This is a genomic window from Paraburkholderia sp. GAS448, from assembly GCF_050435685.1.
Classification (GTDB): domain Bacteria; phylum Pseudomonadota; class Gammaproteobacteria; order Burkholderiales; family Burkholderiaceae; genus Paraburkholderia.
The window spans coordinates 1-48,211 of the sequence record NZ_JBNDKT010000047.1 but is presented as its reverse complement, the minus strand read 5'-3'; the positions used below and the strand labels follow the sequence as shown (position 1 = coordinate 48,211).

Sequence of the window (48,211 nt, the reverse complement as noted above, 5' to 3'; positions counted from 1 at the left end):
TCATCATCGTGAGTCTGTTCCGTGAGCTGCCTTCTATAACGTCCTCAGCTACGCCAGCGATGACCACCGAGCTGAATAAATCAGCGTTTCCCTAGAACGACCATTACCTTAGCAAGAGCAGCCCAGCCTGCCTTCCCACCTCTCTGGGTATGTTTTTCGGCAGAGCGCCACACCCCGACGAATTGCCACAGCGTCAGAATCACAACAAAGGTGTAAAAAGACAGAATGAAGAGTCCGGTCGCTATCGGGTCGAGTTGTCGAATCTCGTCAGTTGATCCGACCCAAGCGGTGAGTGCTATGACAACGGCCGAAAGAAGGGAACCGATAATCCAGTAAGAAAATCCAAGCGAATAATCTCCGCGCCAATGCTTCAATATAAAGTTGGATCGTCGAGCATGAGAGGCTGAAGAAAGGGGAAGCGTTTGGGTTGCCTCCCCGGCCGGTAAAGCTTGATCGGACTGCGGTGAAGTTTGGCCGGTGACCTCGACATCCCGCAGCGGTGAGCCGCATTTGAAGCAAAAACAGGCATCGCTCTGGTTAGAGGAGCCACATTTTGTGCAAAACATGGTCGTTATACTCGACGGTCAGTTGACCCGAACGGTGGGAAAATTTGCGGGTAAAGCCATCGCAAATGCCGGCGCCCGCGATCAAGGTGGGCATGCCTTTCTGGCGCAAGGCTAACACAGCGCCTGCAGATATGGGGATGCGCCAATTTTCGTTGGCGCAGTGCTGGCGCATCCGCAGAAACTTGCTGCCGCAACAATCAGAACCGTTTTTTTCATTGAAGTGACAGGCTTAAAATTGTCAACGACACGTAGGGCACTTGAAATATTTATCTTGAGGGCAACCCGACACGAGTGTAGAGCACGGGCGGTATCGCTACCAGCGATGTTAGCCACATATATTTAACGGCCGCTATTGGCTAATCTGAAGAGCTGTTCAGGGTCGGTTTATGCCGTTCGCATACCCGCCGCGATCAGCGATCGATCGAAGTTAGCGTTCGACCGGGTGGGGCCACAACCTGCCGTTCAGCGAGCTTGGAAACCGGCCGTTGGAACGGCTGCCCTACTCCTGAACCTGACGGACGAGCTCAATCCGAACCGTTGTGCTGGGCGGATATCGTTAGCCACCGCTCGCCGCGTTGGGTATGAGGCGCAATGCGGCAATGAAGCGCCACCCGCTAAATCCGGGCTTGCATCTTGGATTAGTATTCCTCTCGGCCTATATCTAACGAGCACAAGGGTGCTTACGCGAATGGCGGTTTTGTGCGACCGCCCACACATCCTCTATTTTTCCATAGTCAGTCGCCTATGATTGAACGTGCACTTGAACTATGCGGCGTTCGCTCACCTAGGGGTCGCTCATGCAAACTCTGCAATGGCTTTTCGATGCACTGCGCCCGCTGTATCGAAAGGCCGAGGTAGTGGTTTTTTTCGTCAAAATATGCTTAAGAATCGGAACACATCCTAGAAAGACCGCCGATCAAATATTGTGCGGAACAGGCCATATTGTTCTCGGACCAAAGCTTTGCGCATCGATGGGGTTAGCAGTTCTCATCGCTTCGTTCACGGTGATAGAGCACGTCAAACCAAGCACTGACTGGTTCTACGTGACGTTGGGTTTGCCCGCGAACGAGGTGGCTGCTTTTTGTCTCGATTTCAAAGTAAGCAAACATGACGCCGAGTATCTTTATGTTTTGCAGGATACGGACGCTGACGAATTTGCACGCGTTTCTCACCAAATCGAATCTTTGGCTGGATCAACTTCAGACACTGACATAGCATTGTATCTCGACAAACTAGACGCCTCACTCGCCAGAGACTATATAAGCCACGCGAAGTCCGACGCCGGGCGTGCCCGAGCAATAAACGCCTTAACTCAGATTATTTTGATGTTTTTTATTCTACTTGGTGGCGCCATATATCACTTATCCGTGAGACCGAAATCTATATCACTCAAAACCTCAATTACATTGACACAGTATTTTTTTGGATATTACGGGCTCTTCATTGCGTCAAATCAAGCAATCGATTGGATGATATACAAGACGGATTTATCTTTCCTCTTTTCTAAACCGCTTGGATATATCGAGACAATTTTCTTGACAACGCAATATTGTATATTTTTAAACCGGGCTCATAGACGTAGCACTCCACGCGTCCTCTTCGCCCTACTTATAGCCGTCGCAAGCATGAGCACATGTATACTTATCTTCGCGGAAATCATAGTTAATACAACAAGCGCCCCGGCTTTCGCAAGACTTATCCAATTGACCGGATGACCTATCAGCGCAATGCTTCGATCACGTACTCGATAAAGCGGGCCTCGTACCTGTCCCACGCGGGTACACGAATGACGACAATGGCCGAGCTACTGTCCCCGAGAAGCCCGCGTGGATGACCGGAGTGCTCAGTTACCCGCCGTTGGACCCCAGACAGCGCGACCGGCGGCAGTGGGTCGACTTGGGACCGTCACGCCCCTCGATCCAGCAGCATTGGCATGCGGACGTGTGGACTGGCAACCGGCACTGAGACGATTTCTGCTGTCTGGACACTGACACTCCGGGTGCGGAAAGCGCACAAAAATCGCGTGAGAGTGTTGTCAGTGGGATCGGCCGGTCACCGCGTGTCGGGGTGGAGCCGGCGCGTAATGAGACATGTCAGATAGGTTGCAAACTCGGGATCCTGGTAGTAAAGGCGCATGGCATCCGTCGCCGAAGCCGAAAGCAGTTCGCTGTCGCTCTCGCAGCGCGCTGTACACATGCGGCGATGGTCAGTCGAGAACATACCGATCTCCCCGAGGATCGCACCGGGCCCCACTTCGATGCCGATCTCCGGCAGACTGAACCTGCCGCGCACAACGTAATAGAGCGCGTCGCTCCGATCACCCTTCCGGAACAGCACTTCGCCTGACCTGAACTGACTGCGCACCATATGGGTGAGCAGTCTCCCCACCGACAGTTGACCAGACAGTGCCTTATGAAGCTGTTCGTCGCTGACCTTATTCAGCCGCATCGCAGCTATGCTCGCCTGGCTCCGGCTACCGACCTTGAGCGCCTTGTACACGGAGTACAGATGAACCTTGACCGTCCCCTCGGCAATGTTGAGCTGGCGTGCGATCGACTTGTTGGAGTCTCCGCGCGCCGCGAGCGCCAGAACCTCGATCTGTCGCGGAGTAAGCGCACAGGCACTGTCTTGCGGCACTGCATTCGACCGCATCGACGTGTCTGCGGATGGTTCGTGCCCGTTCACCACGAAACTGAACAGCGTCGGCGGCAGGTACATGCCACCCGCCAGCACCAGACGCAGCGCGCCTCGTAGCACGTCCGCGGAATCCGATTTGTCGACACAACCCGCCGCACCGGCGGTAATGAGACTCTCGACGATCCGGGAATCGAGCGTCGTCAGCAGCACGACGATCGGCAGGGCGGCCGTGCTGCGACGTGCCGCGCCGACGGTTTCGAGTGCTTCACTCACGTGATCGCCATCCAGCACGAGCAGGTCAGCGGCTAACCTGACTTCGGACCCCGAGGCAGCGTAGTCTGCGAATCTGACCTCGGCGCAGGGGACCAGATCGCCGAGAAGGCGTGCGACGCCCTCGCGAAACAGCCCGGCAGGCCCAGCGAAAAGAATATGCATATTTGCCGCCCCACGTGTGTCCCGGCTGGAACGCACGCCGCACCTACTTGCAGAACGGACGGGGCGAGCCGCCAAAACCAGAACGAAATGGCGGGCACGCATTTTAAGAAGCGCGACACGTCGATATCCTGGTCGTAGCCGAAATTGAAATACAGAGTGAGACTGGGATCAGGCGACCTCGCGTTGGCAAGCCTTGGTAGTCTCTTGCGAACGGACGCGCTGCTTCAGCTGGACCGCCGCACGTTAAGCGAGGCTAGGGAACGCAGCAGGACGCGACAGCCTTCGAGCTTCCGGGTTCGGCCACGAGTCGACATTCACCGGTTCCGTTACTCAGCGACACGGACGTCCGCTCCACATCAGCAAACGGCCAGCCGAAATCCGGCAACCTGGTTAGCAAGGGTCAGTGGCGAAATTTGTGAGTGCAGCCAACCACCTGAAGTGTGCGGTACCACACGTTTCTGGAATAAAGCGGAAAGTCCTGGATCCATATTGAGCAGACAATTGGTCCCCGACGGGCCGGCTTCGTGTATCGCATCCGCAAGCCTGGCCTTGCAGCACCAACAGGGCTTGAAAGGCCCCGTCCGTCCGAGAGTGTGCCGAAGTGGGGCTAGAGCGATGGAGGTTGAACCACAGCCTGAACCGGAAAGCGCCGCTGGATCGGTGCTTTCGTCGAGTACGACAGTCAACTGGCGTGCCTGGCGTAGTAAGGTTCAGTGGTCGATACTCATCGTTGCCACTGCGATCTGCCTCGTGTTTTCCAATCAGGGCGGACTAAAGCCAGTTGTCATCGGCGCCATTCTTCTTGCGTCCGCAGTTTCCAGCATCGCCGGATTCGCCTTCTCCGCGGTCTGCGGCGCCATGCTGTTCCATCTAGCCAGCGACCCCGTGCAGATCGTCCAGATCATGATCGTCTGCAGTATCGCCAACCAGACAGCGATGGTCTGCTCACTAAGACGAACGATCCGCTGGCGAAAACTTGCTCCTTTCCTGATTGGCGGCGCATTTGGCCTGCCGGTTGGCATAACGGTATTGTTGAAGCTGGATCGTCATGTTTACACCCATGTGCTTGGCGTGTTTCTTGTCCTTTACGGCTGTTACATGCTTGTCCGTAAGCCTTTAGTTATCCGTCGTCAGAATATGGCCTTCGATGTCCTCGCCGGATTTCTCGGGGGCATCACCGGAGGTGCCGCCGGGTTTCCCGGTGCATTTGTCACCATCTGGTGCGGCTTCAAGGGATGGAGCAAGGAGCGCCAGCGCGCCATGTTCCAGCCGTTCATTTTGATCATGCAGGTAGCCGCCCTCGCAACGATCAGTCTGTTGCGACATTCCGCCGGCAAGGTCGGGTTCGAGCCGGCGGACTTGCTCTGCATACCCGCTGCGCTTCTCGGAACCGCTGTTGGCATGACGCTCTACAGGCGGCTGTCAGACAATCATTTCGCTCGTGCCGTGAACTTGCTAATGATCGCCTCGGGGATCAGCTACTTCGCGTAGTCGAGCCGAAAACGGGCTTTTCGCTTCGGCAACGGTTACCCTGTGCGATTTGCCGGGTTCTGTTCATGTTGGCGTCGCACCAACAACCACTGCACCTTCAAAACGTATCACCCCGTGATCTAGCCAGGTTCTGCCGGTCGGGCTGACACGGTATGAATTGCCGTGCCGGGCCTGAACCTGGGAAGCAGGATTTTCAGCCGGTAGCAGCGCGTGAAATTGCACAGAGCGGCGGCTCCTCTTTCGATATTCACGGCTGAAAACGGCCAGTACATCCCGGCGCCGCCCTGAAGGGTTAATACCCTTTCGTATAGAGCGCCAGATGGTTACTCACCGACGTTACACCCGGCACGCCCATCGCCACTTCCGCGGCCTGCTGGATCTGAGGACCGTCCGGCACGCTGCCGGATAGTGTCACGACACCGCCGCGCGCCTTGACGAATACGTTCGACACGTTGAAGTTGGGCGCTTTCGATAACGCCTTGCGTACATCGCGAGCCAGCTTCTTGTCCGCTGGCGTCGCCTTGCCTGAACTTGCAGCCGGACTCGACGCCATCGGCATGGCGTTGCTGGCTTGCGCATAGACGTTCGATGTCAGCGTCACGCATCCCACGACGACGAGCACATTCACGACGTTGCATGCTTTCATGATTGCCTCTCTTGTTCGGCCTGGCAGATCGTGAGTCAAAGATACGCTACCTGAGCGCCTGGATGGTAACGTGTTGCTGCCGACGCCAAAATGAGCCAGTTGCCGATACACGGATGAACCGGGTCAGGGTACTCGCGATGCCGTCGGTTCAAGCATCATTTGGGCACGAAGCAGTTCACCTAGGCCTCGGCATCCGGATCAAAACGAAGGCGGCAACGACAATCCTTGCGACTCGGTTGACGACTTACGTGGCTCTGAGATTGAGCAGCTCTTAGACTGGCCAAAGAGCGAGTTCGCGGCTTGTCTCTTCGGCGCCAATGAACCGCCCGGGCGCCTGTTCAGGACCGCTATGGGTCGGGTACGGCCGACCGCGTCGGGCAGAGATCGGCCAGGAAGCGACGTTCGATGCTTCGGCCCAGATCGTCGACGATCGTGGGGAACTCGTTTGCAAGTTTGCTCACCGGTTGCCCCCTCTGCTTGTTCGCTATCCGTGCAGCACAATGCGCGCTCTGGCTGCGAGAGTGGCTCGCGTCCGGTGGGCTTACCAGTGCGTGACGCACGACGCGTCGGCTCCCTTCTGCCAAGCCTTGGCCAGGTCACTGCCTGGCGGGTGCGGATTGGCCTCGCCGAGCAGGTAACCCTCATACCCCTGATTAAACGCGGCCTTTAGACGGCGTTGCGCGTCGGTGACAGGGGCGCGCGTCGTGAGTCGGCGCAGCCAGGCGGTTAGTTTGTTTTTCATGGCGTTGTCTTTTGTTGTTCACTGCATGGGTGGGCACACTCCACCGCCCGCAATGATGCAGGCGCTGTGATGTGCTAACTGTTAGGCCGTCAACAGTTCCAGCGCGTTTGTCTTCAGCTTGTCGCCTGCGCCAGACCAGGCCGATCCAAGGCGGTTATCGTTACATCGAGATCACGCGCCACGACGCTCTTCTCGAACGCGCCAAGGAATTCATTAGCGAGGGTCTGGAATCGGGCGCTCTCGTCCCGCTTATCTCGCGGACTTTCAAATTCGATCAGATCCAGGAAGCAACCCGCTTCCTCGGATCAAACGAGCAAATCGGCAAGATCGTCGATATGGTTGACTAAGCGACGCTGCGAAACACACAACAAGACAGGCGCCCGCTGGCGCCTTTTGTCCTCTGGACGTGTCACGGATGTCCGCTGAAGCGCCGAATTAATGTTCAGAACAGTCTTTCCCAGCGCCTTGGCTGTGGCGTACCGTCGTTGATTTCACGCTCGCGAGCGACCGCTATTGGGGAACCTGTCCGTCCGGAGTGGGTCCGTCAAGCGCCTCTCGCCCGCTCTGAACCAAGCCTCATCGGCACGTTGCCGGGAGCCAACTGCGCCGCGCGGCAGTCCTTCGCTTTCCGCGCTTTCCCGGCAGTCCAGTCAATTCTGTGCTTTCGAGTCTAGCTATCTGTGGGCTAGTCCAACGAATTCCGTTTGCCGACAGCGGAACGCCGAAAGACGCCCTGCAACCTTGACGCGTCAATGGCGTCTATTCCTCGCCAGGTATCCGGTGCTGTTGCTGCCGGTTTCGGCTGAACTGCCTTTCCCTGACGGGCTTGACCTGCAGGGCGAGGCGGCTTTCCAGCGTGTGTGGGAAGCGCAACTCACGTTGAGAGCACTGCCCGCCATGGGGTTGCCGGGGTTGACTGTTTCTACGAACCTGGTTGGTTCAGTCCCGGTCGGCGTACAGATCGTCGCCGCTCACTTTCGGGAAGATTTGTGTTTGCAGGCGGGCAACGCGATAGAGGCACGAGGTACGCCTCCCTCTCCGATCGATCCCATGACATAGCCAGGTGCGAAGAGAGTCCGCGCGATCGGGCCGCAGGGCTTTGGCAAGGCACGTCGCGCGGACCTGCCAACGCCCGCCCGACGCATCGTCAATCCCTGGATCGAGAGAAATCGTACAAACGATCGCTTATCGACCTGATCACGCGATTGCGCAGATGTTCCTGTCGATAGAGTCCGGCAGCGAAAACAACGGCAACGACCAAAACCGGGAGTCCAATAGCGACACCGACAATCGTCTCGACCATGGTTGGCTCCATTCCTGTAAGGCTGTGACGAACATCAGGGTTGCCTTGCGCCGGAGACAGAACGTCGATACCGCAATGCCAGACCGTGACCCTTTCTACACTGCGTTGCGGCAACAGCAAGAACTGCCTGCTCAGATCTGGCCGTCAGCGTCCGAGGGGCGGAGAGTCGGATCTGACACCTGCCCGCCAGTTGATGTGATCCCGATGGCAACGCAGTTTGATACGAGCGGGCGCGCCGACGTTCAGCGCGTCCGCATTGCAATGCCTCGAGGCCCGGGTGGACCGCCAGCAGCCCCTCCAGCCTGACGGTTTAGCGACCGAAGTAAATCGACTTCGCGCCCGCAGCGACTTCAGGACGACCCGACTGTGACGCGCCGTCGGTGACCCCACCGACGTCACTGGTTGCAGCTTGCGCCGTGCCGTTTTGCGCAGCTACGCGAGCCTCCGCAGCCTGAAGCTGCGCCGGGTAGGTTGCGTCGTCAGCTGCAGACGGGTTGTAACCGGCCTTTTCCAGTTGCACGAGTTCGGCACGTACCTGTGCACGCGTCACGGGTTGGTTCGACTGCGCGAACGAAGCGACCGGAGCGGCAAGAACGAGGGCAACAGCAACAGCTTTGATGAGCGACTTCATGATGACTACCTCCAGATTGTTTTCTGCGGAGCTACAAACACGTTTGTCTGCAGCCGTTGAATACACTCTAGAGAGCGTGTCGACCAGGGTAAATACCTAATTTTCGAATTCACTGTTAGCAAAAACCTGCCAATGGTGATGGCAGGTCAGTATAGACCCGACGACGGGGCTCTTGTCAGGCTGCCCTGGTGGCGGGTGGGCGGGTGGGCGGGTAGGCGGGTAGGCGGTACATGGACAGCTTGCCAGAGCCGGGTCGCGCACGATTTGCGATCGTCTGTTACCGGGCCGGCACGAGACGATCGCTGAAGTCGCTTGCCCCCGCTCGTCGGTGTCGGCCTGCCTGAAATACTACTGGCGTTGTCCGCCACAAGAGGTGGAGATTCGAGCGTGTCATCGTCGCCGACACGACCTCGGCTCGCTGCAAGATCGTTCAATACTTCTGGCCTGAATCTACCTAGCATTTCCTCCATCGCTTGTTTTTCTGGAGAGATGCTTTGTTATTGCAAAACGAACCAGGCGGCGCTAACGCCATTGAAGCCACGCCCGAGCCGGAGCGTTGTGTCATCGTCGTGGACGAAGCGCTCCCGCCCGGTAAAGCCTCGAACGCCGCTGCAGTGGTGGCGTTCACGCTGGGCCAGCGCCACAGCCATCTCGTCGGAGAGCCCTTGCGAGAGCAGGACGGCACGTCGCACCCTGGCCTCATTCCCATTGGCATCCCGGTTCTCAAAGCCACGGCTGACCAGTTGAACGCGTTGCGCCAGAAATCGCTGTCGTACTGCGACGTGGTCGACTTTCCTGTGCAAGGACAGGCCACCGTCGATTACGACGCCTTTCTACACGCGGTGCGCGCGCTGCCGGCTGAGTCCCTCCAGTACCTGGCAGTCGGGCTGGTCGGGCCCAGGAAGAAGGTCGGCAAACTGGTCGGTGGCTTCGCCCTGTTCGCATGATGGGTGCAAACCTCACCGCTCAGCGAGTCGACACGCTCAAGCGTTGGGGCGACTTCGTCGCCCGCCTCGACGAGCAGCCGCGCATGCCGATGCCGAGGCTAGAGGAATATGATGAGATCTTCCAGCCACTTCCAGGGGCAGCCTCAGCATGAACACCACTGGACCGACGAAGTCGATCAAGCTCTGGCATGCGCCTGACGTCATGGACGCCGTCATGCTCAAGGGCCAGTTCGTCGGCCACCGCTATCCGCCGCACGCGCACGACACGCATTGCCTTGCGGTGATTACGGGTGGGGCGCTGGCGGTCGAAGTTCAGGACCAGCGACGCGTGTGCCGCCGTGGCGACGTGATCGTCATCGATGCCGACGTGGTGCACGCCGGTTCGGCCGCCGGCGATGGGCAATGGAAGATGCGCGTGGCGCATGTGCAGCCCGCAGCGCTGGCCGCCTACTGCGAGAAGCTCGGCATTCCCCGGCGCGAGCGGTTCGACATGCCGAGTCCGTTCGTCGTCGACGCTGAACTGTCGCAGCAGCTCTATGGCGTGAACTGGTGTTCCGAGGTGGACGAGGACTGCTTCAAGCGCAGTGAAACGCTGGCCCGCGCCGTCATCGGCTTGCATGCCCGACACGCGGGCCGGTCTGCCGACCTGCCCGTGGTGCGCAGCGAGCCTGCGCTGGTGCGCGCGGTCAAGTCCCGCCTGCGCGACGAACTGCACGCACACCTGACCTTGTCGACGCTTGCGTGCGAGTTTGGCGTGACGCCTTTCGTGCTGCTGCGTGCCTTTGTACGCGACGCGGGATTGAGCCCGCATGCCTTCCAGCAACAGGAGCGCGTGCGCAGTGCGATGCCGTTGTTGCGAGCCGGTAGGCCCATTGCCCAGGTGAGCGCGCGAATGGGTTTTGCCGACCAGTCGCACTTCACGCGCGTGTTCAAGCAGCAGACTGGCGTGACGCCGAAGGTCTATCAGGCCGCCTTCTCATGACGCTGAGTTTCTGCCACCGTTTACCGTCGTGGGCGAACCGCTATGGTGATGAATGCCACCGCACCCCGCAAGGGCTCAGGTATCGGATGAGACCCGTGGGCGCCGCCCATGGACGAGACGCCACAAGCCGCTCACGAGCAGCGAGCCAACGCCGAGTCCCACGCCGAGCAGCACGATCGAACTCATATGATTGCGCACGAAGGGCACATTGCCGAACAGATATCCGGCCATGACGAGCGAGACGATCCAGATCGCTGCGCCCAGCACCACGAACGACACGAATCGCGCGAACGTCATGCGTGCGACACCGCCGACGAACGGCGCGAACGTGCGCACCACAGCGATGAACGGCGACAGTAGGAACGTCAGGCCGCCGCGCGCTTCGTAAAACGCATGCGCGCGGCGCAGCGCGTTTTTATCGAGCCATCGGTAGTTCGCCGTGTAGACCTTCTCGCCGATCGCCCTGCCGATCCAGTAGTTGATGATGCTGCCGCCCACCGTCGCCGCGAACAGCACCGGTATCACGAGCCATACGTTGAGCGCGCCGGTTGCGGCGAACGCGCCGCAGATGAAAATCAGCGGGTCGCCAGGCAGAAAGAAGAGCGGCAGGAAGGCGATTTCGACGAACACGATCGCGAACAGCATCGCGTACACGGCCGTGCCGTATTGCTCGATCAGGCCGCCGAGGTGGCTGTCGAAGTGCAGGGCAACCTGCAGCAGGTGCATCAGGTCCATCGGAAGTCGTGCGGGATTCAGGTTTCAGGAGTGTAGTCCCGCCCGGTCGCCGCGAACATGGCTTTTTGATCTGACGCATGGCGCACGGAAAAGCGCGGGGTGCGCGACCGGCAGATACCGGTCGCGCACCCCGCGCCTGTTACCGGAGACCCTGCGTGTTATCCGTTCACGGCTTCCAGCGACGGATAGTCCGTGTAGCCCGCCTCGCCTTCGGCGTAGAACGTGTCGGCAATCGGCTCGTTCAGCGAGGCGTCGAGTTCGAAGCGGCGCGGCAGATCCGGATTCGCGATGAAGAGCTTGCCCCATGCGACGGCGTCGGCTTCACCCGCGTCGAGCACGTGCTGCGCGCTTTCCTTCGTGAACTTTTCGTTGGCGATGTACGGGCCGCCGAACGCTTCCTTCAGTTGCGGCCCGAGACGGTTGTCGCCGAGCGATTCGCGCGCTGCGATGAACGCGATCCTGCGCTTGCCGAGTTCGCGCGCCACATAGCCGAAGGTCGCTGCCGGATCGGAGTCGCCCATCGTGTGCGAATCGCCACGCGGCGCGAGGTGCACGCCGACGCGGTTTGCGCCCCACACGTCGATACACGCATCGGTGACTTCGAGCAGCAGACGTGCGCGGTTTTCGATCGAACCGCCGTACTCGTCGGTGCGATGGTTCGTGCTGTCCTGCAGGAACTGGTCGAGCAGATAGCCGTTTGCGCCGTGCACTTCGACGCCGTCGAAACCGGCCGCCTTCGCGTTTTCCGCACCTTTGCGGTACGCGTCGACGATGCCCGGGATTTCCGCCAGATCGAGTGCGCGCGGAGTCACGAATTCACGCTTCGGGCGCACGAGGCTGACGTGACCTTGCGGGGCGATCGCGCTCGGCGCAACGGGCAGGTCACCGTTCAGGAAAACCGGGTCCGAGACGCGGCCGACGTGCCACAGTTGAAGGAAGATCTTGCCGCCGGCCTTGTGCACGGCTTCCGTGACGAGCTTCCAGCCCGCGACCTGTTCCTCCGACCAGATGCCCGGCGTGTCGGCATAACCGAGGCCTTGCGGCGTGACGGACGTCGCTTCGCTCAGGATCAGGCCCGCCGATGCGCGTTCGGCGTAGTACTTCGCCATCAGCGCGTTCGGCACGCGGATCTTGCCTGCGCGTTGACGCGTCAGCGGCGCCATGAAAATGCGGTTGGGCAACGTGAGATCGCCAATCTGGATCGGGTCAAAAAGAGTCGGCATATGTGTTCACCTTTGCTGGCGGGCCGTGAGGCCTCGGCTATGAAATAGCGTGATAAAGGAATGCGTGGCGATGCAGCTTGACCCGGCCGGTCAGGCACGGTCGGACCCGGTCAGAGGTCCTTGTTCATGTGTTCGACGAAGGCCTGAATGACGGCTTCATTGCGCTTGAAGAACACCCATTGACCGACGCGCTTCGACGTCACCAGGCCAGCACGCTGCAGCGCGGCCAGATGCGCGGAGACCGTCGACTGCGATAGTCCGCAGCGGCCTTCGAACTTGCCTGCGCACACACCGTGGTCGAACGGCAACTCCTGGTCCGCAAAGTGCACGTGCGGGTCCTTCAGCCAGCCGAGAATCTCGCGGCGCACAGGATTGGCAAGCGCCTTGTGGATCGCGTCGATATCAATCTTCATCGCGGTAGACCGGGTTTTCATGAGATGCATCGCTACGGGACGAATCTTATATCGTAATTATACGATATATTAAAAGCCCCTGCTGACTTAAGGGGCGATAGCGCTCAGAACACGGGAAGCAGCACTTGCGCGGACCGATCTGCGGGGGACAAAAAAGTCTGCACCTTTGTACTCACGATACGGTACGGTGACGGCTGATGTAGAGGCGAAGCCGCTGGCTCCTGTTCGGCACTGCAGAAGCCCGGCTACGCAACGTGAAGTCAGCAATGCTCAAGAGGTTATCGATGACAGAGATCCGCGCCGCTCAATTTCCCGAGCATGTTGAACTTGTTCGCACCATCTTTCGTGAGTATGCAGATAGCCTGGGGATCGATCTGGATTTTCAGGACTTTGACGCGGAGCTGGCAAGCCTTCCGGGCAAATATGCGGCACCCAAAGGCAACGTTTTTCTTGCGTGGAGCAACGGCGAGGTGGTCGGCAGCGTAGCAATGCGACCTTTGGGTTATCGACAACTAGACATCGTTCTCGCTATGCGCCGTTCCCGGCTTGCGTCTTAGGCACTCATACCCAGGTCGGCGAAACTGAGCGTTTTCGCATCGCAACCCCGCGTAAGCGCCATGTCATGGCTCGCGAAAAAAACCGTGCGGTCCTTTGCCAACGTCCTGAACAGATCGATCAGGACAGCGCGTGCGGCGGCGTCGAGCCCGCCGCCCGGTTCATCCGCGATAACAACGGCGGTCTCGCCCAGCGCCGCCGCCGTCAGGAATATCTTCTTTCGCGTGCCGAGCGACATTTGCTCGAAGCGTTTCTCGAGATGCGGTTCGAGGCCGAAGCGGTGGGCGAGGTCGAGCGTGCGCGAGTCGAGCGCCGTGTTTCTGCTCGATGCCACCCGTTCGAGAAACTCGCGACCGGTCTGGAGCGGATAGGTCATACAGTCGTCGGGCACGTACGCGAGCACGGATTTCGCCTCGAGCGGCGCGGTACGCAGCGAATGCCCACCAAGCCACACCTCGCCTTCGTCGGCGTCGATCGTACCGGCAAGGATGCCGAGCAACGTGGATCGGCCGCTGCCGTTTTCATCGATCAGCGCGACGCATCCCGCACCGGCGCTGTAATGCAGTCCCTGAAAGATGACGCGCTCGTCGTAGCACTTGCAAAGGTTCTCGAATCGAAGCATTTATCGTGGAGTTTCTCAGAGGAAGATCTGCGACTACGCGACGGCGAGCCGGATTGCGGTCTGCATCGTGCCAGCCAGCGCGGATTCCGTGGGAACAAGGTTGTGCCAAGTGTAGCAGCGCAGGCTGCACCACCCGTCACGCAGTGCTTCCGGACGACCGTCGCGCGAGATGAATGCCGGCCAGCATGCAGCGCACGGAACCGCCGGCCATTTCGATCGTAGGCACCCGCAATGGCAGTAGCCTTGCGGAGCGCTCGATCAGCGCACGTTGCTGCTGCGTGAGACTGGCGGCAGCACGTTCGGACAAGGCGAGCACGCGGCCATCCGCTCCGGAAAGCTCCAGCGCATTGCCTGCGAAGTCGGCGATCTGCGCCTGATCGAGTGCGATCACGATGCGCCCGCTTTCCTGCAGGCGCCTGCGGACCTCGTCACGACGCCCGTCGTCCTGGATGAGATCGAGGCCGACCATCGCGAACTCAGTCGCGACGCTCATCATCACGTTGGTGTGATAGACCGCACGGCCTGCAGCATCGGATGTGTCGAAGCACATCGGCTCGAAGTTGAAGTGCGTGCAGAACCGTTCGAGCGCCACGGGATCGGCGCGGCGCGAACGCGCGGTGTAGGCGACCCGATCCGCATGGTCGAGCACCATGGCGCCGGTACCTTCAAGGAAGACGCCGTCATACTCCAGCCCCGAGTAGTCGATCACGTCCTGCACGCGGTATTGCGCCTTGAGCATCTCGACAACGTCCATCCGACGCTCGCGCCGCCGATTGGGGCAGTGCATCGGATAAAGCGCCACATGCCCGCCCGCATGGGTTGAAAACCAGTTGTTCGGGAACACCGAATCCGGCGTGTGGTTCTCGCCGCGATCGTCGAAAACATGCACGCGCACGCCCGCCGCTTCCAGTGCCGCGGCCGCGCCGGTGACTTCGTCGCGCGCCGCGGCGGCCAGGGCGGCGCGTGAGTCGAGGTTTTCCGCTGCGTCTGCGCGCTGGAATGCGTTGTCTGCCGCGGTTTCCGGATTGGGATGGAAACGATGCGGCCGGATCATGACGACGGCGCCCGGCGCCTGAATCGAAACAAGGCTCATGACGATAGGGTAGATAGAGTATGTGACAGGCTATCGATGGCTTGCCGGAGTCATCGGCTGTACATCACGGAGCCGTAAGTGCCGGCCAGCGTGGCTGTTGCGTCGCCGCGTTGCAGCGCCAGTTCGCCGAACAGGTTCTTGGGATCCACAGCCGGAGGAATCAGCGCGACGTCAATGCCGGCGTTGCGACTCTGCGCCAGTGCGTAGAGGTGCCGCAGCGCGGAATAGTCCTCGAGCGCAAAGCCGACCGAATCGAACACGGTAACCTGATCAGCGCGCTCCCTGCCCACGACTTCGCCGCGCAGTACGCGCCAGAGTTCGATGACCGGGAAGTCGTCCGGCAACTGCTGGATGTCGCCTTCGATGCGCGTCTGCGGCTCGTACTCGACGATCACGCGCGCGAGGCGAAGCACGTCGGCGTGGAGTTCCGTCTTGCCTGGACAATCGCCGCCCACCGCGTTGACGTGCATGCCAGGCTCGATCATGTCGGCCGTGATGATCGTGGCATAGGCCTTGTCCGCCGTGACCGTGGTCACGATGTCGGCGCCGCGCACCGCATCGGCCGTCGACTCGGCGCGCACGATACGCAACGCCGGGTAGCCTGAGAGATTGCCGATCAGCTTGCCGGTTGCTTGCGGATCGACATCGAAGACGCGGATTTCGTCGATGCCAAGCAGTGTGTGAAACGCGAGCGCCTGAAATTCGCTTTGTGCGCCGTTGCCGATCAACGCCATTTTGCGGGCGTCCGGTCGGGCGAGGACCTGGGCGACCAGGGCGGACGTTGCGGCAGTTCGCAGTGCGGTGGTCAGCGTCAGTTCCGAGAGGAAGAGGGGATATCCGGTATCGACTTCCGCAAGGGCGCCGAAGGCCATCACGGTGTGTATGCCGCGCTCGGCGTTGATCGGATGACCGTTCACATACTTGAAGGCGAACAGCTTCGAATCTGCGACTGGCATCAACTCGATCACACCCACGCGCGAGTGGCACGCGAGGCGTGGAGATTTATCGAAGTCCGGCCATCGCAGGTAGTCGGCCCGGATCGTGTCGGCGAGTTCGCCCAGAAAGCGCGGGACGCCTATGTCTGCGACCAGTCGGCAGGCGGCGGGTACATCCAGAAAGCGGGTCATTGCCATATCTCCATTGTTGTAGCGGCTCCTGCAGTGGAGCGATGGAATGATTATTCCCCTTGATGCAGCCAACAAAAAGCCAGCAAAGGTTGCAAAATTGTCATTTTCGATAGCAGAATGCTAGTTCTGGATGGCATTTTGCATGTTCCGATGCGGCAAGGACTGAGAGATAACGACAGCCGCCAGACCATGTCCTTCAACGCTCAACCTGCACGAATCGACCATGATTACGCTCGACGACGTCGACCGCCAACTGATCGCCCTGCTGCGCGACAACGCTCGCCTGCCTGTGGTGACATTGGCAAAACAGTTGCGCATTGCGCGCGCGACGGTTCAGAACCGCATCGCGCGTCTCGAAACAAACGGCGTGATCGCAGGTTATACGGTCCGTCTCAAACCCGCCGCGGAGACGCATCGAATCCGGGCCGTGATGACGATCGCCGTGGACGGCAACCGGGCGGCTGAAGTGATCCGCTCGTTAAGAGGACATCCCAACGTCACGACGATTCACAGCACGAACGGACGGTGGGATCTCATCGCGGAACTGCGGGCCGATACGCTGGAGAGTTTTGACCGGGTGCTGGGGGCGATCCGTATGATCGACGGTATTGCGAACACGGAAACGAATATCCTCCTGTCCACGCACAAGACGTGATGGCCGCAGTCATGAGGGCCGTCCGGGGTTCGTCTAATGCAACCTGATGTATCAGCCGGCATTCCCACCGTACTGTTTGGCGCCTTCGATCGCCACAACTTTGGGGACCTCCTTTTCCCGCACGTTATGGCGCGCATGCTGTCAGGTAGCGATCTGCTGCTTGCAGGCCTCGCGGGACGAGATCTGCGCGCCCATGGCGGCCACAAGGTCCGCGCATTGGCTCAGGTTGCCGCATCGTTGCGCGACCGTCCTGTGAACGTCATCCACGCAGGGGGCGAACTCCTTACCTGTGACGCATGGGAAGCAGCGGTCATGCTGTCGCGACCGGAAAAGATGCAGGAAGCGATTGCGAGCCTCGTCGACTGGCGGCAAGGCGGCCTTGCATGGGCACGCGCGAGGCTTGGGGTCGCTGCATGGGCGCCTTATACCCTGGCAAGGGAATCGTTTCCGCAGGCGGTCCAGGTGTTCTATAACGCGGTTGGCGGCGTCGACCTCGATCAACGTGAACCGGCGATGCGTGCCGAGGTCCTGGCAAAACTCAAAGCGGCCGATGACATCAGCACGCGAGACAGACAGACAAAGGCGCTACTGGACGCATCGGGTCTCGCGACACGGCTTATCCCCGATCCCGCCGTCATGGTGGCGGAGTTGTTCGGCAGGAGGATTCGCCAGTGTGCGGCGCACAGCGCGATCTCGCGGATTCTTGATGCGTTCCCCAAGCGGTACATCGCCGTGCAGTTCAGTGCCGACTTCGGCGATGACGAAACGCTGTGTGAAATCGCTGCCCAGCTTGACCGGATTGCCACTTCGAGCGGGCTCGGCGTAGTGTTTTTCCGCGCCGGCGCAGCGCCCTGGCATGACGATCTGCAGTGCTACCGACGCGTCCTTGCACGCATGCGTGTCCCGTCCGCGAAGATATTCAGCTCGCTGAATATCTGGGACATCTGCGCTGTGATCGCGCACAGCCGCGTCTATTGCGGAAGCAGTCTGCATGGCAGAATCGTCGCCATGGCGTTCGAGCTGCCACGCGTCAATCTGTGCCATCCGGCACGAACCAGCCACTCGACGAAGCAGACTGCTTTCGCCACGACCTGGGAAGAAGCAGGGGTGCCGACAGCCGTTGAAGTGCTGAGAATCGCGGAAGGCATTTGCGATGCATTGGCGGTCGATAGAGCACAGCTTCAACACACCGCTGAAGAGTTGGTAACTCGATACCGCCAGGGGTTCGATCCGATCCGTGCGAAGCTGTGCTGATGAGCCACCAGGAGAAAAAACGCGATGAACAATGTGAATGGGAAGATAGTAGCCGTCACGGGCGCCTTCGGCAGCCTCGGTCTGGTGGCAGCCCAGGTGCTCGCGGAGCGAGGCGCCCGGGTTGCGCTGATCGGTCGGGGACGGGCGCCCGATGCTGATACGCTGCCGTCGCAACTTGCCGACGCTTTTCTGCTTGGCGGAGTTGATCTGGGCGAACCGGCACCAGCGCAGGAAGCAATCGATACGATCGCCGCGCGGCACGGTGGACTGGACGCGCTCGTCAACGTCGCCGGTGGGTTCCGCTGGGAGACCGTGGCGGACGGTAGCGTCGACACATGGGATCTGATGTTTCAGGTGAACGTGAAGACGGCGCTGAACGCATCGAAGGCGGCGATTCGCCATCTGGTCGCGAGCGACGCCGGGCGGATCGTCAATATCAGCGCGGGCGCGGCGCTGAAGGCGGGTGCCGGCATGGGCGCCTATTCGGCGTCGAAAGCGGGCGTGGCACGCCTGACCGAGGCGCTCGCCGAAGAGCTAAAGGACAAAGGGGTGACGGTCAACGCCATTTTGCCCAGCATCATCGATACGAGGCAGAACCGCGCCGATATGCCCGATGCCGATTTCAGCCGCTGGGTCACGCCAGTGCAGATCGGTACGGTAATCGCGTTCCTGCTGTCGGAAGATGCGCAGGCGATTACCGGCGCGTTGATCCCTGTCACGGGCCGCGTCTGACGTGCGAGGGCAGGTGCTTCAGGTGGCCCGACATCTCACTTCTCATTCCTCAAGCCCGGCGCGCAGCTGGAATTGTCGGATATGCATCAATGATCGCCGACACCCTGCGTAATCAACGCGAACGGCCCGCTCGTCAACTGCTCCTTCAAGAACTCCACACAGACACGAATTTTCGCCGACGACGATGCACGCGCTGACGTAACAGCCCAGACATCAGCGGGTTGTTGATGGTTGGACAGCACACGCACGAGCGCGCCCGACTCGAGACTCGATGCGACATCCCATATCGATGCCATGATCACGCCGTAACCCTCGAGCGCCCACTGTCGCACGATGTCGCTGTCATTCGATGCGATGGGGCCGGTGACCTTGACCGACTCTTCTCCGTCGGGCCCGGTCAGACGCCAGACACCGAAGCGCTGGTCACGTTCACGAAAGAGCAGGCAATCGTGCTGGGCGAGATCAGACAGAGAGCGAGGCGTGCCCGCCCGTTGGAGATAAGCCGGTGCCGCGCACAGGATGCGCACGCTATCGACGATCTTCTGGGCGATCAGGTGCGGCTCCTGAACATCGCCGACCCGAATGTCGATGTCAAAACTTTCGCCGACCAGATCGACGCGCCGGTCGAGCAGTTCAAGCCAGACTTCGAGGCCGGTGTAACGTTTCTTCAGCAATGACAGGACCGGAGAGACGTGTTTGCGGCCCAGCCGCAGGCTCGTACTGATGCGGATCAGGCCGCCTGGGTCGGTCTTCAGGCCGGCGAAAGCGTCGGCCATTCCCTGCACGTCTTCGAGAATTTTTTGCGCCCACTGGAATGCCGCTTCGCCGTCGCTCGTCACGCTCACGCGGCGAGTCGTGCGCAGAAAGAGCTTCACGCCGAGACTCTTCTCAAGCATCGCAATACGCTTGCTGACATGAGAAGGCGAAATGCCCATCTCGGTTGAGGCGGTGATGAAGCTCGAGCGGCGGGCCACCGTGCAGAACAACTGGAGGTCGCGCAGGAAGCCGTCATTATTGGCTGATAGCGCATGATGAGTTTCCATCTGGATGCATTGTATTGGTCATTGGCAAGAGTAATCTAGCCTCAATTCGCGGTGCCGTCCAATCCCTGCGCGGCCGAAAACAGATCAATCATGAGACAAATCCAGCTTGCCGTTGCCGGCGCGGGCCTCATCGGCCGACGCCACATCGAATTGATTCAGGAGAGCGACCGCTGTCAGTTGACAGCCATCGTCGACCCGGGTCCCGCCGCCGCCGAAGTCGCCGAAAACGCCGACGTTCCGCTCTTCGGATCGCTCGGCGAACTCTTCGAAAAGAGCCGTCCCGATGGCGTGGTGCTTGCCACGCCGAACCAGTTGCATGTCGGGCAGGCGCTGGAGTGCATCGCCGCCGGCGTGCCGGCGCTGATCGAAAAGCCGGTCGCCCACACGCTGGAAGCGGGCGAGCGCCTGCGGGCCGCGTCTGAGCGCGCCACTGTGCCGCTGCTCGTCGGACATCATCGCGCGCACAGCCCGATCCTCGCGAAGGCGCGCGAAATCATTCAGCAGGGGAAGATCGGCAAGCTCGTCGGTGTGATGGGCAGCGCCGTTTTCTACAAACCGGACGATTACTTCGACAACGCGCCGTGGCGGCGTGAGGCAGGCGGAGGCCCGATCCTCATCAACATGATTCACGAGATCGGCAATCTGCGTTCGCTGTGCGGCGAGATCGTCGCCGTGCAGGCGCTGTCGTCGAATGCGACCCGGAGGTTTCCGGTCGAGGACACGGTCGCCATCAACCTGCGTTTCGAAAACGGCGCGCTCGGCACATTCCTTCTTTCCGACACCGCAGGTTCGGCGCGCAGCTGGGAACAGACGTCGCAGGAAAACAGGAGCTATCCGAGCTATGGCGACGAAGACTGCTACGTCATCGCCGGCGACATGGGTTCGCTGTCCGTGCCGACGATGCGCCTCAAGACCTACGCACGCAAGGAAGACCGCTCGTGGTGGAAGCCGTTTGAAACAGTCGTGGCCGATATCGAGCGCGCAGACCCGCTCGAGCGGCAGCTGGCGCATTTCTGCGACGTGATCGCGGGAGCCGCCCAGCCGCTCGTCTCGGTCTACGACGGTCTGCAAAACCTGCGCATCATCGAGGCGATCGCCGAAGCGACCCGCACCGGCGCAACCGTCAATATGGGACGCGCGAGCGCCACTGTCTGAACACATCGGTGTGCGACCTACTGGTACATGGAAGGCAAGATCAACATCGACGATCTGATCACGCACCGTCTGCCGCTCGGACGCATCAACGAGGGCTTCGATCTGATGAAGAAGGGCGAGTCGATCCGCTCGGTGGTCTTGTACTGATGAGCGTGCTGATGCACTGACGGCTGTCAGTTTGCTGGCATCTCCGGATGCTGGCTCACTGACCTCCGGTCACTTGAACCAGATCCCCGACGCGCACGCCAAGCTGCGCCGCAGCGCTGCCGCAATTCACCGCAATTTCCACGAGCCCGATCGAGTTTTCATACCAGAAGGCCTGGCCGACCTGGGCGTCGGAAAAGACCCGCGCATAGGCGACATCTCCGGCCGGGATGACGAGGCGGGCGCTTCTTGCAACGGTGCCTGCACGCAGCCCGGTCAGCACATTGCCGTAGTGATCGATATAGATGACCTCCGCGAGGTCGTCCCCGCCGAGTTGAACACTCAAGCCTGCGGTCTCATCCAGCTTGTCGGACGGCAGGTCGCCACGGCTGAGCCAGGCTGCCATCGGGGCGAACAGGTCCCGGCCATGGAACGAGGCGGAGAGCATCGCGGGACGCCATGTAATACGCCAGCTTCGGGTTCGCGCCGCGCGTGCCGCCACGACAGAGAGCAAACCGTTGTCCGGTCCCACGAACCACTGTCCGTCGGCTTGCAGCACGGCCGCGTCGCGCTCGCTGCCCACGCCAGGGTCGACCACGGCCAGAAAGACCGTATCCGGCAAGTACCAGCTTCGAAGCGCGGCAAGCAGATGCGCTCCTGCGCGCGCCCCGTAATTCGGGGCAGTGTGCAACGCATCGATGAGGGGGGTGCCGGCTAGCGTGTGCCGCAGCAAGGCAACCTTCAACTGTCCGACATAGATGTCGTCGGCTCCAAAGTCAGTAAACAGCGCGATCATTGCATCGCCTCCGAGCTACGGTGAGCCGGGACCGGCAGAATTCCCCAGTCCCGGCCCGTTTAAAGCAGCCCGCATGTCAGGCTGACTACGCATCGACCGCTAGCGCAGGTTCGTCCTGGCAAGGTCGACGATTTCGTCGCCGCGCCCGTTCAGGATCGCGCGCAGCATATACAGGCTGAATCCCCGCGCATGCGACAACTCGATTTTGGGCGGCATCGCGAGTTCGTGCTTCGCTGTCACCACATCGACGAGTGCGGGACCCTGATGTGAAAAGGCCGCTTCCAACGCCTCCGGAAGGTTTTCCGATTCCTCGACCCTGACGCTGAAAATCCCCGCGCCCTTGGCGATCGCGGCGAAATCCGTCTTGCTCAGATCGACATTGGTGTCGAGATACCCCCCAGCCTTGAGCTCCATCGAAACGAATCCAAGCAGGCTGTTGTTGAACACAACCACCTTGATCGGCAGTTCGAGTTGCCGCGCCGTCAGGAGGTCGCCGAGCAGCATCGACAGCCCGCCGTCGCCGGACAGGGAAATCACCTGCCTGCCACGATTGGCGCCCTGCGCGCCGAGCGCCTGTGGCATTGCGTTGGCCATCGACCCGTGATTGAACGAGCCGTGCAACTGGCGCCTGCCGTTCATCGTGAGGTAGCGGGCGGCCCAGACCGTCGGCGTGCCGACATCGGCGGTGAAGATCGCATCGTCGCTCGCCGCTTCATCGATCATCCTGGCGAGATATTGCGGATGAATCGGCCTGCCCGGATCGGACGGCGTGGCGAGGTCGTCCAGTCCTTTTCTGGCGGACACATAGTGCTTGAGCGCGTTCTCCAGAAACCTGCGCTCATTCTTGCGCTGCAGGCGAGGCAGCACCGCCCTGAGCGTATCCTTGACCGTTCCCACGAGCCCTAGCGTAAGCGGCGCCCGATGGCCGAGTTGCGAACCCTTCCAGTCGATCTGCGCAATCTTCGCGTTGCCGGGATAGAACGGGCGATACGGAAAGTCCGTGCCCAGCATGAGCAGCGTGTCGCACGATTCCATGGCGTGATAACCGGAGCTGAAACCGATCAGCCCGGTCATACCGACGTCAAAGGGGTTGTCCCATTCGACGAACTGCTTGCCGCGCAGCGCATGGACCACGGGCGCGCCAAGCGTATCGGCCAGCGCAACAACTTCGTCATGCGCGCCTTGCGTACCGCTTCCGCACAACAGCGTGACCGCTTCCGACGTATTGAGCAGTTCGGCCAGCCGGTCTAGATCCGCGTCGGCCGGGACAATCGACGGCGGGGCGGAGGTGGTCCAGGTCGCGGGCTCTTCCGGGCCATCGCTTAGCGCGACATCTCCGGGCAGCACGATGACGGCGACGCCGCGCTCTTCGATGGCCGTGCGCATCGCGCGTGCGAGGACTCGCGGAAACTGCGAGGCGTTCGACACCAGCTCGGCAAAATAGCTGCACTCCCTGAAAAGCTCCTGCGGATGCGTTTCCTGAAAGTAGCCGAGCCCAATCTCCGTCGACGGAATGTGCGCGGCAATCGCCAGCACGGGCTGATGATTGCGATGGCAATCGAAGAGACCGTTGATCAGATGAAGGTTGCCCGGACCGCAGCTGCCCGCGCATACGGCGAGCTTTCCGGTCGACGCTGCTTCGGCGCCGGCGGCGAACGCGGCGACTTCCTCGTGACGGGTGTGCATCCAGCGTATCGAGCCGACCTGGCCCAGGCTGAACGCCAGCCCGTTCAGGCTGTCGCCCGTCACGCCCCAGATTCGTTCGACGCCTGCGGCCGCGAGTGTTCTGGCCAGATAGTCTGCGATCGTCTGCTTGCCCATGTTGCGCTCCTGAACAGGAAAAGATACTGCCAGTATCAAATCCGGCGATGGCCGGAACCCAACCGCAACAAGCCAGCCAACGGCGGGCATCGACCCGGAACGTGCTGGCCTGTATGACTCCCGGCGCCCTCGCAGTCGCACCAGCTGGTGCATGGCAAGGCGCATCGGTATTTTGAAGGGAGCGCCAGCAGGCAGCGCGAGCCATGCCGGGAAACCAGAGCGCAACAAACCAGGCGGCACGTCGAAGCTTCGCATCGCTGCTGTGCGGCGGGCCTGCCGGCGCGCACGCCGCAGGATCCTGGTGATCGTGGCTGCCACGACTGACTTTTTCCCTGAAGACGCAGTATCCAGCAGTTCTACAGGCGGCGCACGAGTGAGACAGTTTCCGAAAAACGCAACTAACGGTCAATCGCCGGTCGCACCTCCGAGTTGGGAGGCGCGGCGCGGCAGCGAAAGGTGTACGCCGTCATACGACGCAAAGACGGTTCGGCAGGAGGTGGGGCAGATAGTCCGTTCAGCGATTGCCGTCAAGCAGATCGCCGAGGATTTCGTCGAACGCGGCCTGGGCCTCTTCGAGTTCCTGCAATGCGGCATCGAATGTCTGTAACGCGATCTGCGAAGGCCGTCCGGTTCCCGCGGGCGGGAATTGTGACTGCAGGGCGGCAAAGGCCGTCTGCACCTGCTTCGTGGCTGTGAGCACGCGCTCCATCGCGCGGGTTTCTTCGGCTCGCGCCTGTTCGTGGTTCATTCCAACTCCATCGTTCATCCGGCAAGTGCGCCGTGTCGCCGCTCACTATGCCACGAGTCGCGCAGCGCCAGCCCGCCATCCGGCCAGTCATGGCAGCGGCAGACCGCCATTCGCCTTGACCTCGCGCAGCGACAACGACGACTCAACCGAAGTCACGCCAGGCAAACTGCGCAACTCATCGCGCATGAACGTACCGTAGTCGTCGAGATCGCGCGCGACGATCTGCAGCACGTAATCCGCGCTGCCCGACACGTTGTGGCACGACAGGATACGGGGGATCGCCAGCACCTCGCGCTCGAAGCGCGTCGCGACAGCACGGTCATGGACGGCGAAACGGACATGGACGAAGGCAACGACGCCGAGCCCAAGTGCGGAGCGCGACAGCATCGCGCGGTAGCGTTCGATGTATCCGTCGCTTTCCAGACGTTTGAGGCGGCGCGCGCAGGGCGTTTCGCTCAGGCCGACGGTTTCGGCGAGCCTTGCGTTGGACATGCGGCCGTCGTTTTGCAGGGCGGCCAGGATGGCCCGGTCGACTTTGTCGAGGTCGTTGGTCATGGTGAGGGGATAGCGCTCTGGAATCGACCTAGCATAGCGTATTGCACCAGCAAAAAGATCGCTTGACAGGAAAAACGCCAGAAATCGCTCGCATGAAGATAGCAAGATAGAGGCCTTGAGAACGCGAGACCAACATGATTTCCACTCATCTTCTGATCGTTTATATCGCCGCGCTGGTGGTGGTCTACGCAGTGCCCGGACCGGACATGGCGCTCGTCATGCAGACGAGCATCGGGCGCGGCGTACGTAGCGGCTTCGCTGCCGCTGGCGGCCTGGCCGTCGCCCGCGCGACACACGTGACACTCTCCGCGTGCGGCGTTGCCGCTCTGCTGCGCAGTGCGCCGTGGCTTTACGACGTGGTGCGTTACGGCGGCGCGGTCTATCTCGCTTGGATCGCCGTGCAGATTTTTCGCTCGCCGGTTTTTGCGCTGCCTTCCGCAGGCGCAGCGGCGGCGGACCCGCGTCCGTTGCGGGCCGCGTTCATCAAGGGGCTGCTCACCAATCTGCTGAACCCAAAGGCGTTGCTGTTCTGCTCCGTGCTGCTGCCGCAATTCGTCCGGCCGCAGGAAGGCGCGGTCGTCATGCAGGTAGTGGAACTGGGTGTCGTTTTGCTGATTGTGGGCGCGTGTTTCGACGCGGTTTACGCGATCGGTGCCGCGCGCATCGCAAACTGGATGAGGACGCATCCGCTCGCGCAGACTGTGCAACGCTGGACGTTTTCCGCCGCACTGATCGGTTTTGCGCTGCGCCTGTCGTTCGACTAGACGCCCAACGATGCGGGCTGCAGGGCGGCTATTTATTCAGCCGGCTTTCGCAATACGACCGGTCCTCGATCACCTTCCGACGATGCCTGTCTTTCATTTTCTTCCATCCCTTGCATTCGCCGTGGGTGCGCGGGCAGTCAATGCACAAGCCTGCTCTCGAGTCGAACCGGCAGATGTCGATGCAAAGTGATTTGATGCTCATGGCGTAATCGATACAGAGTTGGGACGGGAACACTGTCGCGCGCGGGAGTCGCGTCGGGCAAAATGATTGTGTTAATAAAGGCCATCGACGGCGGCACGCAGCGTGCCGTCGTCACGCGACTGACTCAACTTTCCCGCACCTGTCCATTCGATGAAAACCTTCCTCCTCTATGCCATCACTGCGATCGCGGAGATCGTGGGCTGCTATCTACCCTGGCGCTGGCTGAAAGAGGGCGGCTCACCGTGGCTGCTGGTTCCCGGCGCGCTCAGCCTGGCACTGTTCGCGTGGCTGCTGACATTGCATGGCACGGCTGCGGGCCGTGTCTATGCGGCCTACGGCGGCGTATACGTGGCAGTGGCGATTCTGTGGCTGTGGGGCGTCGAGCAGGTGCGCCCCACCTTATGGGATCTCGCTGGCGCTGTTGTGACGCTTGCGGGCATGAGCATCATCGCGTTCCAGCCTCGCATTTGAATGGCGTGCAGCCGGTAGCCCGCGACACGAGGCGACCGGCGACACGCGATGACCGTCGCCACACCGGCGCCGCCGAAGCGACGCCGCGCCGGGCTGATCAGTTGCTGGTGCCGCGTCCAAGAAAGTCGAGCTTGCCCAGTTCCACGCCGTTGTGACGCAGGATGTCGTAAGCCGTCGTGGTGTGGAAGAAGAAATTGGGCAAGGCGAAATGCAGCAGATAGGCGATGCCCGTGAACTCGACCGGGCCGGTACGCATCTTCAGCGTCACCTGGCGTTCTTCAGACCCGTCGATCTGTTCCGGCTTGAACTCGTTCAGGTAAACAATCGTCTTCTGGATACGGGCGTCGAGTTCGTCGAACGTGACTTCGACATCGTCGTACTTCGGCGCTTCGACGCCGGCGAGGCGGGCAGCACAACCTTTGGCCGTGTCGGTCGCGATATACACCTGGCGGTTGAGCGGCAGCATGTCGGGAAAGAGCCGTGCACCAATGAACACGGATGGCTCGATCTGCTTTTCGGCGGCATGGGCCTGCGCCTTGCCAAGGAACGTCTTGAGATTGGTGAGACCGCGCACGAGCACGGGCACCGATGCCTGATACATGGAAATGGACATGGGAAGGTTCCTCGAATTCTTCAATCGGGCGCACTTACTGCACGCGAGTAACGGGCGAGCCGGGTAGCGCGCCGCGCAATCATAGCGCGACAGGACACATCGTAGCGGCTTCGCAAGCCGGCGGGAATCGGCCGTACGGCCAGGTATCGCTCAGGCTGGAACTGTGTTCGAATGGACTTGTCCGACGGTTCAGCACAATCCTTGAAACAAAGACCCTATGCGGGTTTCGAGGCAGGTCGTCGAACGGTCTGCTGGTCCGAGGGTCAACGCACGGCGCTCGCGCTGTGCACGGAGGGGGAGTCGATACCATGGCAAAACATCCACTGGCGGGAAGCGAGCGGGCAGTGCAGTCGGGCTCGAAAGTGGTCGGCAGCTGCAACCCGGCAGAGACCATCGAGGTAGTGGTGATGCTGCGTCGTCAGGGCGAGCAGCAGTTTCAGGCACTGATGAAAAAGATCGAGTCGGGCGACCCGAAGGGGCAACCGGTATCGCGGGAACAGTTCGCCAAAGAGTTTGGCGCCGCGCCCGATGATGTCGCAAAGCTGAAGACCTTCGCCGCGCAACATGGCCTGTCGGTCGTACGCGAGGACGCTGCGGCGGGTACTGTCGTGCTGAGCGGCACGATCGCGCAGTTCCAGACCGCCTTCGACGTCCAGCTTCAGCGCTATGTCCATCATTCGCTGGGGCAGTATCGTGGGCGCACGGGGTCGATCTGCGTTCCGGACGAACTGCACGGCGTGGTCACCGCCGTGCTCGGGCTCGACAATCGCCCGCAGGCGCGCCCTCACTTTCGCATCCGGCCGCCGTTTGTGCCGGCGAAGGCTCAGCAGGCAACCTTTACTCCGCTGCAGCTCGCGTCGCTGTACAACTTCCCGCCGGGTGACGGCACAGGTCAGTGCATCGGCATCATCGAGCTTGGCGGCGGCTTCCAGAACTCCGATCTCAACACGTATTTCTCGGACCTCGGCGTGCCGGTGCCCAAGGTCGTGTCGGTGGGCGTCGATCAGGGCAGCAATGCGCCGAGCGGCGATCCAAACGGGCCGGACGGCGAAGTCACGCTTGATATCGAAATCGCGGGAGCGATCGCGCCCGGCGCAACGATCGCGGTCTACTTCACTTCAAATAGCGACGCCGGCTTCATCGATGCCGTGAGCCGCGCCGTGCACGACACGACAAACAAGCCGTCGGTGATCTCCATCAGTTGGGGCGGGCCGGAAACGATCTGGACCGCGCAGTCGCTGAATGCATTCAACAGCGTCTTGCAGGCAGCTGCGGCGTTGGGCGTGACGGTGTGCGCGGCAGCGGGCGATAGCGGTTCGAGCGACGGCGTGAGCGACGGTAGCGATCACGTCGACTTTCCTGCTTCGAGCCCCTATGTGCTCGCCTGCGGCGGCACGAATCTGCAGGCTTCGGGGCAGTCGATTGCGCGCGAGGTCGTGTGGAACGACGGGCAGGACGGGGGGGCGGGCGGCGGGGGCGTAAGTACCGCGTTTCCTGTGCCGGCGTGGCAAAACGGCCTGTCCGCGACGGGCACGCAAGGGGGCAGCAAGGCGCTGGCAGGGCGCGGCGTCCCCGATGTGGCCGGTGACGCTTCGCCCGCCACAGGCTACGACGTGCTCATCGACGGCAGCGTGACCGTCGTGGGCGGAACGAGTGCGGTGGCACCTTTGTGGGCCGCGCTCATCGCCCGCATCAATGCGGCAAAGGGCGAGTCGGTCGGTTTTGTGAATCCCAAGCTGTATCAGGCCAGGGGCGTATGCAACGACATCACGCAGGGCAACAACGGCAGTTTTGCCGCGACGCCGGGCTGGGATGCGTGCACGGGGCTCGGCAGTCCCAATGGTCAGAAAGTGGCGGCGGCACTATAGTTCGGCGAGTGTGCGGCCGGAATATGTGTCCGGGGCACGCATCGATGTGAGCAGGACCTTGCACGACTTTATATGACGTCAACGAATCCGATGGAGCGATCATGACGAATCCCGAGTCAGCTTCCGGCAGTCCGCAGTCTCCGAACTCCCACGCTACGCAAGCGCCGATGCCCTCTGCTGTGCCGCATCGGGCGGGGGACAAGCCTTGCTTCGATCCGGTCGCATACGGTAACGGACCAGACGATTCGGTGACCGACACCACCGAAAACGCCGCCATTACGAAGAACTCCGTGACGATCGGCGGGCACAAAATCAACTATACGGCGACGGCCGGGCACCTCGTCACCGTCGACCCGAGCAGTTCGCTGCCCAGCGCGAAGATGTTCTACGTTGCGTTCACGCAGGACGGGCAGAAGGAAGAGACGCGTCCCGTCACTTTCTTCTATAACGGCGGCCCGGGTTCTTCGTCCGTGTTCGTGCTGCTCGGCTCGTTCGCGCCGCGGCGGATCAAGACATCGATGCCAAGCTTTACGCCGCCCGCGCCGTATGCGATGGAGGACAACCCGGACAGTCTGCTCGACAAAAGCGACCTGGTGTTCATCAACCCGGTTGGCACGGGCTACTCGGCAGCGATTGCGCCGAAAAAGAACCGCGATTTCTGGGGGGTCGACCAGGATGCGGACTCGATCAAGCAGTTCATCAAACGCTTTCTGACGAAAAACAATCGCTGGAATTCACCAAAGTTCCTGTTCGGTGAGTCATACGGCACCGCGCGCAGTTGCGTGCTTGCGTACAAGCTCCACGAGGACGGTGTCGATCTGAACGGCGTCACGCTGCAGTCGTCGATTCTCGATTACACCCAGTCAGGCAATCCGGTCGGTGCGTTGCCGACGGCCGCGGCCGATGCCTGGTACCACCGCAAGCTCGGAATCGCGCCGACGCCGCCCGATCTCGGGACATTCGCCGAAGAAGTCGCACAGTTTGCGCGCACCGACTATCTGGCGGCACTGCGCAAATTCCCCGCCACCGACGACGCAATTGTCGAAAAACTCAGCGAATACACCGGCATCGACAAAACAACCCTCCTTGCGTGGAGCCTCGATATTGCTGCCTATGACAGCCGGGGCAATTCGCTCTTTCTGACGACGCTGCTGAGATCGAAGGGTCTGGCGCTGGGTGAATACGACGGCCGTGTGACTGGCATCGAAACCGGCATTGCGGGCAAGATCGACCCCAACTCGGGCGGCAATGACCCGACCATGACCGCCGTCACAGGCGTCTATACGACGATGTGGAATACCTATCTGAACGAGCAGCTCAAGTTCACATCGAATTCGTCGTTCACCGACCTTAACGACCAGGCTTTCGCGAACTGGGACTTCAGCCACATTGACCCCACCGGTGCGCAGAAAGGCGTTGATTCGAATGGCAACATCGTCCTTTATACGGCGGGCGACCTGGCGGCGGTGATGGCACTCAACGTCGATCTGAAGGTGCTGTCTGCAAACGGCTTCTACGACTTCGTCACGCCGTTCTACCAGACGATTCTCGACCTGCAGCAGATGCCGCTCGTCAGCCAGCAGGTGCGCCAGAATCTGTCGGCGCGGTTCTATCCGTCGGGGCACATGATCTATCTCGACGGGGCCTCACGTACTGCGCTGAAAGCCGATCTCGCACAGATGTATCAGTCGGCCGTTGCGGATACGGGTGCGATGACCCGGATCCGCGCACTGCAGGCACGCAAGGCTGCGGGCTAGGGCCTTTCTTCCGTGACGCGCGTCCGCAGGTTCATGGCGGCGCGCGGGTCGCCTGGGAGCCCGTTTCTGCGCGCCGAGATTGAAAGTGTTTTAATTGGACGCTGAATTCAACTACTCGCGCACCTAAGGGTGCGTCGTCGAATGAATGCAGGAATGGCAGTCGTTGGCCGCACAGCGGAGAGCGCGGCAATCAGAATGATCCAGCGCAAGGCGGCGGTTTTGGAGCCGCGCCGTGCGGTAGCGCGTGTTGTCCGCATCGGCGCAATCGTCGCGTTCGGCGCGGGCGCGGCGCTGCGCATCGGTCAGGTGAGCGCTCAGGACGCCTCGATGCTCAACGAGCAAGTCACGCAACAATCGGTGGCCGATACGATCTGTCGTCCCGGCTATGCCGATACCGTTTCGCCGCCGCTCGACGAGATGATGGACTACAAGGAGCGCCTGCTCGCGCAGCACGGCATCGATTCCGCCGAAGGCACACGCTACGCGCTAGACCGTCGCGTGCCTATCGTACTTGGAGGTTCTCCGGACGCGCCCGCCAACCTTGGCCTGTTGCCTTGGGCGGGCCACCGTGGCGAACGCCGCAAGGAATTGCTGACTGCGAAGCTCAAGCGCTGCGTATGCGTTGGCCAGATCACGTTGAGCGAAGCGCAGGCGACCATAGCCGGCGACTGGCCCGCCGTGTACTCGCGGTTTTCGCGAACGTCATGCGACGCAGGCGGCGCAGAACCCGAAGCCAGCGGCAACGATAACGGCTCATGATGTGGCTGCGTTCCTGTTCATTCGATACTGCGAATCTTGTCCGCGGAGAATCAACATGAATAGAAAACGCTTCGCCGCCTTGATGGCAACTTTTGCCAGCATGCTGGGCAGTGCTGCTGCGACGGCGTCGCCGACCCGTACGCGGTGCGGGTGCGCGTCCCGGCTAACCAGACGGCCTACTGGGTCAGTGCGGCGAATGTAGAAACGGCGGACTGACTTACGTCAGGCCGCCGTCCCGATTGTGACTGTTACGCGCGTGAATTGCCGCTGCGCGCGTAACAGCTTGCGAGGGCCGGTTGCACCAACGCGGCCGGCCCTTTCCCTCGCGTTCGCCCCCCGCCTGGGCGGCGGACGATGCCGGCATACAACTGATGTGTATGCCGGCCGCCCCGTAAAACAACCGATATTGCCAGATCCCGTTGCGACCCTGTTTGGGAGTTTTCGAGGTGTGGCAAAAACTATGTTTCCGCTATTTCTTCTGATGCTTAATCAGGTACAGTTCATTAATAGTTCCTTGCCCTTCCCCCGACAAGGCGCGAGCGGGTCAATACAGCGTTCCATTTTTTTGATTCGGCCCGGATGCATTGTCGCCGTTGAGTCTGCAAGGCGTTGTACCCTTCAAGGCGAATTGTCGCATCGAGTTTTCAGCAGGTTCTGACTGTCCTGACATCAGACGAAATGCACGGGAGATATTTGAAATGATTGCCTTTTATGTTTCGTTGGCTTTATTCGGAACGGCGATTATCGGACACGTAGCGGCGAAAAGCAGGCGTGCGCGCCTCCAGCCGGTGCGCGTGCGCAGCACTGAAGGTCGTATCCGGCAGCGGTAGTCGCCGACATGAACCTGACCGTCCGGAACATCCCCGCGTCGTGCACCGAGCAGGAAGTGCGCGAATTTCTGCGCAAGGAACTCGGACACTACGCTGCTGACGTGGCGGTGTACGAGGCGGGGACGCCGAATGCATATGCGGTCGTCGAACTGGATGCGGACGAGCCTTACGTCGGCGAGGTGATTGCCCGTCACATGCAGGGGCTTCACCTGAAAGGCGCGTCGCTCGAAGCGAGTTCGCCGCTTTTCGGCGACGAGCCGCCAGCGCGGCATTAGTACAAGGGACGTGCCACGAAGCCCGGCAACGGGCGTTCGTGGTCGAGCGCGATTTTGCGGAACGCGCTCGTCGCGGGCGCTAGTCAGCAGCCGGCCAGTCAAACGGCGTGTAGGGCAACGCCCGCTTGTGACGCGTTGCGTCGTAGAAGCGGAACACTGCCTCGTACACGTTCTTGCTGACCGGTTTGCCTTCGAGAAAATCGTCGATGTGGTTATATGTGATGCCGTACGCATCTTCGTCGGGCCTTTGAGGACGCAACGTTTCCAGGTCGGCAGTCGGAATCTTTTCCGCCATCGTTTCCGATGCGCCAAGCGCACGTGCCAGCGCACGGACGCGGCGCTTGTTGAGACCGGCCAGTGGCAACACGTCAGCGCCGCCGTCTCCAAACTTCGTAAAGAACCCCATCACCGACTCGGCCGCGTGATCCGTGCCGATCACCACGCCTGAGCGTGCGCTCGCCACCGCGTATTGAGCAATCATCCGCTGCCGGGCCTTGACGTTGCCGTGGACGAAGTCCTGTTGCGCATGGTTTGCGAACTGCGTGCCGGCGGCGTTCAGCGCGCCAAGCATCGCATCGGCGGCGGGTTTGATGTCGACGGTCAGCGTTTCGTCGGCCCGAATGAAAGCAAGCGATTGCTGTGCGTCCGCTTCGTCGTGCTGCGTACCGTAGGGCAGGCGCATGGCTACAAACCGGCACGCGTAACCCTCCCCGCGCAGACGTTCGACGGTCAACTGCGCCAGACGCCCGGCAGTGGTCGAATCGACACCGCCGCTGATGCCGAGTACGTAGGTCTTCAAGCCGCTGGCCCGCAGATAGTCCGCGAGAAACGTGACGCGGCGATCGATTTCCCGGTGCGCGTCGAACTCCTGCGTCACATGCATCTCTTCAATGATGCGCCGCTGCCGTGCTGCCGGATCCTGGTGAGTCATCGATTTTTTCCTCTAGAAAGGTCGCCCCGCTCGCAGTTCTTCCGTTTTGTCTGGTTTAATGGCACAAAATGTATGGAATATGTCGTCCGAGTTAAACCGGATTGAATCTGATGCAATGCCAGTTGAATGCCGGATAATCAGGCTGCATTTTTCAGGTTTTGAAAATGCTATTGCCGGTACGTCCGGTGAAAAACCTCCGGCCCGCGCCCGTGCAGGCCGGAGGCCGGTTAATCATAAGCGGGTTTGCTCGAAGACGTGATGAACAACAATAGGCGCCACGATCAGGCGCACAGAAACAGAGAGTTTCCGGAATCCGCAACTTCACTGGGTGATGTCCACCTGGCCGTGCGGCGCAGATTGATTCATGGCGCGTTGAGCGTCGGCTTGTGTGCGCTCTCGTGTTCGACCGCGTTGGGTGCGGGCCCCGCAAAGACCACGCATGCGGCAACCGCAGATGGCGGCGCCGCGTCGACGGTGGTTGCGACACCGGATGCTGCGGGTGTCGTCGATCCGCGGCATGCGCTGCTGTTGCGCGATGCGTTCGCCCGCGAGGTGACCCGCCGCCTGAAGGTGCCCGCAGCGGAGCAGGCCGCCTACGGGGCACGCCTGCAGGCGGCGCTCACCGCGAAGGATCTCGGCGGGCTGTCAGGCGAATATGTGGTGCTGGTCGACCGCAACGCCAACGTGCAGGCTCTTTTCATCTATTTCCGCGCGGCGCCGGCCGACAGGTGGCAGATGATCGGTGCGTCGCCGGTTGCGACCGGGCGGCCGGGCGAGTTCGATCACTTCATCACGCCGCTCGGCGTATTCGAACACACGCCGGACAACATGGATTTCCGCGCCGAAGGCACGATGAACCAGAACGGTATTCGCGGCTATGGCCAGCATGACATGCGCATTTTCGACCTGGGCTGGGCGGAAGGCGAGCGCGGGTGGGGCAAGGGCGGCTTCTCGCAGATGCGCTTCCAGATGCACGCAACCGATCCCGACCGGCTGGAACCGCTGCTTGGCATTCGTCACTCGAAGGGCTGTGTGCGCATTCCAGCGTCGCTCAACGTGTTCCTCGATCATCACGGCATTCTCGACGCCGAATACGAAGCGCTGGTGTCGTCGGGCAATTCGCTATGGGTGCTGCATTCGGACCGTCAGGTCACCCCATGGGCGGGACGCTACATCGTCGTAGTCGATTCGGAGCGTAAGTCGCGGCCCGCGTGGTCCCCCGCGCCGGGCGCGAAAGCTCACGCGAAGGTGCCTCCGGGTGGAGACAAGGCGGATTGACGCGGCAGGCGTTGACTCATGCCGCCGCTGTCGCCTCTACCGGCGTCCCGAGCGCGCAAGCCAGACACCCGCGAGCGCAGCGACGAAGCCGGCGATCTGCACCGGCAGCAGTCTTTCGTCGAAGCCGAAATAGCCTTCAAGCGCGGCGAGCGGCGGCGCGAGAAATAGCAGCGCCGTTGCACGGGACGCGTCGCCGCGCCGGACCATCCACACGAGCAGCGTCACGCTGACACCCGACAGCATCACGATCCCCCACGCGAGCGATGCCCACAACTGCGGCGACGGAATCCAGCGATGCTCGCCGAGAGCAAGCGCGAGGATCGCGGCGACGATGGCTGCGCCGGAATTCTGGACGGCGCTGGCGCTGCGGATGTCGGCTTTCGCGAGCGAGGTCTTCTGGAACAATGTGCCTGCCGTTATCGCGACCACCGCGAGAACCGAAATGACAGCCACGATCCACGACGGCACGTTGCCATGCGTTGTCGGCATGACAGCAGCAGTGAGTTTCGGCTGGAGGACGAGCGCGACCCCGACCAGGCCGAGCGCCATTCCGGCCCAGCCCCTTCGTGACAGCCGCTCGCCGAAAAGCCGCGCTGCGACGGCGGCGGTCAAGAGTGGCTGCAGCGCGCCGAGCAGCGCCATGACACCCGCGCTTTGTCCCTGGGCGACGGCCCAGTAGCCCGCGCCCAGATAAACGCCCTGCAGCAGCGCGCCCGCAAAGAGGTGTTTGCCGAGATCGCGTCCAGTCGGCCACGCGGTACGCGCGACAAGTGCGGCGATGGCGAACAGCAGCGCCGTTCCGCTGAAGCGCGCCAGCAGGAACAGATTGGGATCGGCAAACGGGGTGATCGCCCGGGCGACGACAAACCCCGTCGACCACAGCACGACAAAAACAGCAGCGTTGAAAGTGGCAAGCATCGGACATCAGGCGGTCGGACCGCGTATCAAAGGTCCGTAGTATTGCGCGGCGCCCGCGGGTAGGTCTTGTTCGAGCCTGCACAACCGGCTGGTCGAGACGCGGTAATCCCGAATACCTATCGAAGCAGCAAGGCGGCGCCAAGCCCAAGCACGGCACCACACCCCGCGCATGCCCATAGCAGCCTGCGCGTACGGCGCGATTCCCGTTCGAGATCGATCGCGAGTTGGGCGTGCTGATGCTGGGCAGTCTGATCGTGCTGGTGCTTCAGGTAGCGCACCGCCAGCTGCGGCACGCGCGGCACGATGTGCGCGAGGTGGGGCAACTCCTGCGAAATGCGCCGGATCCAGCCCCGGTGGCCAAGATCGCGTCGCGCGATGCCGGCCAGTGCGGTCCGCGCGATATTCCACGTATCGACGCCCGGATGCAGTGCGCGTGCAAGCGCTTCAGCCTGTTCGAACGAACGTTGCGCGTTTGAAAGACGCGCCGATACCGCGCCGTCGAATGGCTGGACCGCATGCAACAGATGATGGAAAAGCGCGCCGGCTGAACGTTGTTCAGGCTCGTCCGCGAAGTGGGCTTCGGCGCGGGTGCGCAGTTCGGCTTCGAGCATCTCGGTGCGCGTCGTGGGCGGCACGTGGCCGGCGTTGCAATGGAGTGCGGCGAGGCGTCCGTAGTCCCGCTCGAACAATGCGCTCGCGCCGTGCACGAAGAACTCGCGTTCCTGCGACGACAGGCTGGACATGATTGCGAAGTCCTCCAGCACGAGACGACCCAGTGAGTCCGGCTCAATGCTCACGCGCACGCGCTTTGCATCGAGCGCCGCGTGAAAGAAACCGTGCTCGAAAGCCTGCTGCGCCACCACCTCGACGATGTGCGCCGCAAGCGTCGCAAGCTTGATGTGATGCGCGTGCAGCCCGACGATGTCAGCGCACGACAGCGTGTCGATCCTTTGCATGGTCAACGTGGTCGTCGTGCACAGGTCCCAGATCACGTTGGGCACGACCAGCCGCGCGTCACCGGTGAAGTGGTGGCCGGTCTGGCTCAGGTTGGCCGCTTCCGCGCGCAGGTCGAAGCGGCGCATCACGTCGTCGGTGAACGATTGCGCCAGCGCGCGCAGATTGAGACGTCGCGCCGTTCCCGACAGCTTTTCAAGCCAGCGTGCAACCCAGCGCAGCAGCGCCGCTTCGTCGCCGATCTGCTGGACGTCCGCGGCGCGCAGCAGCTTGACGGTGACGTTGCGATGGCCGTCGACCGGCTGGGCGAGACGCGCGACATGCGTCTGTTCGGCAAAGCCGTTGCGAACCGGCGTGAGGTCGATGGAGAAGAAGAGGGCGGAGAGCGGCCGCCCGAAAGCGGCGCTCAAGGCCCGTTCGACTTCCTGCGGTGGCAGCGGCGCTTCGAGATGCTCGATGGCGTCAATGGCGTCGTGCAGGGTGCCCGTGGCGAGTTCGGGGTGTTCCGCCAGCGCCTCGGCGAACCCGCTCGCAAGCGGTCCGAGGCGTGGTAGCACGCCGTGCAGGCTGGCGCGCGCCCCGTCGGATTGATGCATGCGGATGGCGAGGGTCGCAATCCAGTGCAGCCTGTGGTGCTGCGGCGCCGCGAGCCAGAGAAGACGTGCGCCGTAGCGCAGCGCGTGAAACAGCAACAGTAGTCGGCGAAGCAGGGGAGGCATTGGCAGATCGTTCGGCTAGGCGCGCATCGACAGCTGCGGCAGGAGCGTTCAGGGTAGCAGGGAAGCGCACCGGATGGAGCGTTGCGGGCTGTCACGTACTACAATACGCCGGCCTTCCGAACTCACGCGTGCCGTCAGCCCGGCACCCACCGCGATGCTCGCAGAACAACGTCACCAGTACATCCTGTCGCAAGTCGCCAAAACCGGCGCGTTGTCCGTGGCTGAACTTGTCCGCGAACTGAACGTGTCGCGCGAAACCATTCGCCGCGATCTCAATACGCTCGCCGGGCGAGGTCTGATTGTGACGACGCACGGTGGCGCATTGTCGAGTGAGCGGCGTGAGCCCGATCTCGACACCCGGGAGGCCGCCAACGCCAGCGCCAAGCGGGCAATCGGCGAGCGCGCAGCACAACTTGTGCCGGACGGCGCATCGGTCATCATCGATTCGGGCAGCACGACGCAGGCGGTCGCGCGGGCGCTCACCGACCGGCACAAGCTCACGGTCTATACCAACGACTGGCGGATCGCCCTGTTATTGGGGCGGCGCAACGACAACCGCATCACGCTGCTCGGAGGGGAACTGGCGGACCTTGAAGACGCCACCTTCGGTCTCGATACGGTGCAGCAATTGAGCCAGTATCACGCGGATTTTGCGTTTGTCGGCGCGGGCGGCATCTCGTCGGACGCGTGGCTCACGGACTACTCGCGCATGGCCGCTGAGGTACGCAGCCGGATGATCGCAGCGGCGGGCATGGTGGTCGTGGTCGCCGACAATTCGAAGTTCGGGCGTGTCACGCCTGTGCGCATCAACGGCTTCGAGACGGCTCGCTATCTGGTCACCGAACTCGCGCCGGATCGCGCGCTCGCGAAAGCCATCGCGGCGCGCGGTCCGGAAATACTGATCGCCTGAGCGATCAGCGCCTTCAGCGCACGCGCACGCCCAGTCTCTTCAGTGTTCGGTCGATCGCCGCGACGGCGTTGTGCAGGTCGTTCGCATCGATGGCGCCGATGCAGCCGACGCGGAACGTTTCCACCTGCGTAAGCTTGCCCGGATAAAGGACATAGCCCGCATCGCGCACGGCGGCGTAGAAGTCCGCGAACCGCCACGCGGGATCGTTCGGCGCATGGAAGGTGACGATCACCGGCGCCTGCATGTCGGCGTTCAGGAACGGCTCGAAGCCAAGCGCCTTCATCTCCTGCACCAGCGTCCTGCAGTTCTCCGCATAGCGCGCGCCGCGCGCCGGCTGGCCGCCTTCGGCGATGAAGCGGTCGAGCGCGTTGCGCAAGGCGGCGACAACGTGCGTCGGCGGCGTGAAGCGCCACTGCGTCGTCTTCTGCATGTACACATACTGATCGTGCAGATCGAGGGCGAGAGAAGGCGAGCGTCCTTCGCTCGCTTCCAGCACGCTGCGCCGCACGATCACAAAGCCCATTCCGGGCACACCTTCGAGGCACTTGCCGCTTGCCGAAACGAGCGCATCGATGCCGCCCTTGCGCAGGTCGATCGGCAGGGCGCCGAACGAACTCATCGCATCTACGATCAGGCTCTTGCCATGACGCTGACACAGCGCGGCGATCTCATCGAGCGGATTCAGGAGGCCGGCGCTCGTTTCCAGATGGACCTGCGCGACGTGCGTGATGCGCGGGTTAAGGTTGAACGCGTCCTCGATCGCAGCCGCGCTGACCGGCTCGTCTTCGCGCAGAGCCAGTTCGACTACGGCAATCCCCATGCACTGCAGGATCCTGATGATGCGCGCGCAATACGCCCCGTTGTTCGGCACGAGCACGCAGCCGTTGCGCGGCACCAGCGTGCCGATGGCGGCTTCGACCGCGAACGTGCCGCTGCCCTGCATCGGGACACATACATAGTCATTTTCCCCATGTGCGATCTCGACCAGATCAGTACAGACTGTTTGCGTCATGCGATTGAACGCCGCGTCCCACGAGCCCCAGTCACGCAACATGGCCTGACGGGTTGCCGGTGAGGTTGTCAGCGGCCCCGGTGTCAGCAGGATTGGATCGTTTCCGAGAATCACAGAACCTCCGTAGTCAGAAAATTTGCACTATGGCATGTGGAAGATGGTACGCATATTATTGGCGAATTGTGTCATTTTGTGGAATTCGTGAAAATAGTCATGCCGCTGTCACGGAAACCTGTGATTCTTGCCATGCCCTTTCATGGCAAGGCACCGTGCGCCGGATCTGTCCGCAAGCTGGATGTCTCGCTGGAGAAGAAACTGCTGGATTGTCAGCAATCTGCAATCCGGCTGTAGCGTCAAAAAGGGCACGGCGTGAGCGCCGTTTTCAATCACAACTGGTATGGGGTTTTCCCGACCGTCTGGTTTTTGCCTTTCGGAGAGCGACATGACAACGAAGAATCACCTTCACGCGACAGCCGGTTTCGCCCGCAAACTGCTGCCGGCACTCGTGGCGGCAGCAGCGTTCGGCGGCGCGGCATTGCCCGCACATGCGGCCGACGCCGTGGTGCTGTACACGGCCGACGGTCTCGAGAACCTCTATAAGGACGTGCTGCCGGCGTTCGAAAAGAAGGAAGGCGTCAAGGTCAATATCGTCACGGCCGGTAGCGGCGAAGTGGTGAACCGCGCGACGATCGAAAAAGATGCGCCGAAGGCCGATGTGATCGTCACGCTACCGCCGTTCATCCAGCAGGCGGGGCAGTCCGGTCTGCTGCAGCCGTACCAGAGCGTGAACTACAAGAACGTTCCGGCGATCGCGAAGGCAAACGACGGCGAGTGGGCGACGTTCGTCAACAACTACTTCTCGTTCGCGATCAACCCGGAAGTGGTCAAGAACGAGCCGAAGACGTTCGCTGACCTGCTGCATCCGGACTACAGTGGCAAGGTTGCGTATTCGAACCCGGCGACGGCGGGCGACGGCATGGCCGTCATCATCCTGACGACGTCGCTGATGGGCGAAGACAAGGCATTCGACTACCTGAAGAAGCTCGAGCAGAGCGCCAAGTTCCACACGAAGGGCACGGGCTACCTCGACGTGCTGCTCTCGCGTAACGAAATCTCGTTCGCGAACGGCGACCTGCAGATGGACCTCGACGATGCAGCGAACGGTGGCCTGTCGCTGAAGCCGATCTTCCTGTCGGTCGAGGGCGGCCAGCCGACGACGTTCCAGCTCCCGTATGCAATCGGTCTGATCAAGAACGGTCCGAACCAGGCGGAAGGCAAGAAGCTGATCGACTATCTGATGTCGACGGAAGTGCAGTCGAAGGTGCCGGACATCTTCGGCATCCCGGGCCGTACGGACGTGGCGCTCTCCGGCAAGAACGGCGAGATCGTGAAGAAGGCGACGGCTGGCGTGAAGGTGATTCCGGTCGACTGGAATCAGGTCATGGCGAAGAAGGCTGACTGGACGGCCCGCTGGAAGAGTGAGGTGATTGGCAGTTCGGACAAGCAGCTCGAAGTCGTCAAGCCGAAGTAAGCAACTGGAATTTGCAGCCGAAGTTGCCAACCGACGTTAGCAACCGAAGTTGGCAATATAAGCAGCCAGTAGCATGGTCAACGTTGGAGGATGAACCCGGTGAATACGGCCAGTCTTGCTGATCGAGGCGTCCTCGGCGCCTCACCGGACGCGCTTGTCGACTCGCGTCCGGACACGCCGCGCGGTGTACAGATCGACCATTTGACCGTGCGCTTCGGTTCGCGCACGGTGCTCGACGATCTGTCGCTGACGATCCAGCGCGGCGAATTGCTGACCGTGCTCGGACGCAGCGGTTGCGGCAAGACGACGCTGCTGCGTTTTATCGCCGGGTTCATCGAAGCGGATGGGCTGGCGGGCACGCTGACGGTCGCGGGGCGCGATCTCACGCATGTCCCGCCGCATAAACGCAATCTGGGCCTGCTGTTCCAGAGCTATGCGCTGTTTCCGCATCTGTCGGTATTCGAGAACGTCGCGTTTGGCCTCAAGGCACGCCGCACGTCGGCCAGGGACGTGGCGCGGCGCGTCGCGGATGCACTCAAGCTCGTGCAGCTCGGCGATGCCGGTCATGTGATGCCGGCGCAACTGTCGGGCGGCATGCAGCAACGGGTTGCGCTTGCGCGCGCGCTCGTCATCGAGCCCGATGTCCTGCTGCTCGACGAGCCGCTCTCTGCGCTCGACGCCAACCTGCGTGCGTCGGTGCGTTCTGAACTCAAGTCGCTGCATGAGCGTCTGCCGAATCTGACGATCGTCTGCGTGACGCACGATCAGGATGACGCGCTGGTGCTCTCCGATCGCACGCTGCTGATGCGCGAAGGCCGCATCGCGCAGCTCGGTACGCCACAGCAGTTGTACGACACCCCGAACGATGCATTCGTCGCGCGCTATCTGGGCGCGGCTAACCTGCTGCCGCCGCAGGTAGCGTTTCCGCTCGACGACGCGCGCTACGGCGAACGCGAGCGCGTCGCGTGCCTGCGCCCGGAGAGCATGCGCATCGTGCCGCTCGGCGAAGGGCAATTGCACGGCACGATCGCTTCGGTCGAATGGTACGGCGCGGTGCTGTCGGTGTCGGTCGCGCTCGACGCGACGCCGAACGAGCCCGTTCTCGTCACTACGCAGCGGGGCCAAGGGATGATGCCCGAAAAGGGCGCGCGCGTTTCCTTGCAATACGAGGCAGACGATGTCGTCCTTATCAACCGGTAACACCCCTGACAGCCCTGGCGCGCTCGCCGAAGCGCATCGCGCGAAGAGCGGTGCGGCGCATACGGCGGCTGTGCGTCGTCGCGAGCGCGCGGCGCAATGGCACCTGCTGTTCATTGCGGTCGTCGTGCTTGGGCCGGTGGTGATTTATCCGCTCGTGCGGCTCGTGCTGCTGAGTCTGGCGGGAACGCACGGACTGAGCTTCAGTGCCTACTCGCACTTCTTCCAGAATCCGGAAACGAGCGGCGTGATCGGCACGACGTTGCTGATTCTCTTCGCCAGTGCGGGGCTTGCGTCGCTGCTGGGTGTGGGGCTCGCGTCGCTGCTCTTCTTCAAGCCGTTTCCGGGCGCGCGGATGGTGACCCGGTTTCTTGAACTGTTCGTCGCGTTTCCGTCGTTCCTCGTCGCGTTCACGCTGATTTTTCTGTATGGCTCGCAGGGGTCGGTCAGCATCGGATTGCAGCGACTTTTTCATCTGGAGGCACCGCCGCTCAATTTCCTGTTCGGCATCGGTGGTGTGATTCTGGCTGAAGTCGTGTTTTACGCGCCCTTTGTCGTGCGCCCGACGCTCGCTTCGTTCGCGACGCTCGACATGCGTCTGATCGAAGCGGCGCGCAGTCTTGGCGCTCACGGCTGGATGGTCGCGTTCCGCGTGATCCTGCCGCTCGCATGGCCGGGCATCGCCGCGGGCACGATCCTCTGTTTTCTGCTGACGCTCAATGAGTTCGGCATTCTGCTGGTGCTGGGCAGCGCGCATCTGATCACGCTGCCGGTGGCGATCTACAGCGCAGCGACAGTCGACCTCGACTTGCCGACTGCGGCGGCGGGCGCCGTCGTCATGCTGGCGATGTCACTGTCGCTGTATGCGCTGTACCGGCAGGTCAATCGACGCACAGCGGGAGGCGCGCGCCATGGACGCTGAACTCGATCCGGTACCGTTGCCGGTCATCCATCATCGCGCACGTCCGGTGAAGCGCAGTCTGTTGACGCGCATTATGGGTTCCGTGCTGCTGGGCCTCGCCGCGCTGATGTGTTTCTGGCTGTTCGTGCTGCCGGTAGGCGTGGTTGCGCTGTCGAGCGTGGCTGCCCACTGGTCGGGCACGATCCTGCCCGACGGCTTCAGCATGCGCTGGTTCGAACGCCTCGGTTCCAGCGATTTCGACGCGCTCACCACGAGTCTCGAGATCGGCTTCGGTGTCGCCGTGCTGGGCACCGCGCTTGGGCTGTGGCTCGCGCTGGCGCTGGAAGGGCGTGACCGCCGCGGTCTCGGCGCGATCGTCGACACGATCGCGATGATGCCGAACGGCGTGCCTAGCGTCGTGCTCGGGCTTGCGGTGCTGATTGCGTATCACAAGGCGCCTCTCGATCTGTCGAGTTCGGCGGCGATCGTCGTGTTCGTGCAGCTCGCGCTGGTGTTGCCGTTCTGCTATCGCTGCGCCAGCGCCGCGCTGAGGCCCGAATTGACCGTGCTGCGTGAAGCGGCCGCGAGTCTGGGGGCACCGCCATCGATGGTGCTGCGCCGGGTGGTGCTGCCGCAACTGCTTCCCGCGATACGCGCGAGCCTCGCGCTCGGCTTTGCGCTGTCGCTCGGCGAGCTGGGTGCGACGCTGACTGTTTATCCGCCGGGCTTTGCAACCGTGCCGATCGTTGTCGTCGGACAGGTCGAACGCGGTTACTACCTGCCGGCTTCCGCTCTTTCGCTGATTCTTTTGCTTGTCTCGCTCGCTGCGTTGCTGCTGATCGCAGCGCGGGTCCCGCGCCGTCGCCTGGACTGACGGGGAGCCTCTGATGTCCCGGGTTGCGCGCCACCTCGGCGCACAGCGCATATCGATGTGGCAAAAAATGTCGAAATGACCGAAAATATGGAAAAAGTCTCAGCTGATCCGATTGCTGTCGTCCGCAGGCACACGCTGACGGAACTGGTCCGCGACGAGATTGAGCGCCACATCGTAGAGGGGGCACTTGCTCCTGGCGACAAGCTCAATGAAGCCGACTGGGCCGCGCGGCTGGAGGTGTCGCGCGGGCCGGTGCGCGAGGCGTTTCGCGCGCTGGAGCAGGCCGGTTTGGTGCGCACCGAGAAAAACCGTGGTGTGTTCGTGCGGATCGTGTCGCTTGCTGAGGCGGACGAGATCTACGCGGTCCGTGCGGTGCTTGAAGAGGCGGCGTGCCGGATGCTGGCGGCGCGCATCGACGCGGCGCAGCTTGCGAGGCTGCGGGTCTATGTCGATGCGATGCGTGCCGCGCTGGACGCGCAGAATCACGACGAGTACGCCCGCGCCAACGTCGCGTTTCACGATGCAATCGTGGCGTCGGCGGGCAACGCCAAGCTGTATGAGACGTACCGGCGGCTCGTCGGCGAACTGAGTCTGTTCCGGCGTGCCGCGCTCGTTGCGCACACCGACGCGATGGAGCGTTCGCTCAGCGAGCACCGCGCCATTCTGACCGCGCTTGCATCGCGTGACGGCGATCACGCTGCCGCACTGATGCATGCGCATGTGAACGGCGGTCGGCAACGCGCGCACGACGCCTGTGAGCCGGCTGGACCACGCTCTGTGCGCGAGACGTTGTCGGCCTCGACCGATGAAGAACGCGCGTAACCGATGCACATGGATGACTACGATGGCAAGCCAATCTGAACGCAGTATCGAAGTGAACGGCCGGGCATACCGGCTTCCGTCGACGCCGACCGTGGTCGTGTGCGTCGATGGTTGCGAGTACGACTATCTCGAAGCCGCGGTCGCGGCCGGCGTCGCGCCGTTCATCGGCAAGATGCTGCGCGGCGGTGCGGCGTTCAAGGGCGATTGCGTGATTCCGTCGTTCACGAACCCCAACAACCTGTCGATCGTGTGCGGCGTGCCGCCGTCGGTGCATGGCATCTGCGGCAACTACTTCTGGGACCCGGATGCGAACGGCGGCAAAGGGGCGGAAGTGATGATGAACGATCCTGCCTATCTGCGCGCCGGCACATTGCTGGCTGCGGCGGCGGACGCAGGGGCGAGCGTCGCGGTCGTAACAGCCAAGGACAAACTGCGCCGCCTGCTGGGCTGGCAGATGAAGGGCATCTGTTTTTCCGCCGAAAAGGCCGATACCGTCACCGGCGAAGAAAACGGCATCGACGATGTGCTGGGTCTGGTCGGCCTGCCGGTGCCCGATGTGTACAGCGCCGGACTGTCCGAGTTCGTGTTCGCCGCGGGCGTGCGCCTCGCTGAAACACGCAAGCTCGACCTGATGTATCTGTCGACGACCGACTACGTGCAGCACAAGGCCGCGCCGGGCACCGAAGGCGCGAATGCGTTCTACGCGATGATGGATGGCTACCTCGCGCGACTCGACGAGCTCGGCTGGGTGGTTGCGCTGACTGCCGATCATGGCATGAACGCGAAACACGATTCGAAGACGGGCGAGCCGAACGTGATCTACCTGCAGGATGTGCTCGACGATTGGCTCGGCGCGCGCGCCGCACGCGTCATCCTGCCGATTACGGATCCCTACGTCGTTCATCATGGTGCGCTGGGTTCGTTTGCGACGATCTACCTGCCGCGCGAGGTGAGGGCTGCACAGGTGATCGAACGTATCGGCGGTCTGCCCGGTATTGAGGTCGTGCTCGACAACAAGGCGGCGTGCGAGCGTTTCGAATTGCCGAACGACCGGGTCGGCGACATTGTCGTGATCAGCCGGCAGGATGTCGTGCTCGGCACGCGGCGCGACGAGCACGACCTCTCCGGTCTGACTGTGCCGCTGCGCTCGCACGGCGGTCTGTCGGAGCAGACAGTGCCGCTGATTTTCAATCGCCTGATCGATCGTGCGTCGACTGAGGGCAAGCGTCTGCGCAACTTCGACATCTTCGATCTCTCTTTGAACCACGTGGTGGCGTCATGAATGCGCCTGCTCACAAGGATCATCCGGCGTTTCGTGCAGAAGCGCTGCGTTTGAAGGGTGAGCGTGCGGTTCGCGAGCGTGCGCTCGATGTGTTCGATCCTTACACCGGGCTACGGGTCGGCACGGTGCCGCTCGCCAGCGTCGACGATGTGCGCGGTGCGTTGACTTACGCGGCTGGGTATCAGCCGAAGCTGACGCGCTACGAGCGCTCGCAGATCCTCGAGCGCGCGGCGGCGCTGTTGCGTGAGCGCACTGAGGAAGCGTCCGATCTGATCTCGCGCGAGTCGGGTCTGTCGAAACAGGATTCGCGCTACGAGATCGGGCGCGTTGCCGACGTGCTGAAGTTTTCGTCGATCGAAGCGTTGCGCGACGACGGCCAGAGTTTCTCCTGCGATCTCACGCCGCATGGCAGGAAGCGCCGCGTCTTCACGCAGCGCGAGCCGCTTGCTGGCGTGATCGTCGCCATCACGCCGTTCAACCATCCGATGAACCAGGTCGCGCACAAGGTCGCGCCTGCCATCGCGACGAATAATCGTGTGCTGCTGAAGCCGTCGGAGAAAGTGCCCCTGTCCGCGTTCTACCTCGCGGACATTCTGTACGAAGCGGGTTTGCCCGAGCCAATGCTCCAGGTGCTGACCGGCGATCCGCGCGAAATCGCCGACGAGCTGGTCACGAATCCGCTCGCGGAACTGGTGACGTTCACTGGCGGCGTCGCGATCGGCAAAGAGATTGCCGCGAAGGCGGGCTACCGGCGCGTCGTGCTTGAGCTCGGCGGCAACGATCCTCTGATCGTGCTCGAAGATGCCGACCTCGAGCGCGCGGCAACGCTCGCGGTTCAGGGTTCGTACAAGAACTCCGGGCAGCGGTGTACCGCCGTCAAGCGAATGCTCGTGCAGAAAAGCGTCGCGTCGCGCTTCACCGAGTTAGTGGTGGAAAAGACGCGAGCCTGGTCATACGGCGATCCGTTCGACGCCGCGAACCAGATGGGCACCGTCATCGACGAAGCCGCTGCGATGCTCTTCGAAGCGCGCGTCAATGCGGCGGTTGCACAGGGCGCCCGGCTTCTCGTGGGCAACGAGCGCAATGGCGCACTGTATGCGCCGACCGTCGTCGACCAGGTCGATCCCGCCATGACGCTCGTGCGCGAGGAAACCTTCGGTCCGGTGTCGCCGATCATCGCGTTCGACACGCTCGATGACGCTATTCGCATCAGTAATGGCACACCGTTCGGGCTTTCGTCAGGCGTCTGCACCAACCGGCAGGACGCGATCACGCGCTTCGTCAATGAATTGCGCGTCGGGACGGTCAACGTATGGGAAGTGCCGGGGTACCGCATCGAGCTGACGCCGTTCGGCGGCATCAAGGATTCGGGGCTTGGATATAAGGAAGGGGTGCAGGAAGCAATGAAGAGCTTCACCAACCTGAAGACGTTTTCACTACCGTGGGAGTGATGGAGTGGCCTTGAGTCTGGACGATATCCGTACGCTCTTCGAGCAACACGGCAACCTGGTTTACAGCGGCGAGCCGGTGACGCAACTTGAACATGCGCTGCAAAGCGGCGCGCTCGCTGAGGAGGAACGCGCAAGCGACGAACTGGTCGCGGCGGCATTCCTGCATGACCTTGGGCATCTGCTGAACCGGCAGGGCGAAACGCCGACGGCGCGCGGCGTCGACGATCTTCACCAGTATTTCATATTGCCTTTCCTGCGGGCGGGCCTGCCGGAAGCAGTATTGGAGCCGATCCGCCTCCACGTGGACGCGAAGCGCTGTCTGTGCGCGGTCGACGAAACGTACTTTGGGCTGCTGTCGGCGGATTCGGTTCGCAGCCTGGAGTTGCAGGGCGGGATCTACAGCCCGGATGAGGCGCAAGCTTTTCTTCAGAAGCCTTACGCGGAAGATGCCCTGCGCCTGCGCAAGTGGGACGACCGGGCGAAAGAAGCGAACCGGTCGACGCCGGATATCGAGCACTATCTACGCGTCGTCGAGCGGGTGATGGAGAAGCAATTGACTGTCTGACGCAAGCAGATTGCGTACTGCGCGTCTTGCCCGCTGTGGGCGTCTTCGACCGAAATCCATGCATATCAAAATAACGCTTGCAAGGGTGCGGGAGGCTGGCTAGAATTCCGGTCTTTCGCGCTTTCAGAAGAAGGCGCGGGGAAGCGGGAAGCCAGGGTTGGCAAGGCTTTGCGAGGTGGTCGGCAGGCTGGGGCGGTTAAAAAACCTGTTGACGACGTAGCGGAAGTTCTTCATAATCTCGTTTCTCTGCTGCTGATGCAGCGACGCAGGGCGGGG

Annotated in this window: 49 protein-coding genes and 2 pseudogenes; 30 read left to right on the top strand and 21 right to left on the bottom strand. The window is 61.9% G+C overall.

From position 1 onward, the window contains the following. The first annotated feature begins 510 nt into the window (after positions 1–510). Both P3T23_RS41665 and P3T23_RS41660 read left to right on the top strand, forming a co-directional pair. Positions 511–681 carry a hypothetical protein gene (locus P3T23_RS41665; RefSeq protein ID WP_429321892.1) on the top strand — a complete coding sequence of 57 codons (171 nt, stop codon included), beginning with the start codon at positions 511–513 and terminating at the stop codon, positions 679–681. Between the two features lie 682 nt (positions 682–1,363). Further along, positions 1,364–2,281, top strand: a complete 918-nt coding sequence (locus P3T23_RS41660) for a hypothetical protein (RefSeq protein WP_429321891.1) — start codon at positions 1,364–1,366, stop codon at positions 2,279–2,281. A 337-nt stretch (positions 2,282–2,618) separates the two neighbouring features. Here P3T23_RS41660 and P3T23_RS41655 read toward each other — a convergent pair whose 3' ends face one another. Then, the gene (locus P3T23_RS41655; RefSeq protein WP_429321890.1) at positions 2,619–3,638 is read right to left on the bottom strand and encodes a LuxR C-terminal-related transcriptional regulator; all 1,020 of its coding nucleotides are present in this window, start codon (positions 3,636–3,638) and stop codon (positions 2,619–2,621) included. A gap of 615 nt (positions 3,639–4,253) precedes the next feature. Between P3T23_RS41655 and P3T23_RS41650 the strand changes: the two genes are divergently transcribed. Further along, positions 4,254–5,129, top strand: a complete 876-nt coding sequence (locus P3T23_RS41650; RefSeq protein WP_429321889.1) for a sulfite exporter TauE/SafE family protein — start codon at positions 4,254–4,256, stop codon at positions 5,127–5,129. 292 nt (positions 5,130–5,421) lie between these two features. Here the strand turns inward: P3T23_RS41650 and P3T23_RS41645 are convergent, their stop codons facing one another. Further along, entirely contained in the window at positions 5,422–5,775 is a 354-nt protein-coding gene (locus P3T23_RS41645; protein WP_429321888.1) for a BON domain-containing protein, read from the bottom strand. 541 nt (positions 5,776–6,316) lie between these two features. Continuing rightward, positions 6,317–6,517, bottom strand: coding sequence for a hypothetical protein (locus P3T23_RS41640; RefSeq protein WP_429321887.1), 201 nt, complete (start codon positions 6,515–6,517; stop codon positions 6,317–6,319). A gap of 71 nt (positions 6,518–6,588) precedes the next feature. Here P3T23_RS41640 and P3T23_RS41635 point away from each other — a divergent pair, with 71 nt between their 5' ends. Together P3T23_RS41635 and P3T23_RS41630 are read left to right on the top strand one after the other, a co-directional pair. Then, positions 6,589–6,864, top strand: a complete 276-nt coding sequence (locus P3T23_RS41635; protein ID WP_429321886.1) for a zinc-binding dehydrogenase — start codon at positions 6,589–6,591, stop codon at positions 6,862–6,864. Between the two features lie 382 nt (positions 6,865–7,246). After that, positions 7,247–7,576 (top strand): annotated as a pseudogene (locus P3T23_RS41630) (amidase); the annotation flags it as partial. 554 nt (positions 7,577–8,130) lie between these two features. Here P3T23_RS41630 and P3T23_RS41625 read toward each other — a convergent pair. After that, positions 8,131–8,451: a DUF4148 domain-containing protein gene (locus P3T23_RS41625; RefSeq protein WP_429316385.1), complete on the bottom strand. Its 321-nt coding sequence runs from the start codon at positions 8,449–8,451 to the stop codon at positions 8,131–8,133. Positions 8,452–8,945: 494 nt separating this feature from the next. On the opposite strand from P3T23_RS41625, the gene P3T23_RS41620 reads away from it, so the two are divergent. Continuing rightward, on the top strand, positions 8,946–9,398 hold the full coding sequence (locus P3T23_RS41620; RefSeq protein WP_429321885.1) for a DUF2000 domain-containing protein: 453 nt from the start codon (positions 8,946–8,948) through the stop codon (positions 9,396–9,398). A 148-nt stretch (positions 9,399–9,546) separates the two neighbouring features. Continuing rightward, positions 9,547–10,380, top strand: coding sequence for an AraC family transcriptional regulator (locus tag P3T23_RS41615; RefSeq protein ID WP_429321884.1), 834 nt, complete (start codon positions 9,547–9,549; stop codon positions 10,378–10,380). Between the two features lie 75 nt (positions 10,381–10,455). On the opposite strand, the gene P3T23_RS41610 is transcribed toward P3T23_RS41615, so the two are convergent. The 3 genes from P3T23_RS41610 to P3T23_RS41600 all read right to left on the bottom strand — a co-directional run bounded on the left by P3T23_RS41610 (position 10,456) and on the right by P3T23_RS41600 (position 12,751). Beyond that, complete coding sequence (locus tag P3T23_RS41610) at positions 10,456–11,115, bottom strand: VTT domain-containing protein (protein ID WP_429321883.1); 660 nt, start codon at positions 11,113–11,115, stop codon at positions 10,456–10,458. Between the two features lie 158 nt (positions 11,116–11,273). Then, the gene (locus P3T23_RS41605) at positions 11,274–12,338 is read right to left on the bottom strand and encodes an alkene reductase (RefSeq protein ID WP_429321882.1); all 1,065 of its coding nucleotides are present in this window, start codon (positions 12,336–12,338) and stop codon (positions 11,274–11,276) included. A gap of 110 nt (positions 12,339–12,448) precedes the next feature. Beyond that, positions 12,449–12,751 (bottom strand): ArsR/SmtB family transcription factor, encoded by a 303-nt coding sequence (locus P3T23_RS41600; RefSeq protein WP_429321893.1) that lies wholly within the window; start codon positions 12,749–12,751, stop codon positions 12,449–12,451. Positions 12,752–13,035: 284 nt separating this feature from the next. Here P3T23_RS41600 and P3T23_RS41595 point away from each other — a divergent pair, with 284 nt between their 5' ends. Continuing rightward, on the top strand, positions 13,036–13,308 hold the full coding sequence (locus P3T23_RS41595) for a hypothetical protein (RefSeq protein ID WP_429321881.1): 273 nt from the start codon (positions 13,036–13,038) through the stop codon (positions 13,306–13,308). Here the strand turns inward: P3T23_RS41595 and P3T23_RS41590 are convergent. The 3 genes from P3T23_RS41590 to P3T23_RS41580 all read right to left on the bottom strand — a co-directional run bounded on the left by P3T23_RS41590 (position 13,305) and on the right by P3T23_RS41580 (position 16,148). Beyond that, the gene (locus tag P3T23_RS41590) at positions 13,305–13,928 is read right to left on the bottom strand and encodes an ABC transporter ATP-binding protein (protein WP_429321880.1); all 624 of its coding nucleotides are present in this window, start codon (positions 13,926–13,928) and stop codon (positions 13,305–13,307) included. The two genes, P3T23_RS41595 and P3T23_RS41590, sit on opposite strands and share 4 nt — an antisense overlap. Positions 13,929–14,064: 136 nt before the next feature. Beyond that, the gene (gene ctlX, locus P3T23_RS41585) at positions 14,065–15,021 is read right to left on the bottom strand and encodes a citrulline utilization hydrolase CtlX (protein ID WP_429321879.1); all 957 of its coding nucleotides are present in this window, start codon (positions 15,019–15,021) and stop codon (positions 14,065–14,067) included. Positions 15,022–15,071: 50 nt separating this feature from the next. After that, on the bottom strand, positions 15,072–16,148 hold the full coding sequence (locus P3T23_RS41580; RefSeq protein ID WP_429321878.1) for an ornithine cyclodeaminase: 1,077 nt from the start codon (positions 16,146–16,148) through the stop codon (positions 15,072–15,074). 223 nt (positions 16,149–16,371) lie between these two features. Here P3T23_RS41580 and P3T23_RS41575 point away from each other — a divergent pair, with 223 nt between their 5' ends. From P3T23_RS41575 to P3T23_RS41565, 3 genes are read left to right on the top strand one after another with little or no spacing between them, the layout of a single operon-like run. After that, complete coding sequence (locus P3T23_RS41575; RefSeq protein WP_429321877.1) at positions 16,372–16,803, top strand: Lrp/AsnC family transcriptional regulator; 432 nt, start codon at positions 16,372–16,374, stop codon at positions 16,801–16,803. Positions 16,804–16,839: 36 nt separating this feature from the next. After that, positions 16,840–18,057, top strand: coding sequence for a polysaccharide pyruvyl transferase family protein (locus P3T23_RS41570; RefSeq protein WP_429321876.1), 1,218 nt, complete (start codon positions 16,840–16,842; stop codon positions 18,055–18,057). A gap of 24 nt (positions 18,058–18,081) precedes the next feature. After that, complete coding sequence (locus P3T23_RS41565) at positions 18,082–18,789, top strand: SDR family NAD(P)-dependent oxidoreductase (RefSeq protein WP_429321875.1); 708 nt, start codon at positions 18,082–18,084, stop codon at positions 18,787–18,789. Positions 18,790–18,875: 86 nt separating this feature from the next. On the opposite strand, the gene P3T23_RS41560 is transcribed toward P3T23_RS41565, so the two are convergent. Further along, positions 18,876–19,832, bottom strand: a complete 957-nt coding sequence (locus P3T23_RS41560) for a LysR family transcriptional regulator (RefSeq protein WP_429321874.1) — start codon at positions 19,830–19,832, stop codon at positions 18,876–18,878. Positions 19,833–19,922: 90 nt separating this feature from the next. On the opposite strand from P3T23_RS41560, the gene P3T23_RS41555 reads away from it, so the two are divergent. Both P3T23_RS41555 and P3T23_RS41550 read left to right on the top strand, forming a co-directional pair. Further along, positions 19,923–20,987: a Gfo/Idh/MocA family protein gene (locus P3T23_RS41555; RefSeq protein ID WP_429321873.1), complete on the top strand. Its 1,065-nt coding sequence runs from the start codon at positions 19,923–19,925 to the stop codon at positions 20,985–20,987. A gap of 21 nt (positions 20,988–21,008) precedes the next feature. After that, positions 21,009–21,134: pseudogene (locus tag P3T23_RS41550) on the top strand (S-(hydroxymethyl)glutathione dehydrogenase); the annotation flags it as partial. A gap of 55 nt (positions 21,135–21,189) precedes the next feature. On the opposite strand, the gene P3T23_RS41545 reads toward P3T23_RS41550, so the two are convergent. The 4 genes from P3T23_RS41545 to P3T23_RS41530 form a co-directional block, all read right to left on the bottom strand. Continuing rightward, positions 21,190–21,927: an SAM hydrolase/SAM-dependent halogenase family protein gene (locus tag P3T23_RS41545; protein ID WP_429321872.1), complete on the bottom strand. Its 738-nt coding sequence runs from the start codon at positions 21,925–21,927 to the stop codon at positions 21,190–21,192. 99 nt (positions 21,928–22,026) lie between these two features. Then, on the bottom strand, positions 22,027–23,748 hold the full coding sequence (gene poxB / locus P3T23_RS41540) for a ubiquinone-dependent pyruvate dehydrogenase (protein ID WP_429321871.1): 1,722 nt from the start codon (positions 23,746–23,748) through the stop codon (positions 22,027–22,029). 514 nt (positions 23,749–24,262) lie between these two features. Then, positions 24,263–24,496 carry a hypothetical protein gene (locus P3T23_RS41535; RefSeq protein ID WP_429321870.1) on the bottom strand — a complete coding sequence of 78 codons (234 nt, stop codon included), beginning with the start codon at positions 24,494–24,496 and terminating at the stop codon, positions 24,263–24,265. Positions 24,497–24,583: 87 nt separating this feature from the next. After that, positions 24,584–25,051 (bottom strand): Lrp/AsnC family transcriptional regulator, encoded by a 468-nt coding sequence (locus P3T23_RS41530; RefSeq protein WP_429321869.1) that lies wholly within the window; start codon positions 25,049–25,051, stop codon positions 24,584–24,586. Between the two features lie 134 nt (positions 25,052–25,185). Here P3T23_RS41530 and P3T23_RS41525 point away from each other — a divergent pair, with 134 nt between their 5' ends. Then, the gene (locus P3T23_RS41525) at positions 25,186–25,815 is read left to right on the top strand and encodes a LysE family translocator (RefSeq protein ID WP_429321868.1); all 630 of its coding nucleotides are present in this window, start codon (positions 25,186–25,188) and stop codon (positions 25,813–25,815) included. Between the two features lie 28 nt (positions 25,816–25,843). On the opposite strand, the gene P3T23_RS41520 is transcribed toward P3T23_RS41525, so the two are convergent. After that, a complete protein-coding gene (locus P3T23_RS41520) occupies positions 25,844–26,017 on the bottom strand; it encodes a DUF1289 domain-containing protein (RefSeq protein ID WP_429321867.1) in 174 nt (57 codons plus the stop codon). 150 nt (positions 26,018–26,167) lie between these two features. On the opposite strand from P3T23_RS41520, the gene P3T23_RS41515 reads away from it, so the two are divergent. Next, the gene (locus tag P3T23_RS41515; RefSeq protein WP_133664740.1) at positions 26,168–26,488 is read left to right on the top strand and encodes a YnfA family protein; all 321 of its coding nucleotides are present in this window, start codon (positions 26,168–26,170) and stop codon (positions 26,486–26,488) included. Positions 26,489–26,585: 97 nt separating this feature from the next. Here P3T23_RS41515 and P3T23_RS41510 read toward each other — a convergent pair whose 3' ends face one another. Next, positions 26,586–27,101, bottom strand: coding sequence for a DUF1993 domain-containing protein (locus P3T23_RS41510; RefSeq protein WP_429321866.1), 516 nt, complete (start codon positions 27,099–27,101; stop codon positions 26,586–26,588). Between the two features lie 308 nt (positions 27,102–27,409). Between P3T23_RS41510 and P3T23_RS41505 the strand changes: the two genes are divergently transcribed. From P3T23_RS41505 to P3T23_RS41490, 4 genes are all read left to right on the top strand, one after another. After that, positions 27,410–28,969, top strand: a complete 1,560-nt coding sequence (locus tag P3T23_RS41505) for a S53 family peptidase (protein ID WP_429321865.1) — start codon at positions 27,410–27,412, stop codon at positions 28,967–28,969. Positions 28,970–29,070: 101 nt separating this feature from the next. Then, entirely contained in the window at positions 29,071–30,726 is a 1,656-nt protein-coding gene (locus tag P3T23_RS41500) for a S10 family peptidase (protein WP_429321864.1), read from the top strand. A gap of 153 nt (positions 30,727–30,879) precedes the next feature. Beyond that, positions 30,880–31,485, top strand: coding sequence for a hypothetical protein (locus tag P3T23_RS41495; RefSeq protein WP_429321863.1), 606 nt, complete (start codon positions 30,880–30,882; stop codon positions 31,483–31,485). Positions 31,486–32,323: 838 nt separating this feature from the next. After that, positions 32,324–32,590 carry an RNA-binding protein gene (locus P3T23_RS41490; RefSeq protein WP_429321862.1) on the top strand — a complete coding sequence of 89 codons (267 nt, stop codon included), beginning with the start codon at positions 32,324–32,326 and terminating at the stop codon, positions 32,588–32,590. Positions 32,591–32,669: 79 nt separating this feature from the next. Here P3T23_RS41490 and nadE read toward each other — a convergent pair whose 3' ends face one another. After that, positions 32,670–33,521 (bottom strand): ammonia-dependent NAD(+) synthetase, encoded by an 852-nt coding sequence (nadE, locus tag P3T23_RS41485; RefSeq protein WP_429321861.1) that lies wholly within the window; start codon positions 33,519–33,521, stop codon positions 32,670–32,672. A 258-nt stretch (positions 33,522–33,779) separates the two neighbouring features. Between nadE and P3T23_RS41480 the strand changes: the two genes are divergently transcribed. Continuing rightward, entirely contained in the window at positions 33,780–34,799 is a 1,020-nt protein-coding gene (locus tag P3T23_RS41480) for a L,D-transpeptidase (protein ID WP_429321860.1), read from the top strand. Positions 34,800–34,835: 36 nt separating this feature from the next. On the opposite strand, the gene P3T23_RS41475 is transcribed toward P3T23_RS41480, so the two are convergent. After that, positions 34,836–35,717 carry a DMT family transporter gene (locus P3T23_RS41475; RefSeq protein ID WP_429321859.1) on the bottom strand — a complete coding sequence of 294 codons (882 nt, stop codon included), beginning with the start codon at positions 35,715–35,717 and terminating at the stop codon, positions 34,836–34,838. 116 nt (positions 35,718–35,833) lie between these two features. Further along, complete coding sequence (locus tag P3T23_RS41470) at positions 35,834–37,390, bottom strand: ABC1 kinase family protein (protein ID WP_429321858.1); 1,557 nt, start codon at positions 37,388–37,390, stop codon at positions 35,834–35,836. 154 nt (positions 37,391–37,544) lie between these two features. Here P3T23_RS41470 and P3T23_RS41465 point away from each other — a divergent pair, with 154 nt between their 5' ends. After that, the gene (locus P3T23_RS41465) at positions 37,545–38,300 is read left to right on the top strand and encodes a DeoR/GlpR family DNA-binding transcription regulator (RefSeq protein WP_429321857.1); all 756 of its coding nucleotides are present in this window, start codon (positions 37,545–37,547) and stop codon (positions 38,298–38,300) included. 13 nt (positions 38,301–38,313) lie between these two features. Here P3T23_RS41465 and P3T23_RS41460 read toward each other — a convergent pair whose 3' ends face one another. After that, on the bottom strand, positions 38,314–39,426 hold the full coding sequence (locus P3T23_RS41460; protein ID WP_429321856.1) for a 2-aminoethylphosphonate--pyruvate transaminase: 1,113 nt from the start codon (positions 39,424–39,426) through the stop codon (positions 38,314–38,316). 36 nt (positions 39,427–39,462) lie between these two features. Between P3T23_RS41460 and P3T23_RS41455 the strand changes: the two genes are divergently transcribed. The 9 genes from P3T23_RS41455 (at position 39,463) to P3T23_RS41415 (ending at position 47,935) form a co-directional block, all read left to right on the top strand. Next, a complete protein-coding gene (locus P3T23_RS41455; RefSeq protein ID WP_429321855.1) occupies positions 39,463–39,663 on the top strand; it encodes a hypothetical protein in 201 nt (66 codons plus the stop codon). A gap of 91 nt (positions 39,664–39,754) precedes the next feature. Further along, complete coding sequence (phnS, locus tag P3T23_RS41450; RefSeq protein ID WP_429321854.1) at positions 39,755–40,843, top strand: 2-aminoethylphosphonate ABC transporter substrate-binding protein; 1,089 nt, start codon at positions 39,755–39,757, stop codon at positions 40,841–40,843. Between the two features lie 99 nt (positions 40,844–40,942). After that, positions 40,943–42,043, top strand: a complete 1,101-nt coding sequence (gene phnT / locus P3T23_RS41445; RefSeq protein ID WP_429321853.1) for a 2-aminoethylphosphonate ABC transport system ATP-binding subunit PhnT — start codon at positions 40,943–40,945, stop codon at positions 42,041–42,043. After that, complete coding sequence (locus P3T23_RS41440) at positions 42,021–42,962, top strand: 2-aminoethylphosphonate ABC transporter permease subunit (RefSeq protein WP_429321852.1); 942 nt, start codon at positions 42,021–42,023, stop codon at positions 42,960–42,962. Before phnT ends, P3T23_RS41440 begins: the two co-directional genes overlap by 23 nt. Continuing rightward, the gene (phnV, locus tag P3T23_RS41435) at positions 42,952–43,815 is read left to right on the top strand and encodes a 2-aminoethylphosphonate ABC transport system, membrane component PhnV (RefSeq protein ID WP_429321851.1); all 864 of its coding nucleotides are present in this window, start codon (positions 42,952–42,954) and stop codon (positions 43,813–43,815) included. The genes P3T23_RS41440 and phnV overlap by 11 nt, the downstream gene beginning before the upstream one ends. Before the next feature lie 75 nt (positions 43,816–43,890). After that, positions 43,891–44,637: a phosphonate utilization associated transcriptional regulator gene (locus P3T23_RS41430; RefSeq protein ID WP_429321850.1), complete on the top strand. Its 747-nt coding sequence runs from the start codon at positions 43,891–43,893 to the stop codon at positions 44,635–44,637. Positions 44,638–44,659: 22 nt separating this feature from the next. Further along, positions 44,660–45,919, top strand: a complete 1,260-nt coding sequence (gene phnA, locus P3T23_RS41425; RefSeq protein ID WP_429321849.1) for a phosphonoacetate hydrolase — start codon at positions 44,660–44,662, stop codon at positions 45,917–45,919. After that, complete coding sequence (gene phnY / locus P3T23_RS41420) at positions 45,916–47,370, top strand: phosphonoacetaldehyde dehydrogenase (RefSeq protein ID WP_429321848.1); 1,455 nt, start codon at positions 45,916–45,918, stop codon at positions 47,368–47,370. The genes phnA and phnY overlap by 4 nt, the downstream gene beginning before the upstream one ends. Before the next feature lie 4 nt (positions 47,371–47,374). Beyond that, on the top strand, positions 47,375–47,935 hold the full coding sequence (locus tag P3T23_RS41415; RefSeq protein WP_429321847.1) for a phosphonate degradation HD-domain oxygenase: 561 nt from the start codon (positions 47,375–47,377) through the stop codon (positions 47,933–47,935). Positions 47,936–48,211 lie beyond the last annotated feature (276 nt).

Coding starts and splice junctions, on each gene's coding strand:
- P3T23_RS41660 (WP_429321891.1), top strand. CDS start 1,364: ATGCAAACTCTGCAATGGCTTTTCGATGCACTGCGCCCGCTGTATCGA.
- P3T23_RS41655 (WP_429321890.1), bottom strand. CDS start 3,638: ATGCATATTCTTTTCGCTGGGCCTGCCGGGCTGTTTCGCGAGGGCGTC.
- P3T23_RS41650 (WP_429321889.1), top strand. CDS start 4,254: ATGGAGGTTGAACCACAGCCTGAACCGGAAAGCGCCGCTGGATCGGTG.
- P3T23_RS41645 (WP_429321888.1), bottom strand. CDS start 5,775: ATGAAAGCATGCAACGTCGTGAATGTGCTCGTCGTCGTGGGATGCGTG.
- P3T23_RS41640 (WP_429321887.1), bottom strand. CDS start 6,517: ATGAAAAACAAACTAACCGCCTGGCTGCGCCGACTCACGACGCGCGCC.
- P3T23_RS41625 (WP_429316385.1), bottom strand. CDS start 8,451: ATGAAGTCGCTCATCAAAGCTGTTGCTGTTGCCCTCGTTCTTGCCGCT.
- P3T23_RS41615 (WP_429321884.1), top strand. CDS start 9,547: ATGAACACCACTGGACCGACGAAGTCGATCAAGCTCTGGCATGCGCCT.
- P3T23_RS41610 (WP_429321883.1), bottom strand. CDS start 11,115: ATGGACCTGATGCACCTGCTGCAGGTTGCCCTGCACTTCGACAGCCAC.
- P3T23_RS41605 (WP_429321882.1), bottom strand. CDS start 12,338: ATGCCGACTCTTTTTGACCCGATCCAGATTGGCGATCTCACGTTGCCC.
- P3T23_RS41600 (WP_429321893.1), bottom strand. CDS start 12,751: ATGAAGATTGATATCGACGCGATCCACAAGGCGCTTGCCAATCCTGTG.
- P3T23_RS41595 (WP_429321881.1), top strand. CDS start 13,036: ATGACAGAGATCCGCGCCGCTCAATTTCCCGAGCATGTTGAACTTGTT.
- P3T23_RS41590 (WP_429321880.1), bottom strand. CDS start 13,928: ATGCTTCGATTCGAGAACCTTTGCAAGTGCTACGACGAGCGCGTCATC.
- ctlX (WP_429321879.1), bottom strand. CDS start 15,021: ATGAGCCTTGTTTCGATTCAGGCGCCGGGCGCCGTCGTCATGATCCGG.
- P3T23_RS41580 (WP_429321878.1), bottom strand. CDS start 16,148: ATGACCCGCTTTCTGGATGTACCCGCCGCCTGCCGACTGGTCGCAGAC.
- P3T23_RS41575 (WP_429321877.1), top strand. CDS start 16,372: ATGATTACGCTCGACGACGTCGACCGCCAACTGATCGCCCTGCTGCGC.
- P3T23_RS41570 (WP_429321876.1), top strand. CDS start 16,840: ATGCAACCTGATGTATCAGCCGGCATTCCCACCGTACTGTTTGGCGCC.
- P3T23_RS41565 (WP_429321875.1), top strand. CDS start 18,082: ATGAACAATGTGAATGGGAAGATAGTAGCCGTCACGGGCGCCTTCGGC.
- P3T23_RS41560 (WP_429321874.1), bottom strand. CDS start 19,832: ATGGAAACTCATCATGCGCTATCAGCCAATAATGACGGCTTCCTGCGC.
- P3T23_RS41555 (WP_429321873.1), top strand. CDS start 19,923: ATGAGACAAATCCAGCTTGCCGTTGCCGGCGCGGGCCTCATCGGCCGA.
- P3T23_RS41545 (WP_429321872.1), bottom strand. CDS start 21,927: ATGATCGCGCTGTTTACTGACTTTGGAGCCGACGACATCTATGTCGGA.
- poxB (WP_429321871.1), bottom strand. CDS start 23,748: ATGGGCAAGCAGACGATCGCAGACTATCTGGCCAGAACACTCGCGGCC.
- P3T23_RS41535 (WP_429321870.1), bottom strand. CDS start 24,496: ATGAACCACGAACAGGCGCGAGCCGAAGAAACCCGCGCGATGGAGCGC.
- P3T23_RS41530 (WP_429321869.1), bottom strand. CDS start 25,051: ATGACCAACGACCTCGACAAAGTCGACCGGGCCATCCTGGCCGCCCTG.
- P3T23_RS41525 (WP_429321868.1), top strand. CDS start 25,186: ATGATTTCCACTCATCTTCTGATCGTTTATATCGCCGCGCTGGTGGTG.
- P3T23_RS41520 (WP_429321867.1), bottom strand. CDS start 26,017: ATGAGCATCAAATCACTTTGCATCGACATCTGCCGGTTCGACTCGAGA.
- P3T23_RS41515 (WP_133664740.1), top strand. CDS start 26,168: ATGAAAACCTTCCTCCTCTATGCCATCACTGCGATCGCGGAGATCGTG.
- P3T23_RS41510 (WP_429321866.1), bottom strand. CDS start 27,101: ATGTCCATTTCCATGTATCAGGCATCGGTGCCCGTGCTCGTGCGCGGT.
- P3T23_RS41505 (WP_429321865.1), top strand. CDS start 27,410: ATGGCAAAACATCCACTGGCGGGAAGCGAGCGGGCAGTGCAGTCGGGC.
- P3T23_RS41500 (WP_429321864.1), top strand. CDS start 29,071: ATGACGAATCCCGAGTCAGCTTCCGGCAGTCCGCAGTCTCCGAACTCC.
- P3T23_RS41495 (WP_429321863.1), top strand. CDS start 30,880: ATGGCAGTCGTTGGCCGCACAGCGGAGAGCGCGGCAATCAGAATGATC.
- P3T23_RS41490 (WP_429321862.1), top strand. CDS start 32,324: ATGAACCTGACCGTCCGGAACATCCCCGCGTCGTGCACCGAGCAGGAA.
- nadE (WP_429321861.1), bottom strand. CDS start 33,521: ATGACTCACCAGGATCCGGCAGCACGGCAGCGGCGCATCATTGAAGAG.
- P3T23_RS41480 (WP_429321860.1), top strand. CDS start 33,780: ATGAACAACAATAGGCGCCACGATCAGGCGCACAGAAACAGAGAGTTT.
- P3T23_RS41475 (WP_429321859.1), bottom strand. CDS start 35,717: ATGCTTGCCACTTTCAACGCTGCTGTTTTTGTCGTGCTGTGGTCGACG.
- P3T23_RS41470 (WP_429321858.1), bottom strand. CDS start 37,390: ATGCCTCCCCTGCTTCGCCGACTACTGTTGCTGTTTCACGCGCTGCGC.
- P3T23_RS41465 (WP_429321857.1), top strand. CDS start 37,545: ATGCTCGCAGAACAACGTCACCAGTACATCCTGTCGCAAGTCGCCAAA.
- phnS (WP_429321854.1), top strand. CDS start 39,755: ATGACAACGAAGAATCACCTTCACGCGACAGCCGGTTTCGCCCGCAAA.
- P3T23_RS41440 (WP_429321852.1), top strand. CDS start 42,021: ATGTCGTCCTTATCAACCGGTAACACCCCTGACAGCCCTGGCGCGCTC.
- phnV (WP_429321851.1), top strand. CDS start 42,952: ATGGACGCTGAACTCGATCCGGTACCGTTGCCGGTCATCCATCATCGC.
- P3T23_RS41430 (WP_429321850.1), top strand. CDS start 43,891: ATGACCGAAAATATGGAAAAAGTCTCAGCTGATCCGATTGCTGTCGTC.
- phnA (WP_429321849.1), top strand. CDS start 44,660: ATGGCAAGCCAATCTGAACGCAGTATCGAAGTGAACGGCCGGGCATAC.
- phnY (WP_429321848.1), top strand. CDS start 45,916: ATGAATGCGCCTGCTCACAAGGATCATCCGGCGTTTCGTGCAGAAGCG.